The sequence below is a fragment of the Acinetobacter portensis genome (assembly GCF_023158935.1).
GTDB classification, from domain to species: Bacteria; Pseudomonadota; Gammaproteobacteria; order Pseudomonadales; family Moraxellaceae; genus Acinetobacter; species Acinetobacter faecalis.
On sequence record NZ_CP096121.1, the window covers coordinates 173,015 to 230,685 of the forward strand.

Annotated in this window: 39 protein-coding genes (1 of these 39 cut by a window edge); 24 read left to right on the plus strand and 15 right to left on the minus strand. The window is 37.3% G+C overall.

What is annotated here, in order from left to right; genetic code table 11:
* The 17 genes from MZO21_RS13640 to MZO21_RS13720 all read left to right on the plus strand — a co-directional run.
* Positions 1-2,124 carry the end of a strawberry notch C-terminal domain-containing protein gene (locus MZO21_RS13640; protein WP_005028698.1) on the plus strand. It extends 4,509 nt beyond the left edge of the window, so the window shows 2,124 of its 6,633 coding nt (coding positions 4,510-6,633); its start codon lies off the left edge, out of view; its stop codon occupies positions 2,122-2,124.
* 312 nt (positions 2,125-2,436) lie between these two features.
* The gene (locus MZO21_RS13645; RefSeq protein WP_005028696.1) at positions 2,437-6,879 is read left to right on the plus strand and encodes a hypothetical protein; all 4,443 of its coding nucleotides are present in this window, start codon (positions 2,437-2,439) and stop codon (positions 6,877-6,879) included.
* A gap of 2 nt (positions 6,880-6,881) precedes the next feature.
* Positions 6,882-7,775, plus strand: a complete 894-nt coding sequence (locus MZO21_RS13650; RefSeq protein ID WP_005028694.1) for a hypothetical protein — start codon at positions 6,882-6,884, stop codon at positions 7,773-7,775.
* 68 nt (positions 7,776-7,843) lie between these two features.
* The gene (locus MZO21_RS13655; protein ID WP_005028693.1) at positions 7,844-8,272 is read left to right on the plus strand and encodes a hypothetical protein; all 429 of its coding nucleotides are present in this window, start codon (positions 7,844-7,846) and stop codon (positions 8,270-8,272) included.
* A 9-nt stretch (positions 8,273-8,281) separates the two neighbouring features.
* A complete protein-coding gene (locus MZO21_RS13660; RefSeq protein ID WP_024160804.1) occupies positions 8,282-9,082 on the plus strand; it encodes a hypothetical protein in 801 nt (266 codons plus the stop codon).
* Positions 9,083-9,107: 25 nt separating this feature from the next.
* Complete coding sequence (locus MZO21_RS13665) at positions 9,108-10,070, plus strand: hypothetical protein (protein ID WP_005028689.1); 963 nt, start codon at positions 9,108-9,110, stop codon at positions 10,068-10,070.
* Positions 10,071-10,082: 12 nt separating this feature from the next.
* Positions 10,083-10,919 (plus strand): hypothetical protein, encoded by an 837-nt coding sequence (locus MZO21_RS13670; RefSeq protein ID WP_005028686.1) that lies wholly within the window; start codon positions 10,083-10,085, stop codon positions 10,917-10,919.
* Between the two features lie 5 nt (positions 10,920-10,924).
* On the plus strand, positions 10,925-12,115 hold the full coding sequence (locus MZO21_RS13675; RefSeq protein WP_005028684.1) for a hypothetical protein: 1,191 nt from the start codon (positions 10,925-10,927) through the stop codon (positions 12,113-12,115).
* A 12-nt stretch (positions 12,116-12,127) separates the two neighbouring features.
* Positions 12,128-13,369: a hypothetical protein gene (locus MZO21_RS13680; protein ID WP_005028681.1), complete on the plus strand. Its 1,242-nt coding sequence runs from the start codon at positions 12,128-12,130 to the stop codon at positions 13,367-13,369.
* Positions 13,370-13,577: 208 nt separating this feature from the next.
* A complete protein-coding gene (locus MZO21_RS13685) occupies positions 13,578-20,864 on the plus strand; it encodes an LPD1 domain-containing protein (protein WP_087553278.1) in 7,287 nt (2,428 codons plus the stop codon).
* An 83-nt stretch (positions 20,865-20,947) separates the two neighbouring features.
* A complete protein-coding gene (locus MZO21_RS13690; protein ID WP_005028677.1) occupies positions 20,948-21,607 on the plus strand; it encodes a hypothetical protein in 660 nt (219 codons plus the stop codon).
* A gap of 265 nt (positions 21,608-21,872) precedes the next feature.
* Positions 21,873-29,099, plus strand: coding sequence for an LPD1 domain-containing protein (locus MZO21_RS13695; protein ID WP_227504984.1), 7,227 nt, complete (start codon positions 21,873-21,875; stop codon positions 29,097-29,099).
* 9 nt (positions 29,100-29,108) lie between these two features.
* Positions 29,109-29,540, plus strand: a complete 432-nt coding sequence (locus MZO21_RS13700) for a hypothetical protein (RefSeq protein ID WP_005005806.1) — start codon at positions 29,109-29,111, stop codon at positions 29,538-29,540.
* A gap of 272 nt (positions 29,541-29,812) precedes the next feature.
* A complete protein-coding gene (locus MZO21_RS13705; protein ID WP_005028673.1) occupies positions 29,813-30,385 on the plus strand; it encodes a hypothetical protein in 573 nt (190 codons plus the stop codon).
* Positions 30,339-31,127 (plus strand): hypothetical protein, encoded by a 789-nt coding sequence (locus MZO21_RS13710; RefSeq protein WP_005028672.1) that lies wholly within the window; start codon positions 30,339-30,341, stop codon positions 31,125-31,127. The genes MZO21_RS13705 and MZO21_RS13710 overlap by 47 nt, the downstream gene beginning before the upstream one ends.
* 8 nt (positions 31,128-31,135) lie before the next feature.
* Entirely contained in the window at positions 31,136-31,618 is a 483-nt protein-coding gene (locus tag MZO21_RS13715; protein WP_005028671.1) for a hypothetical protein, read from the plus strand.
* 97 nt (positions 31,619-31,715) lie between these two features.
* A complete protein-coding gene (locus tag MZO21_RS13720; protein WP_005028670.1) occupies positions 31,716-33,572 on the plus strand; it encodes a hypothetical protein in 1,857 nt (618 codons plus the stop codon).
* Positions 33,573-33,620: 48 nt separating this feature from the next.
* On the opposite strand, the gene MZO21_RS13725 is transcribed toward MZO21_RS13720, so the two are convergent.
* Together MZO21_RS13725 and MZO21_RS13730 are read right to left on the minus strand one after the other, a co-directional pair.
* Positions 33,621-34,022: a hypothetical protein gene (locus MZO21_RS13725; protein WP_005028669.1), complete on the minus strand. Its 402-nt coding sequence runs from the start codon at positions 34,020-34,022 to the stop codon at positions 33,621-33,623.
* A 49-nt stretch (positions 34,023-34,071) separates the two neighbouring features.
* Positions 34,072-34,485, minus strand: coding sequence for a hypothetical protein (locus MZO21_RS13730; protein ID WP_005028668.1), 414 nt, complete (start codon positions 34,483-34,485; stop codon positions 34,072-34,074).
* A 266-nt stretch (positions 34,486-34,751) separates the two neighbouring features.
* On the opposite strand from MZO21_RS13730, the gene MZO21_RS13735 reads away from it, so the two are divergent.
* Entirely contained in the window at positions 34,752-37,757 is a 3,006-nt protein-coding gene (locus MZO21_RS13735) for a DotA/TraY family protein (RefSeq protein WP_005028667.1), read from the plus strand.
* Positions 37,758-37,818: 61 nt separating this feature from the next.
* Here MZO21_RS13735 and MZO21_RS13740 read toward each other — a convergent pair whose 3' ends face one another.
* Positions 37,819-38,313 (minus strand): hypothetical protein, encoded by a 495-nt coding sequence (locus tag MZO21_RS13740; protein WP_005028665.1) that lies wholly within the window; start codon positions 38,311-38,313, stop codon positions 37,819-37,821.
* Positions 38,314-38,556: 243 nt separating this feature from the next.
* On the opposite strand from MZO21_RS13740, the gene MZO21_RS13745 reads away from it, so the two are divergent.
* From MZO21_RS13745 to MZO21_RS13755, 3 genes are read left to right on the plus strand one after another with little or no spacing between them, the layout of a single operon-like run.
* On the plus strand, positions 38,557-40,569 hold the full coding sequence (locus MZO21_RS13745) for a peptidoglycan DD-metalloendopeptidase family protein (protein ID WP_005028664.1): 2,013 nt from the start codon (positions 38,557-38,559) through the stop codon (positions 40,567-40,569).
* 22 nt (positions 40,570-40,591) lie between these two features.
* A complete protein-coding gene (locus tag MZO21_RS13750; RefSeq protein ID WP_005005820.1) occupies positions 40,592-41,002 on the plus strand; it encodes a hypothetical protein in 411 nt (136 codons plus the stop codon).
* 14 nt (positions 41,003-41,016) lie between these two features.
* Positions 41,017-41,442, plus strand: coding sequence for a hypothetical protein (locus MZO21_RS13755; protein WP_005028662.1), 426 nt, complete (start codon positions 41,017-41,019; stop codon positions 41,440-41,442).
* Between the two features lie 52 nt (positions 41,443-41,494).
* Here MZO21_RS13755 and MZO21_RS13760 read toward each other — a convergent pair whose 3' ends face one another.
* From MZO21_RS13760 to MZO21_RS13790, 7 genes are all read right to left on the minus strand, one after another.
* A complete protein-coding gene (locus MZO21_RS13760; protein WP_005028658.1) occupies positions 41,495-42,139 on the minus strand; it encodes a hypothetical protein in 645 nt (214 codons plus the stop codon).
* Positions 42,132-43,688: a UvrD-helicase domain-containing protein gene (locus MZO21_RS13765; RefSeq protein ID WP_044100668.1), complete on the minus strand. Its 1,557-nt coding sequence runs from the start codon at positions 43,686-43,688 to the stop codon at positions 42,132-42,134. Before MZO21_RS13765 ends, MZO21_RS13760 begins: the two co-directional genes overlap by 8 nt.
* 3 nt (positions 43,689-43,691) lie before the next feature.
* Positions 43,692-44,249 (minus strand): hypothetical protein, encoded by a 558-nt coding sequence (locus MZO21_RS13770; protein ID WP_005028652.1) that lies wholly within the window; start codon positions 44,247-44,249, stop codon positions 43,692-43,694.
* Positions 44,249-44,818, minus strand: coding sequence for a hypothetical protein (locus tag MZO21_RS13775; protein WP_005028650.1), 570 nt, complete (start codon positions 44,816-44,818; stop codon positions 44,249-44,251). The genes MZO21_RS13770 and MZO21_RS13775 overlap by 1 nt, the downstream gene beginning before the upstream one ends.
* Before the next feature lie 12 nt (positions 44,819-44,830).
* Positions 44,831-45,505, minus strand: a complete 675-nt coding sequence (locus MZO21_RS13780) for a hypothetical protein (protein ID WP_005028648.1) — start codon at positions 45,503-45,505, stop codon at positions 44,831-44,833.
* A gap of 12 nt (positions 45,506-45,517) precedes the next feature.
* Entirely contained in the window at positions 45,518-46,423 is a 906-nt protein-coding gene (locus MZO21_RS13785; RefSeq protein ID WP_005028646.1) for a hypothetical protein, read from the minus strand.
* Positions 46,424-46,545: 122 nt separating this feature from the next.
* Positions 46,546-48,075: a Type IV secretion system protein IcmP/DotM gene (locus MZO21_RS13790; RefSeq protein ID WP_024160802.1), complete on the minus strand. Its 1,530-nt coding sequence runs from the start codon at positions 48,073-48,075 to the stop codon at positions 46,546-46,548.
* A 1,269-nt stretch (positions 48,076-49,344) separates the two neighbouring features.
* On the opposite strand from MZO21_RS13790, the gene MZO21_RS13795 reads away from it, so the two are divergent.
* The 3 genes from MZO21_RS13795 (at position 49,345) to MZO21_RS13805 (ending at position 52,600) form a co-directional block, all read left to right on the plus strand.
* Positions 49,345-50,181, plus strand: a complete 837-nt coding sequence (locus MZO21_RS13795; RefSeq protein WP_005028640.1) for a ParA family protein — start codon at positions 49,345-49,347, stop codon at positions 50,179-50,181.
* A gap of 9 nt (positions 50,182-50,190) precedes the next feature.
* Positions 50,191-51,252 carry a ParB/RepB/Spo0J family partition protein gene (locus MZO21_RS13800; protein ID WP_024160785.1) on the plus strand — a complete coding sequence of 354 codons (1,062 nt, stop codon included), beginning with the start codon at positions 50,191-50,193 and terminating at the stop codon, positions 51,250-51,252.
* A 215-nt stretch (positions 51,253-51,467) separates the two neighbouring features.
* Positions 51,468-52,600, plus strand: a protein-coding gene (locus MZO21_RS13805) for an IS3-like element ISAba14 family transposase (protein ID WP_223155595.1) whose coding sequence is annotated in 2 segments (ribosomal slippage) — positions 51,468-51,720 and positions 51,720-52,600 — 1,134 coding nt in all. Because the reading frame shifts where the segments join, the coding sequence is not laid out codon by codon here.
* Positions 52,601-52,639: 39 nt separating this feature from the next.
* Here MZO21_RS13805 and MZO21_RS13810 read toward each other — a convergent pair.
* The 5 genes from MZO21_RS13810 to MZO21_RS13830 all read right to left on the minus strand — a co-directional run bounded on the left by MZO21_RS13810 (position 52,640) and on the right by MZO21_RS13830 (position 57,435).
* Positions 52,640-53,410, minus strand: coding sequence for a hypothetical protein (locus MZO21_RS13810; protein WP_248103174.1), 771 nt, complete (start codon positions 53,408-53,410; stop codon positions 52,640-52,642).
* Positions 53,407-54,513 (minus strand): ParM/StbA family protein, encoded by a 1,107-nt coding sequence (locus tag MZO21_RS13815; protein ID WP_024160787.1) that lies wholly within the window; start codon positions 54,511-54,513, stop codon positions 53,407-53,409. The genes MZO21_RS13810 and MZO21_RS13815 overlap by 4 nt, the downstream gene beginning before the upstream one ends.
* Before the next feature lie 305 nt (positions 54,514-54,818).
* Positions 54,819-56,114, minus strand: coding sequence for an ATPase, T2SS/T4P/T4SS family (locus MZO21_RS13820; RefSeq protein ID WP_024160788.1), 1,296 nt, complete (start codon positions 56,112-56,114; stop codon positions 54,819-54,821).
* 27 nt (positions 56,115-56,141) lie between these two features.
* Entirely contained in the window at positions 56,142-56,951 is an 810-nt protein-coding gene (locus tag MZO21_RS13825; RefSeq protein ID WP_024160789.1) for a type IV secretory system conjugative DNA transfer family protein, read from the minus strand.
* Between the two features lie 37 nt (positions 56,952-56,988).
* Complete coding sequence (locus MZO21_RS13830) at positions 56,989-57,435, minus strand: DotD/TraH family lipoprotein (protein WP_024160790.1); 447 nt, start codon at positions 57,433-57,435, stop codon at positions 56,989-56,991.
* Positions 57,436-57,671: the final 236 nt, after the last annotated feature.

Sequence of the window (57,671 nt, forward strand, 5' to 3'; positions counted from 1 at the left end):
CCGATTATGACGACAGTAGATTCGGGTATTCCAGCAGAAACACGTATGCACTTAATGATGATGCGTAAACTGTCTACCCTATCAGCGAACGTCTCTGCCAACTCAGAAACCAAGTTTAACGAAAACGATTATCCTGACATGCTCAACTACATTGGCAACCGGGTAGCGTTGGACTATTTAAAAAATAACGTAAACTTGGCGAACACACTTGATATTGATATTTCGGATGATGAAAAAGGACCATCATATCGCACGGCGCAAAACTATCATGTGAACCAGTTGCTATCTAAACTGATTTTGATGCCGATTAGTCAGCAAGAACAGGTTTATCAAGACTTGGTTGTTGACTATAACGATAAGATCCGTGAATTAGACTTGTTGGGTCGTAACCCTCTCAAGACCAACTTTTTAGACTGGAAAGCTAAAAAAGTCCGTGAGTTTGAAGTGAAGGACAACTTCTTTACCGTGACTTCAGAAACAGAAGCAGCCAAGATCAATACCTTTGATCTACCTGTGCGTTTTGAAGGTCTGCAATACATTGAACATGTTGAGCCATTACGTGCTGACAATCTAAAACTCATGTTCAAAGAAAGTGATGATTATCTGGTGCGTCAATTTAAACGTATCAATGAAAACATCAATGAAACGGTACACGGACTACTACACTATGCCTATAACTTTGAGGCATTGATGTACCAAAAATATGAAGGCTTTGCTAAGCAAAAGTTATTTTTCAAAAATGGGCAAATGCGTGGTGAAGTGATTCGTGATTATCGACACGAAGTATTTGATCATTTCGGTGTTGTTGAAGCCAATGTAAAACACATTGATGATATTCAATTTCGTAAACCTGATGATCACTCTGCAGATGCTTTTGAAAAAGTAGCTGAAGCGGTTTATCTTGCCAATGATCCTATTTTGACCTCTAACTTTGATCGCATGTATCGAATTGTTCAGGATCTAAAATTCTTGGCTCGTTCTATGGAAAGGAACGAAAAAGAAGGTCATTCAGCGCATGGGTTATTGTTCCTTATCTCAAAACCTAGTCTTTTTGATGATGAAGTGACGCCAGATCACAAAACAGGTGCTTTGCTACGTCTAGACCTACCGCCGTTACGTGTAGGTGCAATCACACCGAATGCGGTTAAGCTTGATTTGGTTTACCCTGGTGATAAGAAGTCGTTTAAAGTTCCACTGATCAATTACACCATGCAAAATGCCAAGCAAGACTTGGATTGGGTAGCTCCAGTGAGTGAAAAAGGACGTATTATCCTAAAACGCTTCAATCCTGAATTTTATTCTTATGCTGATGTGAATAGACGTCATGTTGAGGATCGTCAACCCTTGGTGAACTTATTTACTGAACAAAACAATTATTCCCGTTATACGCGTACCTATTTTGAGAAAGCGCCGTCTGGTGATGTCACACGACAAGCGATTACCTTAACGGGCAATATGTTCAAGGCACATAAGATTGTCAGCTCACTAGATCTACGACATTCAACCGTTATATTTACCGATGCTGATGGTATGCGTAACCGTGCGTTATTATTGCCATCAAATACACCAACTGACTTGTTTGAAAGCTCTCTTGAAAACCAAGTGACGTTTAAGCAAGTTAAAGAGATTGCGAACTTCTTTAATCAATTGCCTGTAAACATTGATTTCAACCGCAATAACTATGTGGGTACTAAGGTTAATTTCCCGTACAAGAAAGCAAGTATTGAGTTCTACTACAACGGGTCAGACTGCTTTAATGTGACGGTGAAATCTGTTGCAAAACAGTTCAATCGCTTTATGTCGAATACCAACGTATTCCATGATCCTAAAGGCGGTAAAACAGATGAATCGTTGAACATCCACTTTACTGAGCCAGGCCGTAATGAGTTTAGATTTGCGCTTGATCTCAAGGATGTTGAACGCTTTGTTGACGAGCTGGACAGTACAACCAAAATTGAAGCTGCCTTTTTGGATTTAAAATCTAAGCTTCCTGATGGTAATGATTACTTTTTAAATGAAATTAACCGTATGCTTAATCCTCCAGAAGAGCCAGCTTATAAGGCTGAGTTACCTAAGGGTAAAACCTTAGATAACGATCAAGAAATCCAGCAATTATCTTTCTAAAACCCTCCCTTAAAAGGTATATACCAGACCATACGTGAATAACAATTACGTGTGGTCTAGTTCGTATATACCATGTATCATATCCGTGACGATCACATTGACGTTTTAAAAAACAAATACAGGTATTTTATGTGCAACTCTAATCCCTTAGAGGAATCTTCTAATAACTCAGATTTAGTGGATTTTGACAGTGAATTAGACATCACAACTGGTTTTAATTCTGACTTTAAAGAAGACTTTATTTGGAATGTTGATACAGATTCTAAAAAGGACTCTTAAAACCAGGAAGGCCACCTGTCATAAGGATCAAATATGGACCAAAGCCCTAAACAAGATAATTTTGACGAGCAAACACTTGATCAACTGCAAGACGGCCAATCATTAACTTTCAATGAGGGCCTGGAACAGTGGGATGATTTAAGTTTGGACGGCGTGGAATTTCAATCCATCCAGCCTACGCCACAACAAAACAATGTTGCACAAGATCAATCGCAACAATACCAGTCTGAACCATATCCCAATGATCCCCTATCTGAACCTCCATTAATGGAAGAACCGCCAGTCATGCAAGATGATGGGTATCAAAATAATCAGTATGATCAGTATGATCAGTATGAACAATATGATCAGCCTATGGGCGGTAACTCTGTACCTCCTGGGCACCCAGATTATGATTACGCTCCCCCTCTTGAAGATACTCGGTTGAACGATGATGAACCGATGTTTTTTGACGAAGGTGATTATGAGCGTAGTAGTTACCCGAATTACGAGAATGAACGGTCCATCATTCCTGAAAACACGTTTGATCTTTCCGCTGTCACTGTCAATGATTTAGCTGAACTTGATCCTGTTCTGATTGGTAAAGTATTTGATGCACTTGAGCAAAGAGAGCCAGCCAGTCAATTAGAATTCTTTGCAGACATCGGGCTTGATCTGCAGAATGATGATGATCTTAAGTTTATTGCGGCTCTGAATAAAATCCAGACTAAAAACGCACTGGACCAAGGATTAGGCAATATTGCTGAAAATAACAGTTCATTGCCAGTTGAAGACCGTGTTTATACAACTGCAGACTCTAAATTATACCTATCAGACAATGATCCTGATTTCCTCCTTTCCAAAGAAGAGAATCCATTTGAAGCCGTTCAAGTGGCTGAAAAAACCCTCTTTAACTTTGAGACAAAATCTTTTATCACTCAGCCCTACTATGGTTTAAGCCTGAAGGGTGCAACTAAAGAAAATGCCCTCAACTTCCTGAGTAATCGTCAATTCGCGATTGAAGGCCTGATTAACCAAAACCAAGTCGTGCGTGAAGCAAAACAGCAGATCTACAACGAAGTTACGGGTGCACCGAATACCTATTTTTCAGGTGAATTAACCGATAAAAACCAAATTAACGCATTGATGCGCCAAGTGCGTGACTTTTGCTTAATTCGTGGGATTGAAGCTGAAGAACTTGGCTTAGTGCCAAAATCTATCGTCATGGATCAATGGCGTGTGAATAGCGACCATACAGCTGCTCGACTTGAACAACTTGAGATTCACTATCTTGAATTCAATACGGACACGTTAACCAAGGAAGTAATTCAGTTATTAGAAACCCGTGAACATAGCGACCAGTTACAAGCTGCTCTACTTTTGAAAGAACATAAAGAAAATCAGAAGACTAAAGAGACAGTAAAGGAAGATGTTGAATCAGCTGATCCGAATGCACCAAAAGGTACACCAAAGAGCACATTAAACATTGCTGGTGGTCCACAAGACAAAGCAAGTTTGGCTGCAAGTAGCGTTGCCTCTAAAAGCTTTAAGGATATGCGAAATGAGGAAGGTAACGAACGTCCTCCTTTAGCGCGTGAAAATAGCCACGGCCATCCACGAACGGTCGCTGATGAACTCGCTGCGCTCAGTGCAAAAATGATTGCAGTCATGATTGAACTGGTTAAGAAAACAATCAAGTTGATCATTGCAGCGATTATGGCCATGTTCAACAAGAACAAAAGCCTTGATAACCTGAAAAACATTTGGGATAAACCAATCAATCCTGATGTTACCGTTAAAAGTAACCATCCAGACGCACAACAACCCGAACAGCTTGCCAATACAGCCGATAAATCAAAATTGACTGAACTTGGTAAGAATGCCGATATTTTAAAACCGATCTCTAAAGAGCAAATGTTGCCTCTTTTAAACGATCCATATACCACTCAACTGAATAAAGACCGTGACGGCGTTACCTTAGAAGAATTCGATCTAAATGTCGGTAAAGTCTATGCCATTGACGGTGAACAATACATCGTGATTGATGTAGTCGGTAAGGATTCTGTCGAAGGTGTTGAATCCTCTACCCCATTTATCAAACTAGTTAAAGAAGCAGATTTACCGCCTCAAGTGGAAGGTAGCGATGCACCTACCCCGATTACGCCGTTCTATTTAGAAGCGATTGAAGACAAAGTAACGTTTCTCTCAATTGAAGAACTGCATGAAGGCATTAAGTCTGAAAAGATCCATGAGTTTGAAGGTCGCTTTTTTGAACCCATTTGTTCTCAGTACTTAGAACAAGCACGTATGTTCCTTGGTGCCGAATATCCATTAGGGCAAGATCCAGAACAAATGACTGAAGAAGCCAAAGCTTCATACAAAGATCAGTTTATTCAACGTGCCTATCAATCAGGTCAAATAATTTCGGATCAAGTAAAGAAAGTCAAATCTAAACTTTCAAACCTTTTGGGTAAGTTTAAAGGCAATACTGCAGAACAGTCGGCAACTCAATCAGCACCGCAAAGCCAAGACCAAAACAATGACGGTAAACCAATGAACCCTTATGACAGTATTTATGTTGATCATGATTCTGACTTAGAAGCATTCTTTAAAGACCGTCACAACAATGTTTCTTATGCTGAAATTGAACAGTTTGTCGGTATGGTTTATGAAGATGAAACAACCCAAACCAATATGGTTGTTTTGGATATAGCTTCCGATAATCTGGATAAACGTGCGATCGTTGTGCCTCTTTCGGTGATTGAAGATCTCGAAAATATCACTGAACAAGATGTGCTTTATCTTAAAGACATCGTGAATGAATCCTCTACCGTTCCACTGTATGAGCTGGAGTCTGTCGAGCCGATAGACGAGTTAAATGCGCTTGGTAAATTTTCAAGTGAATATTTAGACAAGCTCAAAGCCGATACCATCAACAATACTGCAGAACAGACTAATACTTATGCCAGATCTGCCGAACGTGAACTTGAACTTTCAAAAATGATTTTGGAAGGCAAGCTCAGTGTTGTAGGTGCCATGGTGAAAACGGATTACGGTCAATTCGTGGTACTGACTTCAGATTCGGAAGGTCATAAATCAATTGCACCCGAATACAACGCCGTGGCCATTACTAACCTTGATCGTCAAATTACCACGGAAGATATTATTAATGCCGGTATTACAACGATACCGCGTAAAGATATTTTAGAGTGGAATACTGTCACGGCGCTCAATGAAGAATCTGCCAATCAGGTGACTTATTTAGATCCTGAAGTTTACCAGGCAGTAAGTAATGCAATTCATCAAAATCGCGAAAAAGAATTGATTCAAACTTTGAGTACGTTACAACCCTCTGCAGCACTCAATAGCATCGGTTCAAAAATCATTACGCAAGATGGCAATACATATATTGGTCTATGCGCCAAAGATGATGGCAAATCAGGCGAGTACTACGCCGTAAAAGCTCCAGATAATCAACTCTCCCCGATTGGCGCAAGCTATATCAATGATGTTGGTGTTGAAGTCATTAGCCGTAGTCAAATTGCTGAATTTCAGAATGCGGAAAATAATCAGCAACAACTAATCAGCCATGATGTGTTTGTTACATTGCTAAATGCAGTCAATAACAGCAATGAACAAGAAGTACTTCACCTCTTCTCTAACTTGGACCAGGTGAAACAACAAATTAAAGATTCGTTATTCAGCGAAAAGGAAAGTGAAAAAGTGATTGAACAAAATCAATTTATTGAACAACTGAAAAACAATAACCTTGTGAAAGCCGATCACATTAACGCGCTTAATCAAATTGCTGATCAGATTCAAAATACGCAACTGAAAAATGTTGTTAAAGGTATGGCCTCAACCGTTGTTGCGCCTGAAAACTCTCAAAACGAGATGTATGTTCAAAGCTTTCTACATCTCAACCAACGCCTAGACACGTTACAACAAGATTTAAAGCTTCAAGCAGCATCAAATCTTATGAATGCTGAATATAAGCAACTTTTTGAATGTATGGATGATCATCTAGTACTACCTACTGCGTATGGTGATGCCAAGTTTGTAAACCTTAATAGTGTTGAGCCTCGTATTGTTGAATTTAGAAACTCGGCTGAAACAGGTCAAATCTTTGACAGCTTCAACGCCGTGATTGCCGAAACAGGAAACGTGGAAATTGCGCTTCAGCACTTAAAGCAAGAGATCTTAACCGATCACTATATCGCTGCGATTCATGAGGATGTGAAGTTACACCGTCTAGAACAGCAAGACATGGAAAAAATCAAAGAAGTGAATCAGATCCTTGAAGCTGATTTTGATAAAACTGGCCTACGCTTAGAAGCGCTCCAAGATGGTTTGAATCTCAATACTAAAAACTACTTAGACCAAGTAAAGCTTGAGAAAAATACGACATCTCAATTTTTGAGTGACCTTGATAAGCATATAGATTTAGAAGTCGCACGTAGAAACGATCATGACAATGATCAAACATTGGGGCGTTAATCATGGATCTCTATAAAAACGTAACTGGCGACATCGATGCGATGATTACTTTTGATAAAATCTTAGGTGGTTTTGGTCAAAATACAGTGAATACCACGCGTGAGCGTGTTCAAATCAACTCTAAGCATGAAAAGGTAGAGCGTGAGATTGAAGGTGCCAGTCCGTACCTTAAAAGCGATTATGAGCTATTTGTCGAGCATCACAATATGTTGATGCAAGAGTATCGGGCAACTCAGCTACATTTACGCAATATCTTAGAAAAGAAAAATGAGGTTAAAAGCATTCAAAAGCTTGCGGATCTCTGCGAACGGCACCAGTGCTCCAACATCGCTCAATTATTCGTTGAAAAAAATGAAGATGAATATGTATTGCAATGCTTTCAAGACTTTCAGCAAGACTTAGAAAACAATAATGCTCTCCGAAAAGACTTTAATCACTTTTCAGACTCGTTTGAAGCCTACCGATACAATATGGAGATCTGTAATAAGCTTTCTGGTATCGATCAGCCGTTTACCCTTGAACGTCCGAATGACAGACAGTTGAATTTCGTTATCCATAGTCATGAAAACATCAATAAAACATTGTTGGACTATCAGGCGAAGATCATTGAGCAACAAACAACTGTAGACCAGCTCAAGCAAGATGCTTCCTATACTGCCCTATTTCCGATCGCAACCAATGATAAGAACATGTTCTCAATTGCAGCGACCGAAGTTTATGTAGAACAGTCACCAAAATATCAAGACTATCTTAAGGTCATTAAAAATGAGCTTAAGAACATAAACGAAACGGGTAAAAATACGTTTAGTCAGCATTACAAAGATACTATTACGCAAAGCAATCTTGAAAACGTTAAAACTAAAGAAAGCGCTTCAACTTATAGCAATGGGTTTTAATTAATTTTAAATAAAAACATTTAGGGTGTTTTAAGATAGAATCTAAATACCCTTTAATGGAGTTAAACATGATTCAAACTAAAATCACTGAACCGACAAGAACGCCGTTTAATCCTCATGGTTTTGCAGATGCAACGCCTTTACATGCGTTTTACTTGGAATTATTAGAAAAGGGATTAATCCATAAAGCTCTTGAAGAAGGTAATTTGGAATTTGAAAACCAAAACTTGTTCATGACGATCGATTGGGAATCAATAGACGTTCAAATGGATGCTTATACGTTTGATGTGAAATTAGATATTGTATGTGGCGTCATACTTGATGAACAAAAAGTCACGAATAGCATTCAAGTGTTTATTAATGAGCAAACTTTGTTTATAGCTTCAGCTAAAACCTTTAACCCTAAATCTGGTCTAACGCAAAGTCTTAACTTTGATATTCCTTTACGTGTTTTAAGTCAAATGGGCTATTACGCCCTACCTCTCAAAGAGGACTAAATCGTGGGAATGAGCATAGAAAGCCAAAACATAGCATTGTCTCAAGAGCCTACAACCTTTGTACCAGAAGCTTTTGTACACTCTATTAACTACTTTTGTCAGACCTTAGAGAACACTTTTCATTTTGATAAGCGTTCACTCAATTTCTTTGAACCAGGTACACCAAAAGAATACGGCTTGTATCTTACTGAACAGCATTGCCTTGTTTTTTTGAATGCTTGCAGTAGTGGCTATCTTGGCGAAACACGCAAAGTTACCAGCTTCACCGCTTTTGTGCTTTTAAATCAAAAAAATAATGAATCTGAAATGCTCGACATCACGTTAAACGATCCAAAACGTGTAGAGGAACATTTCAAAACTGCGTCTAAAGATCAGATCAATATTTACTTAAAGAACGTGCATGAATTAAGTAATTTTCTGAAAAATAAGTACTCGGATTCAGGTTTTTTAAAAGATATTGTGACTGAGGAAGGTTTTTCTAAAACCCTAAAGCCATCGGTTTTACAGGAATGCTTAAAAGAGGAAGTAGAGCTAATTAATACTTTAATGTGTTTGGTTAGTACTCAGTTTATATATATTACGACAGCTATTATTTTTAAGCGTCCTATTTTAAAAGAATTCATAAAACTATGTTTAACCAATGAGAAGTATATACTACAATATGGTGAAGAATGGTATTATGATTCTATATATAAGTTCGCTAAAAGGATATATGAGTTAAAACACCTTATAGCTACCTTATATTTAAGTAGTGAAGCTGTAGTAAAAGATGTTGTAGTGCTTTGCGAACTTGCTTCTAAAAAACATTAATCATAACTCTTTTAAAGGGCTAGATATGCGTAACAATCACAAGAAAGCTAAAAGGCTACAACAAGTTCGGGGCAAGACTTTAAGGACTAACCCTAATCTACAAAATGTTAAGCCAGCTTTTAAAACTAAAAGTGCTTTAAGCATTTTTGTTGCTACCGTTATTGGGTGTTCAAGTGCTATTGCAGTTCAACAAAGTTCCGTTGCTTCTGTTACCAGTAATACTCAAAACATGGGTAACTTAAACATCGCAACATCATCGACCATTGCAAGTAGCTCTGGTGGTGATACGCCTTTGTCGAATTCAAATAGCGGATATTATTCGTCTACCAGTTCTAATTCGTCATTCAACTCTACTGCTGCTGAAAACAACTTCATGGCGGTTAAAAAAGGTGAACAAGCAGCTGCTCAAAACATTCAAACCAATATTGAATCATGTGCAACTGATGGGATCGGTAAAGTCGTTAAAGACAACTTAGATCTACAAATGACGGTTTGGGGTCGTCCAATCGATATTAACAAAATGTTCAGTCCAGCTAGTCAAGGTGGCTGTTTTGCTGACATCGGTAAAATCATTGACCTTTCTGTGACTATTCCATCACTTGATACAATCATCAATGCAGCGCAACAAATGGTTGTCGATTACGCGACTAAAAAAGCGTGTGACGCAATGAAAACTGCAAGTACTGAACTTGTTGGCCCATTGAATGATGTTATAGGTGAAATCAACAAAGCTGGTCAATATACTGATGTATCGGGTGCGCTTGGTACTGCTGTGAATGGTCAACTTGGTAAACTTGATCCTGGTCTAGTTATGCCTAGCGGTGCTTTTGAGGGTGGAGATACTTATACAATCAATGGTAGTAGCTCGACTAGTCCAGTTTCTTATTCAACTGATCAAAAAGCCAGTACTAGCACACCGTCTAACGCAAAAACTTCAAGTTCAGAATCTACTTCTGTCACCCAATCAATTAAAGACTTTTTCTCTTAAGTTGGGGGTGGTATGAAAAATAGAAATAATCTGCGTAAAAGAAGAATTACTGTTAATCAGTTTTCACCTGTTAAAGCAATTGCGGTGGGTACTTTAACGGTTGGTCTATTATCCGTACCACTTTTTACCAATGCTTTTAGTCTTGGCACTATCCTTTCTGAGCTTGCAATACAAGCTCAGCAATTGATGGTACGTTCTGCTGTGCGTGTATCTACTCAACAAACAGCGGTCAGTGCAAATCAAATTGTTGATAACCAAACGCGTGATTCAGAAATGATCGTTGCTGGTATTCAAAGTGTCGATAAAAATATTGAGATCAAAAAAGCGATTTTAAATTCTGGTACGAATGCTGCCCTCCCTGATTCAGCTTTTTGTACGGCTCTTGAAGAACGTGAACAAACCGATCTCAATAGAAACTTAAAAGACTTTAACGTTTCTAAATACATGCAAGATGTTTCAGGGAAACTTTTCTCAAATTCAACAGATGAAGCAACCTCACCATATGCGTTTCACTTGGCGACCTCGTGTGGCGTAGAAGAAGCAAAAATGGGTGTCTGTAATTTGATTCCAAATGGTCTGCAGTATGGCGACATTGATACTGCTTTTGTTTTTTCTCGTTCTCGACTTTCTGAACAGCAAGCGACTGTTGCATTGAACTACTCGTCAATTGCATCTAACAACGTTGTTCCAGTCGGATTGATGGAATGCTCTTCATCAACTTGCGTTGATTTTCAAAATAAATACATGGCTGGAAGTACTCTTTCATCACTGGCTAACTATTCGGTGGCTAATAATGTGATGCAACGCACTACACCAAACTCCAATGCTTCAGCCAAATTCTTTGAGTAATGACTATGAGAAAGCGTAAAAATACTTTAAGACAGCCTAAAGGAAAATCAAAGTTTGTACCTGTCATTTTAGGTGCAACTTTGGTGATTAGTAGTCCTGTTTTTGCTGAATGGGCTACGGTTGGTTTGGGTACGATTATGAGCGAGATGTCTTCTCAGATTCCTAAGCATGCAAGCAACCAAGCAAATGATATTCAACAAGTATCTCAAAGTACCCGTAGAAAGTTAGATGATTCGACTGAAAACATCGTTGCAGCGCTTAAAGTTGCGGTGAAGCAAAAGGCGCAAGCTGCTAACCAAATTACCGATGCGACAACTAAAAACACCCAAACTATTGCCTCTGGTATTCAAGCGCTTTTACAGTCAGATACCATGAAAAAAGCACAATTTGCTTATGGCGCCAATACTGGTCAAGGCTTTAAGTCTTGTGAGGTTTTGGCTGAAAATACAAATATGTCGAGTGCATCTGGTCAAGTGATTGATCAAGCAGCTGATATGGCGACTCAAACTTCTCAAGTCGGCGGTAAATTAGTTGGCTCTCAACAGGAAGTGATTAATCAACGCCTAAACGTGCATAAAGCTGAATTCTGTACGGTTGCTGAAGCACAAGCTGGTCAATGTACGTTGTCTAAATTACCGGGTGGCGATACCAATGCTTCCCTACTGTTTAAGTCTGTTGCACCTGGCTCAAAAGAAGCTCTTGCAAGACATTACGTGCGTGAAAACATTTTAGGTACACCAGATAAATCATTGTCTAATGCAACGGCACGTACTCCAGCTGGTCGAGATTATTTGCAAGCAACCAACCAAAAAACAGCTTTACTTGCTATGCCAGCGTATAGCTTGGCGGTTATTGACGCGCAAAATACAAAATCATTCAAAGATATTGACGGCAAAATGGTGTCTGCCAACGATTTGATCGACCAAACAATCGCACGTTACTACGGTGGTCCTGAAGCTAAAAAATGGCAAATGGCGATGGCGATGCAAGATCCACGCGGTCTACTTAAAGAAGCCAATATCATTAACGGCGTTTCTGTTTATTTAGATCTTCAAACTTACAAGCAAAGTTTGCGTGAAGAAGGTTTATTGTCTGCATTACTTTTAGCGAAATCTCAGCCGATAAAAGATGATGTGAAAACGAAATACGGCCAGTCAGTGAAAGTTAAGCTTTCACAAACTATGCCTCAATTTTAAGGAGACTAAATAATGCGTACTCCGAAAAGAACATCACGTAAAGTTATGAAAGCGCCACAAGCGCACGGCTCTCGTTCAAAAATTAGTGCACTCGGTTTAACCCTCGCCATTATTAGCGGTTCTGCATCTGCTTATTACTGTGCTTCCGTGGGCAACCCGATGGCAGTAAATACCTTGAATATGCTTATTCAACAGGCTGATGCGGTGGAAAGCGCTGCGTTACGTGCGTTGGACACAAACTTATCTTTGGGCATTAAAAAGCAACAAGATGATGTGACGGCAGCGATTAAGATCCTGACGAAACAAGAGGCTGTATCTGCTCAAGGTATTTCAGATAACGCACATAAAAACGCACAAAGTCTTGTAACGGCGTACCAAGCTGTTAAACAAAGTGAGCAAATGAAAAAAGCTCAATTTGAGTTTGGTGCACATGGCCAAGCATTTAAAGCGTGTGAAGTTTTAGGCGATCGTGAACAAGCTCAACAAGACAATAAATCTGCTGATAGTTCAATTTTAAATAAAGTTGGCTCTGAAGTGGTTGCTGCGCCTGGTGTCTACATGAACCCTCACAAAGCACAAGAAGCTATGTTACAAGCTCATAATGAGTTTTGTACCACTTCTCAGGCTGCGTCTGGACTATGTGGTGCTGCTGGTGAAAATGCTGGTCTAAGTTTACAAGCTTCAACTTTATTCACGACTGCAGCGCCAGACACGGCGATGGCTCGTGCTCAAAATGCATTGATCAACAACATGGTTGGTCTACCTGATGCTCCAATTGACGGTAGAATTGCGAAAACATCTGCTGGTCAAGATTATGTGATGGCTAAACTGGCGAAAGATGCTTTAACTTCTCCAGCAATTACCTCTTTGAAAGCAATTCAAGCGCAATACTCCCCTGTTGCTGGTGGTGGTACCAATAGTCATGATTCAAGTACCAAACTTGCACCGATGCAACACTTGGAAAAAAGTGTCTCTCGTTATTTAGGTTCAGGGCAAGATTACAAAGACTTTGCTAAATCACAAGCGATTAAAGATGAACGTGGTTTGATGGTCGATGGTTTAATTCAAAGTACTGAACGCTTGAACTTGCAATATCAACAATACAAGTCAAATGAACGTAAAGAAGCGGTATTGGCTGCGCTAGTTTCTGCTGAAAGCAAATTAACTGACGGCTCAATTGAAGTGACTGATCGTTCTAAGTCTACGGGTAACATTCGTAGGATTGCACTTTCACAAGCAATGGCAAGTAAATAGCCTGATTTTTTCATTATCAGGCTGATAATGAAAAAAACTTAAAAAAAAGGGATGGTTTTAAGCCATCCCTTTCTTTGTTTAAAACCCTTTTAGATAGTTTCTTTATATAAATTCTCTTATAATCTTTAGTATATACCGTTCAAAAGTAACCGATGGTGCTTTGATATTTTAATTAAAAGATGCTTATACATATTGCCATGGAGTTTATATGTCAACTAAAAAGAAATGGTTGGATCTGAGTAGCTTTGGCGCTCAACTTGTAGTAACCCCTAAAACTGATTTAAGAAACCAAGCAGCCATTATTAAGATTAAAGATGTTGAGCTTTTAGAGAAAAAGTTGAACACATCCTTAAACAGCTTCTTAACAGGTTTAAAAAAGACTGGAAAGTTTGTTTATATCACCAATGAGCAAAATAACGACCTTAGTTTTATGTATAAGAGTTCGCAAGATAGTCTCTCTCTTTCTGACATAAAATCTGTTTTTCCTTACGACTCTAAAAATGACCTCATTGAAATGGATATGTCAGATATATATCTGCAAAACCCAATGAGTAGTGCTGAAAAAAACCAGTGGCAATCCCTATTTGAACTCAATAATCAAAAGTCCGTTGTGCTTTACCAAGCAAAACAGCAAAAACCGTTTGCCCCAAATACAACCATTATGGGTGCGGTTAAACAATTCAATAAAGCAGATTTAGGCTGGAATAAGCTACCGACATTACTGCAGTCCGTAGATCCATTGCCGTTGGCTGATTTAGACAATTACGGGTACCAAGCAGATAAAACACTGACTCGTTATTATGTTGATAAAGAAGCAGCGCTAAATGCTGGACTCATAGAAGATACGATAGAGCCTATTGAACTAAGCAAACAGCTAGTGATTTCGGTTAATTCAGGCGGTGAAGTACTTGCCCTAAAAGATATTACGCAAATTCCTGAGCTGACCAATTATAAAATATCTTCACATCCAGCATGGCCAGCGTATAACAGCTTACCGAAGCAATTTATTGATATTCGAGAGCTGAATAAGGGGCTGAATACGAGCATTGATCCAATTGTGAATGCGCTTAGATCGGATGATCATGCCGTTAATCACCAAGGATTGATCAAGCTTCAAACCTTAGTCACGAAAATCAATGACTGTTTGTATTCATACGAAGAAAACAGCATCCCGTCAGCATTGGCACCATTTGGTATAGAAACAACTGCGTTACAGCTGGTGGACAATGATTGGAAAGTTTGGGAATACAACAACCAAACTTTAGATGTAGAAGAATTCGACCTTGCCGATAAGATTAAGGACCTGATCCAAAGCGTTCAAAATAATATTAATAATTTAAGAACATTTGATCCCTACTCAATTGGTGATAGCAGTTTTGATCGTGAATTAATTTATGAAAGTTTGGATGACATCGGTACAAGTTTAGAAAGCTTGGATCTCAATCAAATTAAGCAAACCATACCGCCTGAACCTAAGGTTCCAGTAAAACGTTTGTTCAATCGAATTGATCACTTTTTTAGACACACCAAGTTTAAGCCGAACATTCCAGAACCAGTCATTAAGGACTCTTTGACTAAACTCGCTTTAATGCGAAAAATTAAGCAAGAATACCTACAAAAAATTGCAAAGCTCAAAGAAGAACGTCAAGCGATTGTTGAAGCGAAAGCAACACATACCATCAGTGAGCGTATTGAAAAAGCGGTTGCGATTCAAGTCGCTGTTGCTACTGAAAATGCGTATGTTTTGGATCAGCAAGCCTATGACGATCAAGCTTATGAAATGGAATTGGCATTAAGTCAGTTAAACATTGCTTCTACGCGTCTGAACAATCTTTATGATAGTTTTTTTGATTCAGTGATAGACCGTGAAGAATACGGCACGGATCTGGATAACTTCCTACAAAGCGTTGTCACCGATGATGAATTGCAAGATGAAATGCAACGTCTATTGGATGAGGCGAACGAGTTTGAAGCTACTCACACCTCAAATGACATTGACATTTATCATTTCAACGTTGATCTAGGTGAAGAACCTAACGGGCTTTGGAATGAAGCTGTTAACCAGTTTGATGTGGTTCATTATTATGATGAACAAGATCAAGAGTTATCTGCAGTCGAAAAGTTTGAATATTCTATTTTGGGATATTCACCATCTCAAGAATCTGCAATGCCAGATTTTAACGATATGGTGTTCTCGAATGCTGTATCAGTGCTGGATAACAGTATTGAGGACATGATTGCGACCAGTGCTGAAAATGTAGGTAAAAACTACTTTTCATTTCATCAGCAAATGCCTCGTATTCTTCAACAACTGCATAGTATTAATAGCCAATTTACGGCGCTTGGTGATGGTGATGCCCATAGCATTGCATCACAATATTTATCGGATGAAAGCTTAGAGCGATTCTATAACCTGTTAGAACAGGACGGTAACTACAAGGGTTTTAATAAGCGTATCGATGTGGCTCATGTGCTTTCTGAGCTGAGTAGCAATATTGGCAACAATCCTGACTCCCCTATCCTTAACCGATTACCTGATATTAGGTCGCAACTCAATCATGCGATAAATGAGGAATTACGTGTACGCACGAATCCTGGTAATGCACTGGCCAACGCGATTGTTTTTGCTGCGACCAATGAAGTTTTGTCTTTAAAAGAAACACTCGAAAAAGATGAAATCTATGTGGTAGACAGCTTTCAAAACTATCTGCCTAAGGTGATACATAAAGACCACTTCAACTCAAATACACAAGAACAGCTTTTTGCCTTAAATAAAAAGGTCGCGGTAAGTATGGCGTATAAGCGCTATCTACAAGACTTTTATCAAAATGCCGTGGGTGAAGAGTCTAAATCTGAAGCGGTTACTGCCATTATTAATAATGAGCACAAGCATATTTTGATGGCACTAGGTTATCTAACACCGACCTACAATGAAGTCACGGCGCCAAAAGACTCGAAAATTGAAAATGTCGTCACGTTGACTGAAGAAGCGGTAAAAACCTACCTAGCTGAAGGTAACGCTTTGATGGTTGAGCCTGAAGTTAGCGCACGTTCTTTGGCGGTGTATAGCAGTACGATAGCATCTGATCAGAACTTCATTCGCTTACTGCCGATGGATCTAGGTCAAAAGGTTAGTTCATTACAAAAGCAAAAAACCATTATGATTAATGGTGCTTCTTCGTTTGAACATATCCTGAGCTCTAATCCGATCAGCAAAAACAAGCTGACCTATGATGACCTTAAGAATGTAATTCTTAATCGTATTTTGACCAAGGAAGCGGTACCGAAATATGAAAAAGGCTTAAAGCTTGATATTGAAGTTAAGAATGTCTATGAGCATGCATCAAGTTTCTTGCCACTTGAAAAGACCGATGTTAACAGTGAAAATGACTTTGGCAATCTCTTTAAACATGGGCTTGTGCTTGAAGCATTACAATCGACTCCAGACTCACTCAAGAATGGATTTAACCTCAACCGTGATTTAATCAATTCTGCCCTACTGCAGTCATTTGAAAATCGTTCTATTGAAGAATGGACGGCACTAAAAAATAAATCTCTCGAGACAAAAACGGGATCTCTTTTAAGCATTATCACCAATCCAGAACGTATCAAAGAGTTTGAGTTTCCTGAGATAAATTTTTATCTCACGGTTTCACCAGCTGATGAACAAAAGCACGGTGCGATTAACTTATATTTCAGCGGTGAACAGATTCCGTCTACCGATCGCTTAATCGTTAAATCAAGTCTGAATGACTTAGCTGCAGACGATAAGGCGCTGTTTAAAGCTTTGACGCTTAGCAATGATTCAGTTTTAAGTACGCAAGAGCAAATGCAGTACTTGATCGACTCATTAGAAAAACGCTATCAGATCTTCCAGTCGATCGAAAACCTACACCTTAAAGAAAAGGTATTGTTTAACCCTGAGTTGGACGATTACAAGGCATTAACTTTGCGTGATGCCGATAATCAATACATCGATCCAACGGCGAAACAAGATCTAATCGATTTTGTGAAAAGCAATGATGTGATGACCAATGTTGATTTGATGAACGTCTTTACCGACTACATCCATCAAAAAGAAATGGATCAAGCGTTTGAAAACGGCTCCAAAATTATTGTGGCCAATGACGGTGCTGATTTAGTGATTTCTGTCATAGATAAAGACACACCAGTTTTACAGCATGATCAATTACGGGTTTTTGATAATGTTGAGCAGTTTGCTAAATTCAACGAGCGTGGTGGATTGTTTAAAGACTTCCAGTTAAACGGGATAAAAGCGCATCTTGTGGACCAAGTATTAAATGATCTTGGGTTACGTGAAAACATACTGCAGACAATCAAGGTGCCATTATCACCCGGTTTTGAAAATATTGATGTTAAAGGCCTTAATGAGATTGTGGCTGTTAATATTTCAACATTGGTCAATAAAATTGATTTTACCTTTGGTGAAAAGCTACTTGAATCTAAAGACCGGTTCGATCTCGCGATTAAAGTTGCCGATGATCAATCTCCGTTAAAACTGGCCATTGTGAATAATGCCGAACATCAGCAATTTGTTGATCAAGGCTATAAAATTCTTCCTACGCCAAAGCACCCGAACTCTAAGAACTTCTTAATTACTGATTTTGCAAAATCATTCAAAAAAGCAGAATTATTTAAGTCTCGCGATCAAGTATATAAACCTGAACATATGGTTCAAAGCGCACCTGTTGTAGAAGTTGCCCAAGAACCATTGGTTGAAGAACCGATCGTAACTGAACCTGAAGTTCAAAAGCCTACTGAACCAGAAGTACAGGAAGCAACGGTAGAAGTTGTAGAGCCGACTGAGCCAGTTGCTCCAGAGCAAACATCACTGTTTGAGTCTGAGGGTAAGCCTGAAGCTGAAGCACCAAAAGAGCCAAAAACAACCAAACCGAAAGCCACTGAGTCACGTTCTGAAGTTGGACTTATTGAAGATACGGGTATGAAAATGCCTGGTGCGAAAAAGGATCTGTATGGTCCACGTTTATCGCTCAGTCAGATTCAAGATATGTCGCTTTTGCAAGTCAAAAACCTAATTACGCGTGACAAAATTTGGAAAAAGGAATCGGTTTTACAAGCAAAAGAAGCTGGTCGAGATATTTACATTCACTTGCTGACTGACGCTGTACGCAAGATGACGAATGATCAGCCACGTTATCCGCTTGAAAATGCCACTGAAGAACAGTTTAAAAAAGTAGGTGCTGGATACTATGACGCTGTTTTAAGTATGCGTGATGCTTTAATGGAAGCAAAAACAGTTCGTGAATTTATTCCTAATGCATGTGATTTATACGTTCGTTTGAATGAAGACAAAGATCTGTTCACGGCGTTTAAATCATTAGATCGGTCATTATTTTCATTGGTAGAAAGCTATGCTGAATATGCTGCCACTGACATGATTATTAGTTCTGAATTGGCGAAAACCGATAGTAGTGAAGCACGTAAAACGCTCACTGAAGCACTTCATCATTTACGGAAAGAGTTACCGCCAGTTAAAGGCACCTACTCTATCTATAAAAAAATACGTAGTGCGATTGATGCCAAACCGTTCCAAGACAAAGTAAAAGCGACTGTTACTTTTAGAAGTGGCAACATTATAGATTCGAGTACGCTATTTAGCAGATCTGATGCTGGTCTATCTGAACAAGTAATGGATCTGTTAACTGCTAAAAAAACCAAAGACGCAACTGCAGAGAATGATGATACTCAAGAAGTCTCGTTATCTGAAAAGAATGTATCGAACATTGTAGATGACACGGCGAGTACCTTAGATGCCCTATTCAAAGAGTATGCTAAGCCTCGTACTATGCGTAAGGCATTCAAGCTCAGTGATGTGGTTGTGACGGAAAACATTGCTTCACGTAATGGCCAAGATGTTACAGCACATACCTTGCAAGCGACCTTTGGATTTAAAGCCGTAGAGTTTGGCGAGTACTTGAACCAGAGCGATCGTCAAATCGCATTAAATAACGCATATGACGGTTGTTTCGCTCTTGCTAAGGCACTTGATATAGATCCGAAATTTGTTGGCTTTAACGGTATGTTGGGTGTTGCTTTTGGTTCGCGTGGACGTTCCGCTGCGATGGCACATTACGAGCCATCTAACCGTGTGATTAACTTAACCAAGAATTCAGGTTTTGGCTCGTTTGGTCATGAATTTTTCCATGCCTATGACCATCTCATTTTTAGTGCGATGACACGCAATCAACCAAAAATGATGATGGAAAACGTACAGCCTTATCTAACTCGTTTTGCAGAATTGAATAACATTAAGTCTGAGAAGTATGCCAACATTAACCAAGATTTGTTGCAAGCTGCAGCCAAAGTAAATCAAGCGATGTATTACTTGCCAATGAAAAAGGATGACTCGATAGAAGTACTTCGCACGAATCTTGAGAATCAAGTCAAGTTTTATGAAACCAGCATCAAAACGATTTTGGATAAAACATTGGTAGATCAACCTGACATTGTTGATTTGTTTACGCCAGATAGAGACAGCATAAAAGAGAAAATTAATACGTTTATTGCGGAACGTGGCAAGTTGCATACTGAACTATCTTCATTGATTAACTTCGCTAATCGTCATGAAGATCCTGAACTTTTCCAAAAGGACGCCATACAACATAGACGTTATATGCACGTTGCCCAAGGCTTGCATAAGTTCTTGTCTGAAAATGAGTATCCAATCCCACGGACTGAGCTCAACAAATATATCTCGCAATCTCGTTCTGAAATTGATCATGATCGTGTCTTTGCAGCGCAAGTACTTGGTGCAGCGAACAGTACAGTCTTTAGATCAGTTGTATTCCGTGATTATCGACAAATGTTGCGTAGTCAGTTTGCGATATGTGCACTCGACTTCATCAAAGAAAACAGCCCTAAACCATTGTCAGATGAACACTTAAAGTTAATTTCTTTAAGCTTACAGACGAACGATCGCTTAACATCAACTAATCAATCTCAGCTAAAAACTGATTTCTACAAAAATGCGATGGTATTAGAGGGCTTAACAAGTGCTAAGAAGCCGTATTGGACGACCGCACATGAAATGTTTGCCCGTAGTGGTGAGCAGTACTTACAAGTGACCTTAGCAGAAATGAACTTGCGTAATGATTGGCTTGTTTACCCATGTCCTGAAGGTGGTTCATCTTCTGTAACTCAACCGCATGGTATAGAAAAAGATGCAATCATGAAGGAGATTCGCGAATTTACGGTGAAAGGCCTGGACTATATTCAGGAAAATATTGCTGAACTGCGTTTTGCTGATCATCAGCAGTATGTCAGAAATGCAATGCACTTCTTCCAACCGGGTACAGATCAACATGAGAACCTAGTTAAATGGAATGAAGTCATTAATGAGATGTCACAAGCTGAATACGATGAATATTGGACTAAGCTCATGACCAACATTGAAGTACAAGCAGATCCAGAATTAAGCAAACAAAAGAATAGCGATCCTGAATTGGCACTATAAGCAATTTTGAGATCTTGGATGCTATCCCCTGTGGGTGGCATCTTTTTTTTATTTAAATCTTATAAATGGAATCAGGGGGCACTATGGCAATAGCAATTCCAAAGCAATTTGCTGGTTTTGGTCTAGCAGTTGCAATTATATCTGTGGCTAATCATTTCGGATTGGTCGATCTCTTTGCTCAAAGTGCTACACGGGCAATATCGAAACAAGCTCAATCAGTAGAGTCAGCCAATCCAGGCCAACCGAATGAACCTGAAAACGGTCTACAAATGGCAAAAGACTATGCTGAACATCAAAAAATGGTAGCCAATAGTGCAGCCATGCCATTTAAAAAAGAAGTGATTAATGTTTCCAGTATGGAAAACACACAACATTTTGGTCCTGTTTCAATGGAATCTCAAAATGTTGATACTGTGTTTATCATTCGAGATAAGGCCACTAAAAGGTTACGAGCCGTTGTTCAGGTACCCAAAAAGCAAACTGTCAATATATCTCTTCCAATTGGTCAATACACCATTCAATATGCCCAAAACAATTATATTAAGGATGCTCCATGGCAAGGATTAAATAAGTTTTGGGGATACGGCACTACCTTTTTAGAAAGTAACCTTGAGCATAATGTTACCTTGGTCCAATATCCGAATAATAGTGGCTACTTTATTCGTGGTACTGGAATTATTGTAGGTGTAGAAGATGGCACCCAACCAGACGAACTCGCTAAAAACGAATTTGTTAAAATGTAACCATCAGCTTTAAGCAAGATGTCACCTATACGGTGGCATTTTTATTTATAAAAAAAGAAAGAATAGTGCACGGTTTTAGATGGTTTTATTAAAAATGATAGGTATTTAAACAGTGCTATTTACTCGGTATATACTATTTTAAAGAATAACGCCTAAACCCTCCCTCAAAGTTAATTTTTTAGTTTAATATAAGCACATATAAGTACTCGTAAGAGTCGTTTTAAAGTCTTGGATCATGCTATGTGACCAAGTAGGAGACTATAAAGTGAATGAAGTTAAATGGCCTAATTTAACTGGTCTTGGTGCGCGTCTTGTAGTATCGCCAGCCAACAATTTTCGCCCAAAAACGGCGATGCTTGTTGTTAATGAATTTGAGCAATTCAAAAAATCTATTGAACAAAACAGTTCTAAGCAATTTGAACAAGTGTTAATGGATGCCCATTTTTATGAAGTGCAAAATGATGATGGTATTCATGCGTACTACTATAAGAACCCGGCAAAGTCTGGTATCGATCTAAACGATCTTCAGAAGGTCTTTCCAGCGTTTACCAACGATATGAAAGTACCGACTAAGCAAGAAGATATTTATCTCACCAATCTACCGTTTAAGAAGAACATTCCGAACTGGAAAAGTTACTTCGCATCAGCGACCGAACGCCTTTCTGCTTTCCCTGAAGTGTATGTCAGTAAGCTAAACAATGGATCTAATATCCTTGATACGCTGAAAACCAGTCTTCAGGAATCGAACAAATCCTACTTGGCTCAATTTCAGTCTTCAAAAATTCCTTTTAATCGTCTTCAAGATTATGGCTATGAAAATATCTTCTCTAAAGTCTATCTAGATGAAGAATCGGCGATGGCCAGTGGCGAAAGTCTAGATAATCTAGCCAAAATTAAGTTGTCTCCATTTGCAGTACCCGTCAATTACGAAAAAGATGGTTCGTTACTGATTATTGATGACTTGCGCCATATTCCTGAAATCTTTGCTCATGATCCGTATGAAGCATTGGGGTTAAATGACAATATTAACCTGGTGCATTTTGCTCATGAATACGAGTCCACTTTTAATCAGCTGATTGAGCATGGCCGTGGCAACAGAATGTTTAACATGAGCTTTAAAGATGTTGATGCTTATGTACAAAAATTAGCTTCTGATCTTGTTGTGATAGACCGTGTGTTTAATCAACAGCAATTGCCGTATCCAAAGCTATTAGAATCAGCTAAACAAGGTATTCCAGCTTTTTATAAAGATGAACACGGCACATGGATGGCGTCTAAACAAGGTATTGAAACACGCCTTGTAGATAAGATGGTGTATGACGCTGCCATGCTTCGCCATGATGTCTTACAACAAATGGTACGCCAGATGCCAACAGGTAAAGTTTTCTTTGCCGATCTGAGCCAAGAGTTCTCTGAATTCTCTGTAAACATCGTTCCTAAGTTTAATGCGCTCTATGATCACCAATCTGCTGAAATCAAACAGCGTAAACTAGAAGAACAACTCAATGAATCAAATGTTAACGAGATCTTGAATGACCTTGATGTTAATTTTGAGGCAACTGAGAAGGCATCTATTACTGAGTCTGATCTACTCAACATTGCAAATGACCTCCCTACTCCAGAAATTGATGATGTTGCCGTACTTAAAGAGCTCTTAAAGTTTCCTGAAGAATTATTGGATGCAAGAGGCAATGACAAGGTGCGTGATTTCGCGCCGTCTATGCTTGAAATTAGACAGATCTTGGATGTCTATGTCATTCCTAAGGCTACTGAACAAGCTCAACAAATTGAGAAGCAATATAGTGATTATCTAAATCAGAAATATGCTGAAATTCAAGATGTCGTGCGCTCAGCTACACAAACAAAAAACTTCAGCGTAGATGATATTCAAGCGATCTCTGACGAAATCGACACACACAATGTTGAGATCTCAAAACAGTACAATGAAGTTAAAAAAGTCTTATGGCAAAGTGAAACTTTGGTATCTGGCATTACGTCTGCAACAAATACCTTTTTGTTTAATAAAAACAGCTTCTACTACGCTAAAGATGAAAACGGCAAATTTGTAGGTTTTGAATCTGAAGTAGAAAGCAATCAACATAAAGCGGATCTGTTCAAATTACTATCTAAGCAATTCGACAATCAATTGGTTTCAATTAACACGCCTGAGCTTCAGGAATTTGTGAATAATGAAACTGCAGTTGATATGTTGATGTCACGCACGAACAATTATGTTGAGCAAAATATCAATGATTTTGTTGCTGGTGATTTTTCTGCGCCTTTAGAGCTAGAGCAAGATGTACAGCGTTTAGAGTTAAGCGATCTGTGCACGGCTGATCTTGCTAATAACGATAAATTAGCTTCAGCGTATTTTGAAGAGTTTACTCGGCTTCTTGATGAATCAAACTTTGATGAAGCATTTTTAAAACAATCTCTATCACAAACTAAAAGTGCGTCATTCTTAAAGAACGGTGTAAATGAGATTTTATTCCGTAATTTATTGGTGCCAAATGCAAGTGAAAACTTCAATCGTAAGACTAAATCTGATTCTGTTCCTGAGGATATTCTTGCTAAAACTTCATCACATACAGATGGGTTTAGTCTGGACCGTCAGTTCAATCGCTTTGTTGAAGTTCAAAGCTTCCAAAAGGCATTAACAGCCAAATATCCGCAACAAGACTGGTCATTTATCACAAAGGATGACCGTGGCGAAAACATCAAGTCGATTGCTGAAGATATGCAGTCTGACATGGAAGAAGACCGTAAAGATGCAAAGGATCTGTTGTCGAGTATCGAACGTCAGTTTTATTCTAAAAATTCGACCTTATTTGTCTCGAACATGGATCTCGCTGCAGATGAAATCTATGTTCAGATTAAACCAACGGGTGACATTGACGATTTAAAAGTTAAAACCGTTAAATCAAATGAATTTGATGAAAACAAACATTTTTCATTGTCTACCGATGGCTACAAAGCAACAAATCAAGCGTATGCGAACATTGCCAAGTATTTTGTTGAAAAAACCCTATATCTAGAAGATGGCGATTATGACAAGGCACAAAAACTAGCTGCCTTAGTGATTGCTGGTGAAGATAAAGAGCTCAAACAAGAAACTAAGAAAGTCTTTGGTGTAGAGCTGACTGCAGATGACTTGAAGCAAGTCCAAAGCATGCAGTTAGAAGATGGTAAGCTCCAGTTAAACAAAACTGCCCTACCGAACCACAACTACAACAACATTCAGCTATTCAACTATCTGAACCTGATTGATATTAATCAGCGTACAGTTTTTGGCAAATTTGATGTTGAAGTACAAAAAGAATTTGAGGTGATTAAGGATCTTCTCAAACCTAATGTAGCTTTTCAGAATAACGTTAAATATTTTTCTCTAACAGCTGAAGAAGAGAACGTACAGTTCAATAGTGAATCTGAATACTTTAACACTCAGCTAGAAAATGCTGTAAAGCACTATGAAGATCACCACGGCGCAATCAAGATCCCTGATCATGATTTGTTTATAACTGTGTTTCAAAAGAATGATCTTCAGTATATACGCCTCTACAATCATAAAGACAAAAATGCGCCGTTTATTGGGCATTCAGTTTCCCTAGATGCCAATATACATAAGGCTACTGGCTTTAATGATAGAGATGCGGTTAAAACGTCTGCGAATGCTTTGTTTAAGTTATCGACTTCACGCAACAGCATGACGTTTATGCCTCCAGCTAAGTTCACTTTTGAAAAATATTACGAGTCAGATCTCAACTTCTTCAAAGCTAAAGATAGTCAGCAAACTTTAATCAATAAAGTGTTTACGTCTTTACCAAACAAGATGTTCCAGTACATTTCTGATCATCCATCTAATTTCAACTCTAAATTAGATTTCATCAGCAATCTTAATTCTGCAACATACGAAAAGTTTGAGGATCTTAGCTACGATAAAAAACCGAATGAAGTCACTGAGCTTCTGAGCAACATCTCTCCAGCGTACACCTATGTTATCGCTCATGTAGATGGCCAGACAGCAATCATGCCTAAAAACTTAACCAAAGTTTTTGATGTTCAGGCATTTGAAGAAGTTCATCCGTTTGATTTGGTGAACTCTAAACTTCAGAAAAGTGATCTTAAAGAACTTTTTAGCAATGGTATCAATGGTGAACCTGATCCGTTCATTAATAAGCTCAAATTTAGTGTTGTATTAAACCGTGTAGGTAATCCAGAACTTGAGGATATTCAGCCTAGATTTATGTTAGAGCAGATCGCCGTGAATGAGGCGTTTGCAGAAAAATATAAAACCTTAACCGCTTTAAATGAAGTCAATGCCGTCATGCTTGAGCATGTCAAAGCATTACAAGATACGATTAAACAGGCTTATGCTGAGCATTTTGTAGGTTCCAACCCTAAAGTTCACCAATACAAGTTGCTAAACAAATCATCTCAACAAGATGAAACACCGCAATTGTTTATGGTTGATACGGACTATGAGCCTCAATTAACTGCCGTGCTTCTTCGTATACCGTCTCATGACTATCAGTATCAATTGATTACTGGTTTTGATGATGTAGACCAGTTTAGTCACGAAATCTTAAATGCTATCGAATCTAAGGTTAATTTCGGTACCACTTTAGAGCAATTAGCACTATCTAACTTGCCTGAAATTCAGATTAAACACAAAACTGACTTTGAGAATAAACAGTTAGCAAGTTTGCATTTCCAAACTTTGATTACGAATACGCTTGGTGCTCTATACGATCAAACCGCACACATAAAGCCGTATATCAAAACTGAAAATCACAAATTGTTTTTGGCCATCAAGCCATCGACCGACAATGAATATGCATCGGTTAAACTTTTTGGTGATAAGTCCGATATTCACGGTGATTACAAGTCTCTGTGCGTTTTTCCTGTTAAAAGTATGCGCTCAGTTGAAGATGTCTTACAACTTCAAAACCGTGTGTTTACTGACTTCACGTTTATCGATCAATTGGTACCAAAAGACAAATATGTGCCTGTTGATGTAAAGGTAGAGCCAAGTGACTCCCCTGCTATGTACTTAGGTGATGTAGGTGCCAAGTTTGGCGGTGCACATAAAGATCGCTACGGTGAATACATTTCATTGGAATATATTTCAGCGACATCAGCCGATCAAACAGCTACGGACTATCGAAAAGCAAAAATCGTTGCAAATAAAGAATTCCAAGCTTGGTACACCAATACGCCACTCGGTATTGATGACAAAATATTCGTAAAGGCAATGTATGACTACTGCCCAACTAAACCGTTATTCTCTAAAAATGCGTTGATGCTTGATAGCCAACGAGCGACAGAATTACGTGCGTATGTGGCTGTTGTTTCTAACATCAGAAATTTGATGGTAGATACTCAAGAAGAGTTGATTCATGCGGTAAGAAACAATAAAAGCTTATCTGCTGAAAGTCTTGGTATGACTGATCGCCAACGTAAAGACTATATCGGGCTTTATAGTAAAGGTACCAAGAACAACTACAAAAACTACTTCGAATTGCTTAGCAATTTGAATGAGTACTACATTATGCCAGAACATACAGGCGGTATCAGTGTTCAGCTTGAGAAAATCATCGAAAAAACGATTGATAAAGAACTCAGTGAGATTCTATCAACAGGTAAGATCTTTGATTTTTACGGTAAGTCGAAAGTCACTAAAGATGTGAGCGATGCGATCAGCAACATGCAACGTACTGGCTTATATTCAACTGTGCTTGAACCATACGTTCTGAAAAGTGCGATTGAAAGTGGTTTAGTTAAAGCTGAATCTGCACCTATTTATGTTAAAGATCCTGTTGCACCAGTTATAGAAGCAACGACTGAAGCTGTGAATACACCTAAAGCACCACGTTTGCCGTCATTTACCAGTGAAGTGAAAAAACTTGAAAATGGCTTTGTGACTGAAAAAGTCCAATCAAGTATTTACGGATTGTTAAATTACTCTCGTACTGGTCCTGATCATCGCCAAGGTGCCGATGTGGATTCATTCAAGCTTAAAGATGACTTTTCTATCCGTGGTGTTGAAGTAGGCAATAAAGTTAGTCCTGTGGCTCAACAGTTGGTTAATGCCGTGTATGACTCATTGGCTGACTTAAAACAACTCATGGGCTTTAAATCAAACAATGGTTTATTGAACTTGGGTGTTGCTTTGGCTTCACGCGGAATTAAAGGATCTGCAGCGCATTTTGAACTGTCTAAGAACGTGGTTAACTTAACTCGTGATAGCGGATCTGGAAGTTTGGCTCATGAGTATGGCCATGCGCTAGATGCACACTTGGGAATGTTGGAAAAAGCGGAAGTATATAAAAATCACGCTCAAATGAATCGTTCTGTACTTCAGGACTATTATGAAGACATCCCTAATTTTGAGATACCAGGTGCACGACACTTCTTATCAAATATGTTGGATGCTGGATACTCCCCTGTTACTGAGTCCGGTCGTGCTTTTGAAAAGGTACATCGTGCGATGATGAATGAGCCAGTTCAGCCAATGAAAAATTACGGTCAAGTACTTCATGAGAATGCTGAGACTGCAATCAAGGCGTACCACACTGTTGCTGATTCAATGCATGATGAAGTGATTAAGAATAAAGAGAATTATCCTAATTCTACGCGCAAAACCTTAAACAGCTTCTTTGACTGGCACCAAAAGCACTATGAAGATCTCATTCGCCGTCAGTTTGAGAAAATTGAAGAGTACTTGAAGAAGTATGAGCGTGAATATAAAGCTGATACAAACCTATCTTTCTTCAGTACAGTTCAAGACAAGGTGGATGTCATTGTCTCTAAAATTAACACTGACATTAATGCTATAAGCTTTAAGTCGTTTGAGCGCTATCAGCAAAAACTTAATGATATGCGCCAGCCAGAACATCATTTACCTACAACCGGTTTGGAAGAAAAAATTACAGGTGTTGCGAACGCAGCGAATGTGGATTTAAAAACACTATCGCAAAACCTATCTGAATACTTGATAGAGTCATCTAAATACAAGTTCTATAACCTGGTAGAGAAGTACATGCCTGAGGGAGTTAAAAATCCTCATACTCAAATGCAAAACTTCTTTGATAAGTCGCAAGACGTTGAAGTTAACGTAGGTGATATTCGTTTTAGTGACAATCTATCGCGTTATAAAAAGGACTGTTTAAATATCGACAGTGCTGAAAATCGTGCAACGCCGTATTACGCGACCAGTACCGAAATGTTTGCTCGTTATTTTGAGACTTATTTGTACTCTAAAGTTTCAAATGAAAATGAAATGAAAAACTCATTTTTAATTGACGGCTACCCTACCGTACAACCTAAAGGTTTAGAGTTTGAGATCTGCAGAAACTTGACTGAACAATTAGTCGAAACTTGTGTGAATGAAATATTTGATCAAGATCTGCAAAACGAAAATACCCAAAAAATTATTGCTGAAGTTTCGATTGAAAAAGAAAATGAAGCTGACCAATTAAGACTTGAGATGTGAGATAACTAAATGCAATACGAAAATATTCATGAAGCAAAAACGCCACTTAAAAGCATGATTACTCGTAGTCATGCCTATATTCGCCTGTTGGTAGAAAAAAGTATGGCTGATGGTATTAAGTTTAAATATCACAACGGTAGACGTTTAACTCAAATTGATGATCCTGAGCGTGTTGTTTCTCAAATCTTCCCTTATTTTTTCCGTTTAGTTTTCTTGGAAATATCAACTTATTACGGTCAAACATTTGATGGTCTTAAGTTTCATTCTAAGAAACGTGCAACAGGAACATTGCAATTAGAGGTCAGTATTCTTGAAGACAAAATACCGAACCAATTAGAGTTTTTCACCTTTATTAGTTACGTTTTTAACTATGGGTTTTTAAAAAATCAATTCCATGAAGACTTAACCCTTTTAACCAAAGCAACAAAGTTTGCCAGTTAAAAGTTAGATCCATTTTAAATCTTAGATTTAGGTATATACTAAAAATAATTTTTAAATATTTAAACTTTCAATGTGGCTTTATAATCAAATAAAGCCATATTGATTTAGAAACAAGTTAGATATTTCTGAATTAAAAGTGTGGCGAAAGTATCAGTTTTATAAGTCAAACAGTCTGCAGTCTTTTAAGTAACTGTTGTAACGAAATAGTCATAACTGAGTCGCTGTACATTTGATGTGTATGCCCTTTTATTAATCCCATTGGAGATGATCGAATGCAAAAACCATTGCATGAAAATCTTGAAAACTTTCTGCCTTACTTGAAAAGTGAACTCGCTGCCAAAGGTATTTTAAGTGCGTCACTCAAAACCATCTTTTTGAACTACATTGATCAGATCACAAAAGAGAATAGATTCGTCAGCCATACCAATACGACCGATCGACAAATTGTATATATAGAACGTGGCGATGATGCATTGATGTTGCGCTTTAAATATTTTGTTGAAAATAATGAGTACTTAGAAGTTGAGTTAATCATCACGGATACTCATGTAAAGTTGGTTTATGCTGAATCACCAGAATTACACTTGCTTTATGATGATGAAACACCAATTTGCTTAGATGCTGGCCAGTTAATCAAGTGTACCAATGACTATGGAACATCACTTGCTACTTTAATTAGCGCCCTATTCCAATGTTTACTCAGTGATGATCCACAAAAAAATATCCAAGACGTACTTAATCAAACTAATCTTTTTGACAAAGTTTCAGATGAAAATGCCGAATTAAACAAGGGTTCACATGATTTCGATAACCGACAAAATCAAGCAAATATCTGGGTTTTCTGATTCAGATTCAGAAGTTGTTAAGGATAGTGTTTTATCCTTATCTACTGCTTTGTGGATCATGAATATACTCATGTCTACAAATTTTGTTATTGGTTTAACCAAGAGAGATCAGAAGCTTTTTGATAATGCCAAAGAAACACTGATTACTGAAATGAAGCGGTTAAATTACAATCTTAGCGATTATAAAGTACTCCCTGTTTCAAAAAAGAATGAACCGCTTTTGCTTCAAATTAAACTTGAACAAAAATCAGATCGGATCATAGATTTAGTCAATGCCAATTTAAAGGATTTATCCAAAGACGAGTCCATGGTTATTGAAGTTCTTTATGCAAATTTAATGAATAGTAATAGTGGTGTTTGCATCACTATAAGCGATATTCATGATAAAACAGCGCTTCAAGTCAGTGAGATTCTTACTGACATTTCAAAAGAATTAAAGGTATCTACTTTATCCGATGTTCTTGATATTTATGCACGACCAATTGAACATAATAATGCCAAGGTGAGCTTTACCCTGGTGAACCCATGGGCATTATCAACCGATAGAAAAAAGACTCTTTGCATTGCTGCACCCATATTCAATGAATACAACAGTCCATTTAAATTAATTGCACTTCTTCAAAATATCATTTATCTAATTAATCAGAAGTGTACTAAAGAGACGGACCTTCTATTCGATTCCATTAACCTACCAAAATTTCAAAATAGACTTTTTGGCCAAAGCTTTTTTTATATTAATTAGGACTAACCATGAAAAACCAAACACGCCCATTTACTGTAGTGTTGTTGGCTCCTATTGCAGAACAACCTATTCATGCTTTAGTTGCGCCATCAGGTGATTCAATTCTGTTATCACAAGATACGAAAGTCTCTACTCTCGCAAATTGTCCAGATATGATCGAATCTGAGTTCGGTACATATGATGAATTTCTTATCGAACATCGCGATCAATTTATGCTGTTTAACCAAGTCGCATCTGATTTAGATCCTGATCTAATTTTTCCTAAAGTGCATTCAGACCTACTTGAAGATAGCTTATGTATTATTCGTTCTATTTTCGCTTTTGAACGTTTCAAATTAGAAGAAGAACAAAAGAATGCTACTCGTAAAGAGCCTAAAGAAATTAATCAAGAATATTTAATGAAACGTGCGATAGACCAGGCAATGACTTTAGAGCAAGATGTTTCTGACCTTTCATCAAATGTAGAGCGCTTACAAAGCCCCATGTCTTAAACTCCATTAAATATATTTAAAATTAACTTTAAACCCTCTCTTAAAACTTATATGCTTATTAGTAATAGTTTAAGGGTGTGGTTTAAAGTATTTTTAGATGGATACAAATTTAGTTTTTTTCGATGACTTTAACGCTACTTCTAACACCTCTTCTGGTGAAAATCACCGTTCTTTAAATAACGTACTATTCTTCTTTCTCAACTATCATAAAGGTACGTTTTTAGCTGATACGATATTTTTTGATACCCACTATCAAACAATTGACAACCGTAATATTGTCGGGGTTTTGCCTGTTCTTTTTAGTATCTGCCAGATTGACCGTTCAGAAGGTCACACCGGGCAAATAGTCGATATTCAACAGGATCTAAATAACGTAGATGAAGATGATTATGAACCTGTAATTGATATAGATGATACGCAAACATTTAACTTGTTCTACCACTTCCTTAAACCATCCAATGATGCACCTGTAAAACCACACCTTAATAAACTAAAAGTATTACCAGACAACTTAATCGATTCGATTAAACACCATGAGCTTTTAAATTACATTCTTGCTCTCATTGAGAATAAGATCTGGACCGATTCTGATGTATTTAAGTATGAGTACAAAAATAGGTTTTTGTTTTGCGTTTTTATCTATTTGTCCAAGACCGTAGATCTAAGTTTTAATAGCTCTCACGCTTCTTTCACGAGCTGGCTTGAACTGCGTAACCTATCTTGGTTTGGTGCTAATGAAGTTGATACCAGTAACTTTGCAACATTAGAGCTTTATATACATGCCCTATCCTACACGCTTAAACTGGCAAACCATATTGTAAAAGCAATCATCAATAATAATGTGACGCCGTTTAAAGTTGCACCGCAAGAAGAATTGTTTTACTTTTTTGCTGAACGTACAGACGCACGTTCTCCTAATGAAGAGACTACACCGCCGTATACGCCAGCGGAAGATGATGAAACTTTTTCCACTGAACTTTCTAGTGCTCCAGTACCAGCACCGTCAAATAAGGAAACACCAAAAGTAACCGATGCTTATTTATTGGTTGGTGCGGATCTTGAGGATTCTGAGTCCACAACATCAGAAAAGAATGTTATTACTCAAGACTTCAACTACCAAGCACGTTTAAATGAATTATATGAGCTGTCAAAATTCATCAAAGATGAAATTATAGATGCTCCAATCATTTCTATTAATCAAGCGTGGAATATAGTGCAAGATAAATGGAAGTTTTATCTCGATACTTTTTCAAGTAGCTACTTCAATATGAATGATTTTGAGAAGACGGCTATTCTTAAACAATTGAAATCACTCAAAGCCAGTATTTTTATGAACTGGTTTGATATTAAGTCGGGTGCTGGCCAGCAAGTATTTATTGATCTAGTGTCATACGACACGTTTAAGATTGAGTTTCTTTCTTCTGAAGCTAAGATGATCCAAACTTACATGAAGAACCGTATTAAAAATCAGATGTATTTTGAAACTACGGCGCCACAACCAAAGTTTTTGAGAAATCTAAACAACTTATTTAATGAACGTGTCGATACGCAAAAAATTAAAGACATAGAAAACACTGAACTTTTGTTGAAGGTGAATGGCATTCTTGACGGTGTTACCAAAGATCTCATTGACAATATCAATCTGCATTTATCAAATGACATTTATCTTGTGAACTACTTTTCTAATGTAGATAAGGAACTGGAACCGCCCAAATATCACTTATTAGATATTTTGCTTCGTACTTCAGTGCTTAACCTTATCTATGTTTGTCCTACAGCATCACTCAATGCAACCAAGGATCTTCTAAATGCAATCACTGATCCTGAAATTGAGGTTTCAGCTTTTGACACATTCGACCGCAAACAATATCAAAATCAAATTGTAAAAGAACTCGCATGTTCATTCCGTCAGCGCATAGATCCATCTGAACTTTTGAAGCTAGATATTACGTAGATATAAAAAATGCCCATCATTCGGGCATTTTCTTTTTAATGGTTAGGCTTACCAAGGTCTAGGCTCTGGTGGGCGTGATGTGTATTCATTATCCATATTGTTTTCAGATTCATTGTCTTGGTCCAATTCTGGATCTGTTTGTTTGTAGCGGTTTTGGTAATCTTGCTGCTCAATTAAATCTTCTAGAGCCATTTCTTTAAAGTGACCAACAAGTAATGAACGTGTTTCTTCTTGGTATTCTGGTTCTTGCGCTAATTGACGTCCAATTTCATTCGGTAGTTTATTGTCGTAGATATATTTTAGGTTGGTTCGTTGTGTTTGTAGTGTAGGTTGTGGGTTAAACTCGTCAGTAAGGGAAACTACTTTAGCTTCACTAAAACTAGTGCCACAATTAAAAACGGCTCTGGTCGCGTCTTGAAGTATATCTTCTTCGTTCTGTATGTTTTCCATTTGGCTTAAACCCTTTATTAAAGTCAGAATCTTAAAATTAAGAGATGTATTAAGATACCCAATTATACTTCAATAAATTTTCAATTTGTACCTTTAACGCTTCTTGCTCTAATCTGTCTAAACCTATTGTTGCGATGTTCTCTAAAAACTTGTCTTTATACTCGTTGTAACTTTCTATATCGTCTTTTTTAATGGTTTTGTCTAGATTTAACGTAAGCATGAGGTTTAATACTTTTAATATTTTTAGGTTCTTCCGTTTTTTGAGAACTTCAATAGGATCTAATTCAAAAGTATTTATTTTATCTAGTTTTTCTTTATAAGTTATTGCCATTAAAGGATTTATGCTTTGGTTGAGTATGTAGGATAACTCTAAAACAGTTATATCTTTCCCCATATCTTTAGATACAGATTTCTTAATTTCCGACAGTAAAATTAAGTGAGATGTAAACTTTGCTTTATCCATAATAGTCTCTTGTATTTAAACTAAATCTTTAAAACAATTAGCAAGTCATGTTTAAACTTTCTGTATATACCAATAACAGTTTTGTGGTACATTATTGCTAATTTAAAAACCATTGTTATTTGTAATAAAATGGTTTTAATGATTCTTTGGTTAAAAGGTATTAAGCCTTTTAGTTAAACGTCTAACTTGTAATTTATAACACTTTGCTTTTAGTCGTCTTAAGTAAGCGATGTATAAGAAGCATTAAGAAAAACGGTGAGTTAGCTATGAGTTTATTTTGTCAATCGACAAATCCGAATTGTGATGGCGACCAAGCCGTTACTCTTCTCTCATCTATCTTTGGACACGACTTCATCAATGCGTTTATCAATGCGTCTGGACCAGCCTCGACAGTACCATCATCAGGTTTACTCACTAATATATTATTAGGCGGTGTAGCTAGTGTGGCAATGTCGTTGGTTTTGGTTTTTGCGATCGGTATTGGTTTAACAGCACTTTTGAAAAGCGCCCAGGACGGTGAAGCTTTCGGGAAAGATTCAAAAGTCACTACGATGTTTTCCCGAATATTATATTCGATTATTTTACTTTTACCTACGGCGTCCGGCTACTGTTTCATTCAAGTAGTCGTGCTAGGTATGGTGCTATGGTCAAATAATGTATCCAATACAATTAATAATAGAACGTTAGGCGAATCCTTAATGGCTTCGGCTAGTTTGTCAGATACGCACGATCATCAGCGTGACATCTTTGGATTTAGGAAAAATGCGCCTGTTATGCTTCGCCAGTTGCATTGTATTAACGTTCTAAACCAAGAGTTTTATACTCTACCGCCAGCATTCGGGCGCTATTTTAGTGATGGTGCTTATGGGGCGAATGCTAATCCTGGTGTTAGCATGACTGCAGTAGAGAAAAAGCAAAACTACATTGATAAAACCGCTAAAACTGCAAGTAACTGGACATCTGTTACTTATAACTTCGCTTACGCTGACAGCCGTTTAGAAGTTGGGGGCAAAAAAGAGCCGATCTGTGGCGGTGCTTCAATGAACGTTGTTAATCCAGCTGCGGTTAATGCTGAGTTAATGGACATTCCTGTTTATAAACTTCGCCAATCAGATCAAAACAAGATCAACGTTGCTTTGGCAAATGTTCAAGCTAAGTTACAACAAGAAAAGAACAATCTATATCGTCAATTCTTTATCGATTTAGAAAAGTGGTATATCGCATATCAAGTAAGCCCTAATGCCACTGAACAGGAAGGAACATTCCCGATTAGTAAAGCTGCTATGGATGCTTTCAATGCGCTAGTTGATAATTATGTGAATAAGAGTCATACCGTAACGAATAATGTTCTGACTTCTGAAAATGGCTATACTGCGGTTCAAACTGTTGTTAATACGCTAAATCAGCGCGGTTGGATGATGACGCCTGAAGCTCGTATTAAAGTAGGTCAATATCGCGCTATTGTTGAGAAGTATATTACTGAACCTTTGTGGACGTTCAGCCCTCCTACACTGAATTCAGCAATCATGAGCAACTCAAAAGGTGAAGCAATTTATAACACCGTTTATGTTGCAATGGATAATGCTGTTGGTAGCATTACATCCAACAATAATTGGGTGGCAAACGGCGATATTGCCGACTCTACCAACTTAATATCAATGTCTACCGATGGTGGTGACTCAAACAAAGTATCCAACATCGATCAAAAGTTTTCGGCATATGGTTCTGCTTGGGCAACAAACATTACTAAATCATTGGTAATGGGTGTATTGGTCGGTGAAAAAGGCGATGCGGAATTATTAAATAATAATTCGTCAAGCTCAAATATCAGCCCTACTACATTGCACCGCAATACGAATGTTATCCGTAATATTCAAGATACTGGTGAAGCAATCTTAGTCTATAAAGCTGTGGCTCAAGGTACTGTTGTCGGCATGAAATTAGTCGTGCTTACTGCTCGTTCTGGTTCTGCTCTTGTTCAATGGGTACCAGGGCTTAAGGGCGTAACTGAAGAAGGCACCAACGCTTTAGAATATGCCGTTGAAAATATCTTTGCTCCTATCCTTGGTCAGTTAGTAACGTATTTGACGATTCTTGGTGTGTGGATGGCGGTTGTTATTCCATATATGCCAATGATCTTCTTTGGTCTAGCTTGTGTAGGTTGGATCATCCATATCCTATACGCTGTGTGTGGTTTGCCTTTATGGGCGCTAATGCACATGATCCCTGAGCGTACTTTTGTCGGTAGCCAAACACAAGGTTATGTCACGGTATTAACGTTGTTCATGCGACCAATATTTATCATTGTTGGTTTCTGGATGGCTGAAATTATTATCGGGCCAGCTCTTGTTACGCTTACTGATATGTTCTTTAGCTACCAAGGTGCAATGAGCATCGCTTATTCATCTAATACGTTTACAGTTATCTTTACTGAGCTGATTACGTTTATCTGGAAGTTCTTCTTATATCTATTCTTGATGACTTCAGCGATCTACCTGATTTACGGGTTGGTATTTAGTGTTGCTGACCAAGTACAACAATGGATTGGTTCTGGATTGAATGGCGGTCAGTGGGGTGAAACAAACTCAAAAGAAGCTATTCAAAAGTTTGGTGGCGCTGCAAGTACGTTGTCTGGTCCATCTCCAGCATCTCGCCGTCCTTTACCGCCTGGTAGACGTCCTGATGGTGGTAAGGGTGGTCCAAATAATCCGAAAGGTGGTGGTGGTGGCAATGGTGGTACAGGTGGTAATACATTAGGCGGTACTGGTAGTACGACTGCATATAGCCCTGTAAACATGCCAGCTAGATCCGCTTCTTTTGGCGCTGCAACTGGTGGTACAGGTGGTATTACTCCAAGTGGTGTCACTGGTGGTACGGGTGGTAGAACTGGTCTTGGTGCTAAACCAACATCACCTACCCCAAGCCAAGGTCAATCTACATTCGGTATGGGTGCTACAAGTGTAAGTGGTACAAATAATACGCCTACTACTGGTGGTGGTCTATATGGTGCAAATGCTTACGGAAAAACAGCTTCTACGTTTAATCGTGGTGTAGCTAAAGCATCAGCATCTAAGACTGGTTCTACTTTCGGTAGTGTGAATGTTGCAAGTGGTACTGGCTATACGTATGGTACTGGTTCGACTCCTAATGCACGTTTTGGTGCTAGTTCTAGTGCAACCAAGAAATCTAATATTTCTGGCCGTAGCACTATGACTAATCGTGTGCGTTCAGGTTTAAGTTCAACTCTGTCTAAGTTTAAAGGTAAACCTTAAAATCTAGACAATAAAAAATGGTGCTTTATAAGCACCATTTTTTTTATCAAAATATTCATAATTAAAAGTTGATTTTCTGAATGTTGTTTTTGTTTGTAGAGTTAAAAATAAATCTACGAACGCCGATATTAACAAGTTGCTGTTGATCTTTCTCTAGCTGACCAACTGCATGACTGTAAGCACGGTTCAAATTGTTATATGAACGGTTTTGCACAAGTAAGTCAAAGTTGTTGATACGCTCTTCTTCTAACTCAATTTGCTTGTTATTAAGCTCGATGTCTTTTGCTTTCATTTGGGCGCAAACATTGTTGTACTTGTTCGCCAGCTCATTGTGCTTGCTTGTAACGTCATCAATGTGTGCGTTCGCTTCAGTAACCAATTCGTTGTACTGATTTGTAATACCTTTGATTCTGTTTTCTAGCATTTCAATGTGAGCTAACAAGGCATTTTCATTCTTCATGTGTACTTTGTTTTGGATTAAAAAGTCTAATCCCATTGAAGCACGGTCAATCGCTTGGTCGAAAGTAGCGCTTAAAACGTGTGCGTGATTTAACATATTTAGATACCTCACTACTTTTATTAAATTAAAATATTAAAACCATGTAACCTTATTCTTAAACCTATCAATAAGATTAACGCTATATGTATATACTATCTTAAAACAAAACCTAAAAACTTTTTTTAAAGTATAAAATAAGTATTTAATCGTATATACTTAATCCGTCCACTTAGCTATTAGGGACATTTAATAAGAAGTTAATTTATTTTAAGAACTTCCTTTAAGCCTGGCGATTCACTTATGAAATTTAAACCCTCATTTCAATTAAAGCCCTTGAGCTGTGGCATTAAAGTCGCAATTTTAGTGACTTGTTCGGCTTTTATTTATACCGCTAACGCCGATCCTATTTCTGAAAACGTAACCGCTACAAATGCTAATACGGCAAAAGTTCCTAACAACGCTCAAAAAATGATTTTCCATAAATATTCGATCATGCCGAATGATGGGCGCCGTAGTGCTGGTCGTTTTGGTGAATTTCGTTTGCGAGGGGGCGCTGCTGGTAGTCATAACGGTATTGATATTAGTCGTGCGAATCCTAATGACCTTACACTTAAAGCAATTGGTTCAGGTTCTATTGTCTCTTATGACACACGTTCATCTGGTGCAAGCAACCAATCAACCACTAACCCACTAATTATGCAGATGGATACTGGCGATCGAATCATGTATCGCCATACTGATCCATCGTATCAAAAAAAATATAACGCTTACCCTGGTCAACGTATTCAAGCTGGTCAAAACATCGCACACATGTCAAATAAAGGCTGTGGTTCATGTGCCGTGCATTTGCACATTGAATATGGTGTAAAGGCAAAACGTGGGCTAGATGTTTGGCTGAATAAAAACTTAGATCAAGTTTTTAAAAATCCATCCATTGCACTTCAGCAACGCGTTAAAGGATCTGCGCCATATGTGGGTAGTTCTGAATATAAGTTAACAGATCCTACGCCATATTTACCTCAAGACGTTGTGATTAGTGTCTCGCCACAAGGACAAGCATTAGAAAACAAATACACACCGTACTTGGGTAACACCATTAGGACTCAATGGAATGCCTTATATTCATCATCAACAGGAATCACCCTCCCCGTTTCTTCATCGGTAGATGGCATTGCAGTAAAACAAGGCAAAAAGCTTCCAGCACTTGCATTTAGTGGCGATGTTTCGATGGATGCTTATGGATCTGCACAAGTGCAAGTCGCTCAAATGATTGCTGACGGTACTATCTCACCTGAAGCAGCTGCAAGCGGTACCATTTATGCAAATGATGTTGCTCAATATGCACCGCCTAGAACTATTTTTGGTGGTACGGCTGATGATGTGGGTTTTGATATTGGTGCACTTAATTCTACGCCAGCAGAATTAATTGAAAACATTGGTACTGGACGTTATGGCAACTCTAAATGGTTTAATGAATTAGCAACTATGTCGATGATGGGGCTTTTGATTGAAAAGCTAAACATTATCAATGCACAAAACTATTTGACTAAAGAGATCCATAAACAAAATGAACGCTTAGAGGCTCTTTTGGCAGCTTATACAGCGTCAGAAACTCAACGCTATTCTGGCCGTGTAGATGAACTTTATACGAAAGCTGAACAACCAACTGTTATTCCTGAAGTAGCAGTAGTTGAAATGAAACAGCTTTTTGAGGAAGGTGGAAACGGGCAAGTTTATTCAGATGCACAAATCTTAAAAGGTGGACAAGGTACTCCAGATCGTAAATGTGGTTGGGGTATACCAGGTGCTTTTGGTGCGGTTAAAGATGGTATTAAACGTGTTTCTTTAAAACATGGTTATAACCCTAATGACGTTGCAGCTATTCTTGGTTTTGAATCTGCCGGTTTTAATCTTAAAATTGACAACAACGCTGGTGCATATGGTTTAAGTCAATGGACTAAAATTGGTATAACAGATATTAATGCTTCAGATTTAACAGCGAGAGGAATACCAGCTTCAATTAAATCAAACCCTAAGCAAATCACTACACTGAGTGCTCAACAACAAGTCGAATTATTAGATTTATATCTTGCAGTAAAAGCACGACAACGTAAAAGCGACTATAATAATAAAACAATAGCTGGGTTTTATGCTCTAGTTTTAGGTGGACCATATAAAAGCCCTAGTCGTGAATATAATGCGAACAGAAACCTCGATAGAAACCCTCGAGATGGTGTTGTGACTTTAGCTGAAGCCGTTACATTTGAAGGTATTGTTATGCGTTTATGCCCTTACTATTCTGAATACCCTTAATAGAGCAATTAAAGGAAATATTATGAAAAACAGATTTTTGTCTTTATTGGGTTTTAGCCTTTTAGCATGTGCATCTTTTAATGCTAGTGCTAATACTAGCTCAGACTCTATTCGTGCTGAACTTGAAAAACTGCGCTTAGTAAACGTTAAATGTGCTGCGGTTTCTAACGATCCATTTGATGCAAAACACCTAAATTGCTATACAAATGTTTATAACCGCGCAAGTCAGCTTGGTAGCCTTGCTTCTAAATATATTAATAATGAAGAAGCTCCGCGTGTTCTAGCTGATCACAATCGAAACTTTACTCAGTTACTTGCTAACTGCGATCAGTTATACGCTGGCCAGACTGCAAAGTACAAAACACTAAGCATGCAATGTAAAGCGACCAATAAATTAGGTTGGGCAATGTTTATTCCGGCATTAATGAAGTAATAAAGGATCAGGTTATGAAAAAGTTTTTAAGTTTAGCTTTGTTATGTGCTGCTACCATTATTACGTCATCTGCCAACGCTGGTTATAAGACCAAAGCTGAAGCTATTCAAGCTTATAACAAGGTACAAGCTGAGTATCAAAAATGCGTGTTTAATTATAATGAAGCGCGTGATTCTGAGTACGGTTCACCAGAACTTAAGTGCAATACACCATACAACCAATCATTAACACGTTTCATCAAAGACGTTCGTGCGGAAAGTCAAAAGAATGCTGCAGCTTGGCAAGCAATCAATACACAACATATTAAATTTAGCCAAAACTGTGATAGTCAAACTATGGTGAGCTCATACAATCCATCGTTTTTTATTCGTCAATCTTTTATGTGTGAATCCTCTGCTTTTACATCTTTAGCACAAGTGGCAATCGACCTTTCTTATTAATTTCAAAACATAAAAAGGGCATCTATAAGATGCCCTTTTTTGTCGTTTGGTTTTAGACTTTTTCTATAATTGTTTCGGTATCTGGTGTTTCAACTTCAAACCCAAAGTGAAGATTACCGTATTCAATTGCTTCTTCTACCCAATGCAAGCCCATGTTTTGCTCATTTCCTACTTTGCTTGAATCATAAGCCTCAAGGGGCATCACCCTCTTAATATCATTTTCGATGAAAAAATATGTATAACAGTGAGGGTGCACATATATTCCATCAAAATAAAATGGAATTAAATATCTCCCCTTTAATTCCTTAAACTGCTCAATTGTATGTTTACTTGAAGCAATTCCACCGCCTGAATCTATGACAATGCTTCTAAAAGATCCTGAAGGAATATCAACGATAGCCAGGCCATCGAACGTTTCTACACCATTTAATATCTCTTTAGTTTTGAGATAAACACCTGGTTCAAAATGGCGTTGCTTGAAATTAAAATCTTCCGTGAAACTAAAGATTGACTTTGTTTCCTTTTCAATTAGATGAAACATTTCAAGAAGTGGTGTGATTATATCTGCGACCTGTGAGCCCTTTTTCTTAACAAGCTCCATGATATACGGTTCGTGATGAAACTCTCCGCGAATATAACTAGCATTGTGACATGCCTGAAACACTCTATTTTGCAGAACTTCAACTTGATTAGGCATTTGAAATCTCCGTATTTTTTGAATTTAAGTGTTCCAATAAATCATTAATGCCATCTGTAAATAATATGTTTTTGGCTCGTGTTACGGTCACATACAACAGCCGTTTTTCATCTGCAGAAATCATTAGCTTTTTATCGAGAATTTTATAGTTAAAGCCTTTTGCGATTAGGACATTATCCCACTCTAAACCTTTACTCTTGTGTGATGTGCTAATGACCAAAGTGTTTTTTGGGTCAGTTTCATCATCAGCCATACTATTTTCTAACGCCCACTCAATCACTTGCCATGAGTATTGGTTTGTTAGATTCAGAAAGGTTTTTAATTCTGTAGTTGCCCCCTCCACTTCTCCAAACACTTGTATATGGTCCACAAGCTCTTGGTAGGAAGAAAAGTTTTGAAGCTCTTTACACGTTGGCCGTTTATTTGCTCTCAGTTGAAAAATCCCACTGAAAATATCTTTACTGCGCTTTCCATCAACCTCAAGACGTATTTTCTTTTCGCCATTAAGGTAGCCATGAAACTTAAAAAAGTATTCAAAAGCCGTAGCATTTGTTCTACAAATAATCGCGTTCAATGAAGATGGTGCATAACTTGATGTACTGAAAGTGGTAACTTTTGACGTTTTACTTGGTAAACCTTTTAACTGTCTGGTTTCACCAAAAAGTTTATTGAGAAGTAGATTAGCTATATCTGCAACTGCATTACCAAACCGAAACGACTGTTCTAAGTACAATGCTTCAAGATCTAGGTTCTGTAAAATATCTTTCGCACCCCTAAAGCCATATATGCTTTGGTATGGATCTCCAACAAAAATAACTTTTGCTTTTTGACGTTTGAGTACGTCTAGTATTAATTGGTCACTATCTTGGCTTTCATCTACCATCACGTAATCAAAATCAAGTTGTGGTTTTTGCAGTACCCACCACTTGAGATAGTAATCGTGTGTAATACCATAATCACCGTTTGGATCAACTACATCATTCCAGATCATTTTCGCAATTGAAGTGATTTTATCTTCAAGAACGTCATTGCGCTTAATTGATGTTTGTTCTTTTAAAGCTATGTAAGCATGATCATTGGTAACAGTCTGATCCACTGTCATACAAAAATAACGTAATGTATTAAGGATAATCAGCGCTAATGTTAGATCGGTGAGTTGTCGGTTTTTCCCGTTGTACTGAAATCGAATGTTTTCAAGCTTAAACTTTTGAACAATATCTTTAGGAAGTAACGTAGGTTTGTTAATCTTATTTTTCAGCCAACCAGGTATATTTCTGTAAGCTAGAGAATGGAATGTAGAACATGTGACTGAATTCAGCCCATATTCAGCGAATTTTTGATTAGCTTCATCTGCCATCTTTTTATTAAATGATAGATATAGTCCAAGCTTACCTAGTTGTTGCAAAGCACTACTACAATGGATCAATGTCGTAGTCTTACCAGTACCAGCAAAAGCAATCAATTTAAAACTGGTTTTTAGTCGTGTTGCTTTATCAATTGCTCGTTGCTGTTCACTGGTAGGTTTTTGAGTAATTTTCTTCACAACCATTGCTTAATTTCGTGCTAAAAAAGAACTTGGTTTTTTGTTTTTCATTACAAGCACATCGCTTTCAACAATTTGCATCTGGCTTGCTAAAAAGTTAACTTGTTGCTTCAGTTCGTTTATATCGCTTTTTAGTTCAACTACTTGCACTTGCATCTCAAGGTTTGAATATTTGAGCTTGTTATTCTCAGTTTCTTTCTCTTTTAGTGCTGCCTGTAATCTTTTGATTTCCTGTTGGCTCTCTATGTTAGCCACATTAATATTGCTCTTGCTTTGAATATTTTGTGCTTGAGAAGATGTACTCTCAATTGCAACAGGTGTTGGCTTTGGTTGTACTGTGCCATTATATTTGGTTGTCTCTGAGATCTTATCCCATAGTGAATATGTGCGTAATGGCGCTGGTATATTTTGATTTGGTGTTGAAAAACTGGTGCGTAAAGCATTTGCACTGTCTTTAGATACAATGTCTCCAGAACTATTAATTTCAGTAAAGCCAGCATAAGCAAGTGAAACAACTGTTGAAACTGCTATTGCACCAATTACCTTAAAATAGTTTGATTTCTTCATTAGAATGCCCCTTTCAAGCGCTTATTTTTTGCCGTTTGATTTGATGATTTTCGAGTGATTGTGTTGTTTTCTAAATTGATAGAAACACCTACATTCATGACCTGATTTTTCTGTGGGTTGTATTGAATAAAGACCAGTTCTTTTGCATATTTCTTTGCGTGTGTTAAACGTTCAGCATGAATTTCATCAAGATTAAATCTGATTTGCATTCGCGATATATACAGCTTGAATAACTGATCATTTACTTCAGCTAAATTTAAAACTAAGCCTTTTTCATCTATAGAAGCAGACTCGAAAGTTAAATCATTTAAAAACCAATTTTCGGGTTGTATTAGTAAATAAAACTTTTCAACTTCGCTTGTGATTGCATATGAAAAACAAAACTCATTCACCTGATAGGTGCTTAAGCAAATGGTTTCATTGTTATAGCCACGTTTCATGTTTCGGTCATATGAGCTCAACCACCAAACTAAATAGTGTCGTGCTTCCAACTCTTTAACGGTTATTTGTGCTATTTCTGAGGCCTTTAGCTGTAATGCTTCAAGGTTTTCTATTCGTCTAGCTCTCATAGATATTTCACCTTATTTTTCTTGAAAGCATGAGTTATCAAAAGCCATTGAGTTAGGATCTAACCCCATGTTTTTAAGAGCCAAGGCTTTACCGTCAAGTTCAGGGTTATCAGATGTGCTTAGTTGTTGCGAACTTGTTTCTGAAGATGCATTTTTCTCATTAGTACCTGAACCTAAAAAGTAACCGCCTCCAGCAAAAACAACTACTGCAGCTACAATGCCCATAGCTGGCCAAGACGTTTTAAAACTAGAGAATCTATCTGCTAAAGATAAGCTGTATTTTTCTTCATTAGAACGTATAGGGCTGTCTGTAACATCAGCCTTATATTCATTTAGAGCTTGATGCCAAACTTCCTTTATGTAGCTCTGAAGTTCATATGTACTGAAACGAACCTTGCTTTTGTTTAAGTAATAGCATGGCTCACTTATAAGAATTTCTGTGTTTTCGTCAGACTTTAAGAAAACTTGTCCTCTAAACAAATTATTCTCGACCTGATCAAATCCTTTGATCGTTAATAGTAGATCCGTGGCCTTTGCATCTATATTGAAGATGCTCACCTGGCGATTTCTATCCGTATCTCCAGAAAGGTCAGAATCTAAAAACATAGACTCATTGTTTATCTTAGAGAAATAAGGTGAAAAGTTTCCGACAATCGATTGGAAAGCTTTCAATTGAGTTTTGTTCATCTCAATTCCCTCTTATTTGAAAATATAGTCAAGAGTGGCTGTTTCTGAAGTTCCTCTACGAGCTTCAACTTTTCCAGTCTTTTTATTTACAAAGATAGCAACTGGTACACCAGCAGTTAGTGGCTGTGGCTTTTGTCCAGCGCTACGAATTGCTTCTCGCTGTTCACGATCTTCTTTTGGCATTGCAACAATATCTTCGTGATAGAAGAAGATAGATTGAAGAGCGCCTAAGTGTTTATCCAACTCAGCAAGTTCCTGTGGTGTAGGAATCACTTTAATTGAGTTAATTTCTTCATCTGTTCCATTAAAGGTTTTATTAATAGTATCTTCAGATGGTTTACGAAGAATTCCAGCTGCTAATTGTTTTCCGTTTTCACTTTGGTTTAGAACTAAAGCTGGAATCCATTTAATAGTTGCACCGCTTTTAACGTATGAGCGAGAAAGGTTGAATGTTTCGTGACAATATTTACAGCGTGGATCGTAAATGATGTAAACAGTGTTGTTATCATTCGCTTTCCCCTCTTTAAACCCTGAAAGCGTTTTTACAGCTTTAAAGACTGGATGATTGTATGCACTGGCCAAATTCCCAACGGAAGCTGTTGGTTGTCGTGCTGGTGTATTCATTTTTTTTGCAGTTAATTTAAGAGGCTCAGATATATTTTTTTTAGTAGCAGAATCCCAAGCTGTACCATGTAAGATGACTTTTTCATCGGATGTTGTAAAAAACACCGCATTTTTCCCATTAGGTGCCTCAAGAATCCAAGAAGTTAAACCTCCACTAAAGGGTTTAACTTCTTTTACTTTGCCCATTTTTTGCATCTTAGAAGTAAGGTCCTGAGATGGTGCAGCGTAAGTAGAGATTGTAATAATACTAATAGCGCAACTTGCTACTATTTTAGTGAAATTATTTAAAAGCATTTTAGAGTATTACCTTTTAAGCCATGTTTTAGCAGTATAGTTAAAATATGGTTTTAAAAAAATAGTTAAATAAAAAAGACCGGTGTTTTAATACCGGTCAATTATAACTTATAAGTTTAAGACTAAAACCCTTTTTGCTTGTTTTTTTGTATTTCATCCTGTGGTATTTCTACGCTCACCATATCAAAAACATGATCGTCACTATACTTAAAATCATCTTTATCATTGTTTTTAGAGTTATAAGATCCGTTGTTTAATTCCTTGTCCGTAAACTCTACTACTCGAATAATACTGTTCACATCTTCAGCAGCTTTTTGTCTAGCTTCAGTCATGGCAAAACTCAATAATTCGTATTCAAAACCAACAAGGCCAATGTTAAAGTCTGGCTCTTCTAATGGCTTCCCTAATTTCACCTCAATTAGATAATGCGAGATTGGACCTAAACCCTCACTAAACAAAGACGGTCTACCAATATTCTGTATGAATGCGTATGCAGTTCGATTGTATAGTTTTAACCAGCGTATATCTGTTGGTGGCATTACACCTAGTTGTCTTGCTGTTAATACAACCTCACACAAAATAGTTCTTACATATGCATGGTTTTTAAAAATCTTAGTAGCAACGGGATGTTTAATGTATTTGTGAATTCTTTTTCTAAGGAAATCAAAATTAAACCCTACAAGCTTACGATCGCCCTCAACATACTGATTTTCAATTGCAAACAATGGGTTGTTAGGTATATTTTTTGTGCAAATATCCCAATAGTAATTAATTAATGTTGTTGAATCTTTTTTGATTTTACGGAACTCTTCATCATCCATAGATTCATCGGTTGCACATGCTACTGGTAAATACAAAGCTAGCAAAATTGTATCAACATCGGATAAATACGATAATTCATCGGGTGATGTTTCTTTTGAATTATCAAGGGTTATCCAAAGATCCCCTAGTTGTTCACGTAAGACATTTAAAAACTTCTCTTCATCTATGATAGGTACTGTTTCACTTTTATCATTATATTCTTTCGTTACTCCGTTGATTGTAATGTTCACAAGGCGCTCTTTAGTTCCTGTAATTAACTCATGCCTATTTGCAAACTCATAAGTTGAATCTAGCGCTTTAAAATGACCATTGTTCGTATCATATTTTGACAAGTCTAATGGACCAAAAACCTGTAAGTGTCTTTGGTTTGGAATTTGTTCCTCTATGAACTCTTCTAGGTTCATGCTTTTGATAAAGCCCCGTGCTGGATGCTCGCTGTTGAAGCGGTCATAAGCTTTCTTTATCCAAGGTGTTGCCAGCAAAAATATTAATAAATTCCATGCTTGACTGGCTTTTGAAATTTGAAAAATAGTGACTTCGCTAAACTTATTTTGACAAAATAATGGAAGCCAATTGTTTGTTGGTTTACATAGGTGTTCTGTTGAATACACCAACTCACTTAGTAAAGGCACGTAGTTAAGCCCGATAGCTTTGAATATGCTATGTATCCACCATAGAGGAATAATTAAAATGCCTTTTGTGTATACTAAAAACCCTACAATTTGAGGTTTATAAGCAAACCATACAGCCAAAAAAGCCACTAAAACCATAACAACAGTAAATATATAAATATGATTCTCATGTACAAGCTTATCTTTTGGATCTGCCATTTTATAGCCTATTAATATGTGTATTGTTGGGTATTATATAGTTAATATTGGTTTTAATCTAATTCCCCTTAAACCTTTTAAGGATTTTAAGTCTGGTTTTAAGCTCTTGACTAAAGTGGCATTTAATACCTTTTAAAGCTTAAATCAGGTCAATCTCAACACTAAGCCAGTATTCTTGGTCAAATACTAAAAAGAATGAATAAGAAGCCCTCCCCTACTAGACATTTAAGTGGATTAACCGCCTATATAATAAATTTCTCTATAAATATTGTTGGTAGTCTTTTTATTGAATAGGGCACTCCCCTACTCAGCTAATATAGATCATTTTCAGTTGTGCATTTCACAACGTCTACTCATTTATTTAACTGTAAGTAGTAGTAAGCCCTCCCCTCTTCTTGGCAACTCCATTTTTATCAGTCTGATAATGAATAAATCAACGATTTAGAATCGAAAAACCGTTATCAGCCTGATAATGAAAAAACCACGCCAAGGGATCTAAAGCTGTTATCAGTCTGATAATGAAAAAAACCATGCCAAGGAATCTAAAGCTGTTATCAGTCTGATAATGAAAAAAACCACGCCAAGGGATCTAAAGCTGTTATCAGTCTGATAATGAAAAAAACCACGCCAAGGAATCTAAAGCTGTTATCAGTCTGATAATGAAAAAAACCACGCCAAGGGATCTAAAGCTGTTATCAGTCTGATAATGAAAAAATCCACGCCAAGGGATCTAAAGCTGTTATCAGTCTGATAATGAAAAAATCCACGCCAAGGGATCTAAAGCTGTTATCAGTCTGATAATGAAAAAAACCACGCCAAGGAATCTAAAGCTGTTATCAGTCTGATAATGAAAAAAACCACGCCAAGGGATCTAAAGCTGTTATCAGTCTGATAATGAAAAAATCCACGCCAAGGGATCTAAAGCTGTTATCAGTCTGATAATGAAAAAATCCACGATTAAAAATCGAAAGCTGTTGTCAGTCTGATAATGATAAAATCCACGATTAAAAATCTAAAGCTGTTATCAGTCTGATAATGTAAAAAACCACGCCAAGGGATCTAAAGCTGTTATCAGTCTGATAATGAAAAAATCCACGCCAAGGAATCTAAAGCTGTTATCAGTCTGATAATGAAAAACACATAAGATATGGACACATGTTAGGCATATAGATTGAAAAAGTTGAAATATATTAAAAATAAAGTGAAAAAGTATTTTAAATATTTTTCAAATATTGTATTGTTTGACTTTACTTGAAAGGTGATTGAAAAATGGAAAAGAACTCAGGAAAAACTTATATTTGTACAAGCATCCACTTTAAAGGTGGTGTGGGCAAAACAACATCTACGGTGAATTGTGCTGCTAAGCTTGGAAAATTAGGTTATACGGTTTTAGTAATCGACTTAGATAGCCAACGTAATGCAACAAAACATATTTCAAATGTTCCAGATATTAACGATATAGATGGCACTCTAAAAGATATTTTTGAAAACTATAAAACAATTAACATTCACGATGTTATACAAGGTCCAGATAAAACCAACTTTGAAAATGTGTCTTTGATTGCTTGTGCTAATAACATTCGTGATGTTGAAATCAATATTCAGCGTTCTAGTCCAGTTCCTAATGAAATTATTAGAAGTGTATTAAGAAAGATAAAAGGGGATTTCGACTTTATTTTGTTAGATTGTCCACCGCGAATGGAAACTCTAACTTTTAATGCTTTGTTAGCATCAAACAGTTTATTAATTCCATTACAGGGTGAATACAGTATTCAGGGTTTGGAAGATATACTTAACTCTATGGATGACTTAGAGACAAGCAATCCAGATTTAAAAATTCTATCGCCAGTACTAAACTTTTATAACAAGCGTAATACAGTGGATCTTACCTTGGCTGAAGATATTCGCAATGAATATGCTCAACCAAAATTGCAAGAAAAACTGGTAAATAAGGAATTAATCTGTATTCCAAATGCTACGGTTTTTAGTCAAGCATCATATGTTAAGTGTTCCGTATTTGATCTGGATGCTGGAAAAGAAACACCAGCAAAACAAGCAATTAATCAACTTGTAGATCTAATGGTTTCTGAATACAAAAAATTATAAGGTGCTGATATGAACTTTAAAGATAAAGTAAAAAGCATGAAAAAAACATCTGTTGCTAATGCAACAGGGAGTGATGCTCAAGTTACTGATGTAAAAGAAAATACAGCGACTCCAACCATAGAAGAGGGGAGTCTTAACCCACTAGCTAAGCGAGAAACAAAAAATATTGTTAGCGGATCTCATTTAGAATCAATCGACATTGATTTAATTGATCCATCACCTTATCAACCACGTATCATGAATAAACGTGTATATGAGAAGTTGCCAATTTTGGCTGCTGATATAGAAACTAATGGACAAATTAACCCGATTACAGTTCGACAGAAGGGTAATCGTTACGAGTTAATTGCTGGTGAGAGACGTTTTAGAGCAATTAAAGAGATTTTAAAGCTCAAGAGAATTACTGCTTTAGTTAAAACATCTATGAATGATGATAAAGCTGCTATAACAGCTTTATTGGATAATACTGCTAGACAAAATCTTTCAGATTTTGAAAGCATATTAAAAATCAAGCAATTATGTGAAGAGTTTGGTTATCCTTTTGAAAGTTATGAATTTGTTACTGAAAAATTTGCGATTGATAAGTCGAAGTATTTCCGTCTCAAATATATTCTAGACTTACCTGAGTTCATTTTGGACTCTTTGAACGAAGATCCTGAGCTAATTTCTGGATATATTGCTCAAGAAGTGAATACCGCAATAAATAAAGCTTTAGAAACTAAAACTGAAAAAGCAATTTTCGACTTGTTAAGACCAGAATGGGATAAATACGTTGAAGAATTTAAATCCACGGGCAAGCGTCATAAAGGATTTATAGCTATTTTGAGTGAAGAAGAAAAAGCAAATAAGGCGACTAAGCCTGAAAAAACTGAAGAAGCTACTACTGAAGAACAACCGAGTAAGATTAAATTCGATTTTAAGACAGATAAGGGCGTTAAATTTGGTTCTATGAGTTCTGAATGTGGTACCAAAGGTAAGAGTGTACTTAAGTTGCGAGTAGCCTTGGATGCAGATATTACAGAAGAGAAAGCTAGAAAAATTGAAGAGTTTTTTAAGAGCTTGAATGATTGAAGTTTCAAAACTTTGAATGAAAAAAACTGGCATTGCCGGTTTTTTTTATAATAGATCTGGATTAAAAGTCTGGTTAAGCCAATCCGAACTACTTGGATTGGTTACTGGTTTTGATTCAGATACGTTTAGAGATGGATCCGTAAATTTGAACAACTCCTATAAGTGATATTCTGCTCCTCAAATGATGTTATAAACATCAATATATGGAGTATTTTATGGCACGTAGACCAAGAAGAAATCATTCAAATGATTTTAAAGCTAAGGTAGCACTTGCTGCGATTAAAGCAGAAAAAACACTTGCTGAATTGAGTGCTGAGTTTGATGTTCATCAAAACCAAATTATTGACTGGAAAAATCAATTGATCTCAGCTTCCTCGCAAGCTTTCGATCAATCAAAAGCTCCAACAGAACCACCCATCGATCTAAAAAAACTACATGCAAAAATCGGTGAGCAGGCATTAGAAATTGATTTTTTAGAAGGTGTGTTGAAGAAACTGGGCCGCTTCAACCACAAAAGTTAATCGACGACTCACTTCAGATTTCAGTATCTAAGCAAGCTAAGCTGCTGAAAGTCTCCCGTGGTTGTTATTACTATCGCCCAAAACCTGTGAGTGCATCAGATCTGAAGCTGATGCGATGTATTGATGAATTACATATGCAATATCCTTTTGCAGGCAGTCGTATGATGCGTGATTTGTTGAATCGTCAAGGACATCATATAGGACGACGTCATACACGTACTTTAATGAAGAAAATGGGTATTCAGGCGTTATATTGCAAACCAAATTTAAGCCAGGCTAATCAAGCTCACCGTAAATATCCATATCTGCTCAAAGGGTTGGCTATTCAGCGCAGTAATCAAGTGTGGTCTACGGATATAACGTATATCCCTATGGCAAAAGGCTTTGTTTATTTATGTGCTGTGATTGATTGGCATAGCCGCAAGGTACTTGCGCATAGGGTATCGATTAGTATGGAGGTGGATTTTTGTATTTCGGCTTTAAATGAAGCGATTGAAAAATATGGTCGACCTGAAATATTTAATACAGACCAAGGCAGCCAGTTTACCAGTGATGCATTTATTGATGTATTGAAATCAAATGGCATTCAAATCAGTATGGATGGTAAAGGTCGATGGGTAGATAATGTGATGGTTGAACGATTATGGCGGAGCGTTAAATATGAAGAGGTGTATCTCAAAGCTTATAGCAGTGTCACAGATGCGAAAAAGCAATTAAGTGCATATTTTGAGTTTTATAATTTGAAACGACCTCATTCGAGTCTAGACAAAATGACACCAAATGAGTTTTACTATGATCAGCTACCCCAACAAAACAAGGTGGCTTAACTAGAGCGGAATATCACTTATAAATACGCTTTTAGTTGTTCAAACAAGTGGGACCACCTCTTTTTGACTTGGTTTAGCATTGTTAATTTCGGACGTTTCGGTATTTTGAGATGTTTCAACGGTAGGGGAGTGGTCCTGAATGTTTTTATGTTCAGTATGTTTAGCTTCCTTTATCTTAACTGCTTTTTGAACAGGAACCTCCTTGCTCTTGATAGAATTAGTTACGGGCTTTTTAGGTGATTGTTCAATTTGCTCCTTACTACTTTCTGGTATTTGTATGGATATATGATCAAGATACTTTTTTTCAAGATATTCAATATCGTACACATAGTAAGCAGTATTAAACTTGGTGTATGTTTCAACACAAGTACTTAAGCCAAACCTTAATAGGAAAGAATTGACAGAATATAGGCTTGCCATATCCTCATTAACTTCATACAACTTATAAAGGTATGAAAGCTCAATTAGAACCGCTATACCAGCATGTAAAACAGCAGTTATGTAATTTCTACGAAGCTTTCCTTGAGGATGTTTTTTAATTGAATTAAATAGTTTTTGATTTGCATTTTTATCTATTTTCATTCGTACAGGCTGTGCAAACGTCTCGTCTATTTCATTTTGCACTGGCGCATTTAGAAAAATCTTCTGCTTGTCAGTACAAAAGATAAATCCTAAATACAGCAGACTTAAACTAAAAGCGTTTAAGTCTAGACCTGGTAGATTTCTATTAACATTACTAATCACATCAAGATCTTCTCTTGTTAAGTGAATTAATTGATAGGATAGTTGTATGTAGTTTGAATCTGTCATTTGATTTCTGCGTACATTTTATACATGTATTTAGCTAACTTATATAAACCTTTAGCATTGGCGTACTCTGGTGATTCAGCGATTCTTACGTTCGGTAAGTCGTACTTTTCTTTAATCTCTTTTTCAAGAAAAGCTGCACCGCCTCCACAAAATAATACTAATGCTAAATCATCGCCTCCACCGATCTGTTTAGAGATAAAGTTATTTAATTCGATCATGAATTCGTTTTTAGCTTGCTGAATTAAACCTGTAATATCTTTGGCTTGAGATCCTATACCATAAGTTCCAGATTTTAGTGCGAAATCTAGCCAGTTAGCGTTAACTGTTTTATAGCCAGATTCAAGAATTAAGCTAGTGATTCGTTCATAGATGGTAAGAATACCAAGGTTACGTGATGTAGAACGATGGCCATCAAGCATGTTTCCTCCATCTAATGTGACTACAATATCAGTGGTTTTACCGCCAATATCGATTACAGCACATTCAGAACTTATTAAAAGATCACTATCTTCTGAACCGTTTCCGTGTACATCAATAATCTCATTAAAATAAGCTGTTTGAGCTTCACATTTAACAATATGTCTTTTAATGATATTAAGCGGTTTACCAGCTTTATGATCTTTTAAGTTGAAGCAAACATCACCATTGAGTAGAAAATTAGTTTTCATATCAATAAGTGGCATGTTTTTGGTTTTTTCAGGTGTGTAATAGCGACTAACAGGAAGTGAAGTAGCGATTGCAAACGCTCTACCATCATATGTTCCGATATGGTCAATATAGGCCTTAATTGCCTGGTGTATTAGTGCCTTGTTATATTCAGATGTCGGGTATTCGTCTGTTCTGGTATCCAGAGGAACACTACTATTGATCTTCTTACCAACTGTATAAAAGTTTTCATTTACTTTAACCACATAATAGTCAGTAGAATCCTCTTCGCCAGTGAGGACTTTTCCTGAATAAGCAATACTAGGAATAGTCAGTTTGATTTCATTTCCATCTTGATCTAGACCAGCATAAAGCTTTGTACCGCCATGTCCATCATCAATACCTAGAACAATATAACGTTCTTCAATCGCTGGTTTTTCATTTTGAGTATTTTTCATAAGTTTACCTTTCAATTTTTCAAGATTTACAACGAGTAACGTCTTCTACCGCGTCTAGTGTATTTATTGCCCCCAAAAACTAAGCGTCTAAGAGCAGAGGGGATATAGCTGTATTTGTATTTAAATACTTTTTCAATAACCAATGTTGCTACTATCAAGCCGATGAAAAGCATAAGTTTGAACAAGGAAAACTTAATAACAACAGCTAGAAAAGGTATAAACAAATATCCGTTTAAACCGCCCCATAGGATTAGATTTAATCTAAATTGCGACCAGTGTGCATATTGATCATCCATATTCGCCTCTTAATAAATCAGTTTGTAATAGTAGTCTTCATGCAAACGACCAGCTTTGAGTAGATCGTCAGCTTGTTTCCTGAAACTCTTACTGATGTTTGGATCTGAACCATCAGAATTAATCATTAACTCTCGAATAAACTTCTGTTGAGCATGAATATCATCAATTAAAAGCAATTCTTCTTTCAGTTGAGGTGATAAAATTAAGTGTTCCCTTACAGCAAATACCTTGCCGTTCACATCTTTAACAAGACGTTGAGCAATCAATGTATAAACTGAACCAATAATGTCAGCTGCAGCCTGAAGATGTTCTTCATGCTTAAAGCGCTTCAACATACGTGGAATAATTTTGTCTACGGTGGTTGCGTGAACCGTTGCAAAAACAGGGTGGCCAGTTAAAGAAAGTTCTAGAGCTGCAGAAATTGTTTCTTTATCTCGCAATTCACCGATTTCAACTGCAGCAGGACGTCTACGCATCGCCTCTCTATTTGCATCCGCAAAAGTCTCGAAGTTATTGGGGATTTCGCTTTGACTAACAATACTGTGTGTGCTTTCAATTGCGTCATACTCGTATTCGATAGGCTCGTTGTGAGTCAAAATATTTCCACGAATATGAGTATTATTTTCCAACACATAGCGAATATTTGAAGCTAGTGTTGTACTTTTACCAGAACCAGTGATTCCGCCAATGATGTAGCAACCATTGTGAGGTAGCGATCTTTTAATGAAATCTTCATCTAAACCCACTTTTGAAAAGTGAGGGGGAATGCCAGAAATTGTACGTAACGTTATCTGAAAAGAATCTCCAGATCCACGATACGAAGTTCGAGATACGTTCACACGAAAGTTATAACGAGTTTCCTTACCTGAAGCGTCTTTCTGCAGAATACGATATGCCTTATTAATAAACTTATTATTAATAAGGACTAAGTAGGCATTTTCATCAGCAATCGTTCTTAGGATGTGTAGAGCTTCATCACGATTGATAATACGGTGTGTTAACGAATATAACTCCAAGTCTTTCATCATTGTGATGGGGCGATCTGGACTAATGAAAATATCTGAAGCACCATGAGCTAATGCTTCATATAGAAGACTTTCAAATTCATCGCGACTTTTAAACCCTTGTTTCGGATCTTTGTATGTCGTTATGGCTGTTAATGTAGCCAAACCAAAACCACGGCTAGAATCGTAGTCTTTGCGAATGTCTTTGGTAGCTGTCAGAATCTTATTTTCAGATCCTTTAATCTTGTTAACATCAAATAATGCAGATTTTGCTTTTAATGTCGAAACCTTCATTTGCATTTAAAACTTCCAATTGAGTTAGCGAACTTAAGGTTCGCTAACAAGGTTAATTTTTGGAATTTGATAGCTAGGTGCAATTTGTTCAGGTTGGAGAATTGGTTTCCAAGTTTCAATATTTGAATTGAACTGCGGTAATTGTTGGATTTGAAGCAATTTCATATCAAGAGCAATAGTGTCTTGTGTAGAAGAAACAGCCAGTGATTGACTGCTAATTGCTGGCATTGATAACTTGCCCTCTAAAACAAACTTATGGAAAGTAACCATCCCCAAATAATCTCGTTTAAGACGATCTACTGCATCTTCAACAATATTTCGGCCCTCAACTAAACCCATTTCATAAGACTTAGCAGCAGTCTCTTTCCATATTTTTCGTTCTTGTTCGTTAGCTGGTAACATTTCTTTCGGAATGAAAGTCACGTAATCAACATTGCTATCAAGTGTAGGGAAAACAAGGTACTGACGCCAATCAGGTGCACGAGTACTGAAACGAGCTTGTTTCAAGATTTTATAAGTCTGCTTAGTCGTCTTGTACGACATGGCATTAGGTGTCTCAGTTACATCTTTTGATTCAATAATAACCGGGGGAACAACAACATCTTTGATCATGTAAGGTTTAAAGTTAAAGATTGTATCAAGGTTACGCTCTTGGCTTTTGATGACCTCACGAGCGTTGCTTAAATAAGTATTGATCCCTAACTTAATACCTTTTTGCTTAACTAATTCAAGCATGGCTTCATAACGAGCTTGCTGTTCAACATTACTAACATGAACTTCTAAAGAAGACTGGTTAGATGGGTTTAGTAGCTCTTGTAATGAAGCATTATTAGAGTAGTCCATAAAAACTCCAGATATGTATAAAAGGATTTAAAGGGTATTAGTTATAAGTCAATAAAATACTTTTATTTTGATGATCTAGAGTTATCGAAGCAGTATTTAAATATGCAGAAACATCGCGTAAAGCTTCTACACCAGTAAGACGCTTTTTATTAAAATTAACAATTGGAAGCTCATGAGTAGGACCAGCTTCTACAAAACGGTATCCGTATTGGCTAGAAATACTTTTAATTAAAGGTATTGGATCGCCTATGTAGTCGATATTTAAAAGGTCATGGTTGATGCTACCTTGTTTCTTCTGAACAGTTTGCATTTGAATTGCAGAAGAGTTCTTTAAGTTCTGTTGTGCAATTAAAGCCTCTTGAGATGCTTCAGATATAATAGATAAAGGGCTTGCTACGTTTAATTGCGTTACATCACGACTAGCACACCCAGACATCATTAAACCAATTACAAGAACGCTTAAAAGCTTTTTATTGTGCTTCATTTTTACTCCGGATTAAGTGGGTATAAAGACAAAATGATTTTAGTCTAAAAACTATTAAAATGCACTTTATTAATTATAAAAAATCCCTTAAAAGGTATAAAGCCGACTTTTAGGCACTCGCTTAAACCTAATTTATAAGCTTTAACGTATATCTAAGGGCGTTCTTCAGGCAGTCGTACCTGGCCTAAACAAGACAAATCTGTAAAAAATACTCTTTTTAAGTGCATTGTCTGTCC

Bases quoted from the DNA above. Each gene is read 5' to 3' on its own strand.
- MZO21_RS13645 (WP_005028696.1), top strand. From the start codon at position 2,437: ATGGACCAAAGCCCTAAACAAGATAATTTTGACGAGCAAACACTTGAT.
- MZO21_RS13650 (WP_005028694.1), top strand. From the start codon at position 6,882: ATGGATCTCTATAAAAACGTAACTGGCGACATCGATGCGATGATTACT.
- MZO21_RS13655 (WP_005028693.1), top strand. From the start codon at position 7,844: ATGATTCAAACTAAAATCACTGAACCGACAAGAACGCCGTTTAATCCT.
- MZO21_RS13660 (WP_024160804.1), top strand. From the start codon at position 8,282: ATGAGCATAGAAAGCCAAAACATAGCATTGTCTCAAGAGCCTACAACC.
- MZO21_RS13665 (WP_005028689.1), top strand. From the start codon at position 9,108: ATGCGTAACAATCACAAGAAAGCTAAAAGGCTACAACAAGTTCGGGGC.
- MZO21_RS13670 (WP_005028686.1), top strand. From the start codon at position 10,083: ATGAAAAATAGAAATAATCTGCGTAAAAGAAGAATTACTGTTAATCAG.
- MZO21_RS13675 (WP_005028684.1), top strand. From the start codon at position 10,925: ATGAGAAAGCGTAAAAATACTTTAAGACAGCCTAAAGGAAAATCAAAG.
- MZO21_RS13680 (WP_005028681.1), top strand. From the start codon at position 12,128: ATGCGTACTCCGAAAAGAACATCACGTAAAGTTATGAAAGCGCCACAA.
- MZO21_RS13685 (WP_087553278.1), top strand. From the start codon at position 13,578: ATGTCAACTAAAAAGAAATGGTTGGATCTGAGTAGCTTTGGCGCTCAA.
- MZO21_RS13690 (WP_005028677.1), top strand. From the start codon at position 20,948: ATGGCAATAGCAATTCCAAAGCAATTTGCTGGTTTTGGTCTAGCAGTT.
- MZO21_RS13700 (WP_005005806.1), top strand. From the start codon at position 29,109: ATGCAATACGAAAATATTCATGAAGCAAAAACGCCACTTAAAAGCATG.
- MZO21_RS13705 (WP_005028673.1), top strand. From the start codon at position 29,813: ATGCAAAAACCATTGCATGAAAATCTTGAAAACTTTCTGCCTTACTTG.
- MZO21_RS13710 (WP_005028672.1), top strand. From the start codon at position 30,339: ATGATTTCGATAACCGACAAAATCAAGCAAATATCTGGGTTTTCTGAT.
- MZO21_RS13715 (WP_005028671.1), top strand. From the start codon at position 31,136: ATGAAAAACCAAACACGCCCATTTACTGTAGTGTTGTTGGCTCCTATT.
- MZO21_RS13720 (WP_005028670.1), top strand. From the start codon at position 31,716: ATGGATACAAATTTAGTTTTTTTCGATGACTTTAACGCTACTTCTAAC.
- MZO21_RS13725 (WP_005028669.1), bottom strand. From the start codon at position 34,022: ATGGAAAACATACAGAACGAAGAAGATATACTTCAAGACGCGACCAGA.
- MZO21_RS13730 (WP_005028668.1), bottom strand. From the start codon at position 34,485: ATGGATAAAGCAAAGTTTACATCTCACTTAATTTTACTGTCGGAAATT.
- MZO21_RS13735 (WP_005028667.1), top strand. From the start codon at position 34,752: ATGAGTTTATTTTGTCAATCGACAAATCCGAATTGTGATGGCGACCAA.
- MZO21_RS13740 (WP_005028665.1), bottom strand. From the start codon at position 38,313: ATGTTAAATCACGCACACGTTTTAAGCGCTACTTTCGACCAAGCGATT.
- MZO21_RS13745 (WP_005028664.1), top strand. From the start codon at position 38,557: ATGAAATTTAAACCCTCATTTCAATTAAAGCCCTTGAGCTGTGGCATT.
- MZO21_RS13750 (WP_005005820.1), top strand. From the start codon at position 40,592: ATGAAAAACAGATTTTTGTCTTTATTGGGTTTTAGCCTTTTAGCATGT.
- MZO21_RS13755 (WP_005028662.1), top strand. From the start codon at position 41,017: ATGAAAAAGTTTTTAAGTTTAGCTTTGTTATGTGCTGCTACCATTATT.
- MZO21_RS13760 (WP_005028658.1), bottom strand. From the start codon at position 42,139: ATGCCTAATCAAGTTGAAGTTCTGCAAAATAGAGTGTTTCAGGCATGT.
- MZO21_RS13765 (WP_044100668.1), bottom strand. From the start codon at position 43,688: ATGGTTGTGAAGAAAATTACTCAAAAACCTACCAGTGAACAGCAACGA.
- MZO21_RS13770 (WP_005028652.1), bottom strand. From the start codon at position 44,249: ATGAAGAAATCAAACTATTTTAAGGTAATTGGTGCAATAGCAGTTTCA.
- MZO21_RS13775 (WP_005028650.1), bottom strand. From the start codon at position 44,818: ATGAGAGCTAGACGAATAGAAAACCTTGAAGCATTACAGCTAAAGGCC.
- MZO21_RS13780 (WP_005028648.1), bottom strand. From the start codon at position 45,505: ATGAACAAAACTCAATTGAAAGCTTTCCAATCGATTGTCGGAAACTTT.
- MZO21_RS13785 (WP_005028646.1), bottom strand. From the start codon at position 46,423: ATGCTTTTAAATAATTTCACTAAAATAGTAGCAAGTTGCGCTATTAGT.
- MZO21_RS13790 (WP_024160802.1), bottom strand. From the start codon at position 48,075: ATGGCAGATCCAAAAGATAAGCTTGTACATGAGAATCATATTTATATA.
- MZO21_RS13795 (WP_005028640.1), top strand. From the start codon at position 49,345: ATGGAAAAGAACTCAGGAAAAACTTATATTTGTACAAGCATCCACTTT.
- MZO21_RS13800 (WP_024160785.1), top strand. From the start codon at position 50,191: ATGAACTTTAAAGATAAAGTAAAAAGCATGAAAAAAACATCTGTTGCT.
- MZO21_RS13810 (WP_248103174.1), bottom strand. From the start codon at position 53,410: ATGACAGATTCAAACTACATACAACTATCCTATCAATTAATTCACTTA.
- MZO21_RS13815 (WP_024160787.1), bottom strand. From the start codon at position 54,513: ATGAAAAATACTCAAAATGAAAAACCAGCGATTGAAGAACGTTATATT.
- MZO21_RS13820 (WP_024160788.1), bottom strand. From the start codon at position 56,114: ATGCAAATGAAGGTTTCGACATTAAAAGCAAAATCTGCATTATTTGAT.
- MZO21_RS13825 (WP_024160789.1), bottom strand. From the start codon at position 56,951: ATGGACTACTCTAATAATGCTTCATTACAAGAGCTACTAAACCCATCT.
- MZO21_RS13830 (WP_024160790.1), bottom strand. From the start codon at position 57,435: ATGAAGCACAATAAAAAGCTTTTAAGCGTTCTTGTAATTGGTTTAATG.